Consider the following 53472-nt stretch of genomic DNA (forward strand, 5'->3'; position numbering starts at 1 on the left):
CCGCCGCCGTATCCGAGCCTTCTTCGAGAACGCGTCCAGCCGAGGCAGGGAATGAGAAGCACATCGGGGATCACGCAGGCGCCGCTTCCTGGCCCCGGAATGCCGGCGGCATCCGCTGCAAGCTTCTCGCGAGGATCCCATAGCCGGTATTCCATGCGCGAAGCTTCCCGATCCGTGCACCAGGGAAGCGCCAGGGCTCTCGCTCCGTCAGCGGCCCGCCACTCATCAAGCAGAGAATTGATGTCGGGTTCGCTCCCTATCGGCTGATACGTACCGAGAGTGAGCACGCGGCGCTCCTGCGACAATGCGCGGGAAATCATCCTCAGGAGCCCTGCGTGCGCCTCCATGCCGGCCTTTCGCCTAAGTTCCCCCATGCGTTTGCGAACTGTCTGCTTTTCCGGCATTTTGAGAATTCTCCTGAGAGAAAAGGCTTTTCCTGTCCGATCCTTCAAAAGGAGGAGGAGAGGCTGAAGTACTCCCCGCTATATTAGGATCCTCTTTCCGGTTTATGTGTTTTGCGGTTTATCCCCACTGATGCGCTGCTCCCATCTTCTTGCCTTGCTTCTCTTCTGCATCTCTTCTGCGCACGGGACATCCGCGGCAGCTGAAAGCAATGAGCAGCCGGCGATCAATACAACCGAATCCCTCCCGGCAGACCATTCAGAAGGAGCACAGCATCGCCGCATCGTCATCGCGCCCTCGCTCATTTCCATTCCGATTGCGGAGCGGCTGCAATCGCTTCGCGACCGCGAGGACAACCTGACGGTATGGCCTGAAGAATCTGCTGTCGGCGTGAATCCCAGGGAAATCTTCGACCGCGTCGACAAAGCTTTTGAAACGTTCTCAAGGGACAACGACACTAAAGAAGCCGCCGCTGGCGAAGCTGCTGATGCAGCGGCCCAGGTAACAGCGTCCCTGATTGAAGAGCCTGTTTCCGACCCGCTCGACGATGCGCTCCTTCTGCCTCACCCGGAAGCTCTGGACTATGTGTTTCTCGAAGCCAGAAACGCTTTTTCGCAGGGACGCCTCTCGGATCTTGAAGAAATTCTGCCGCTTCTTTCCGGGCATGAATTAAGCGCCTACCCGGAACTCTGGCGCCTGATTCTTCTCCTTAAGCAGGCCCCCGATGACCCGGCAGTCAATTTGGAATTTGAGCGCTTCCTTGCGCTTCACCGCAATGAATACATTGCGGAAAACGCGCTTCATGAATACCTGAAGATCGAAGCGGAAAGACTCAGCGCGGAAAGCTTCACGAAGCTCTACAGCCAGCTCGTCTGGAATCAGGATGATCCGGACCTGCGGGCGTGGAATGCAATTCACCGCCTCCAGTCCGCGGCCGGGAAGAAAGCCCGGGAAGAGGAGCTCCGTGCAGCGAAGCTTCTCTATCGCGACTCGGGTTCCCTTGCGAAGGAGTCCTATCAGCGACTCGGGGATGCCATAGCCCGGGAAGACCGTTCATGGCTCTGGACGCGCGTTGTAGTGCTTCTGCAAAAAAGCGGCGGCGGGAAGGAAATCAAGCGGGTTCTTGCCGAACTCCCACGCCCGGAACTGCCAGCATCCATCAGGGAACTTCATGAAATCCTGGATCGACCGAATGCGTGGCTTCGGCGGCAAAAAAAGCTCGAACGCGTTCCCGCTCGTCTCGCCGTTTTTGCATCGCTGCGCCTTTCGCGCACGGATCCGGCTGCGGCAGCCCGGCTGGCTGAAGCTGCAGTAGACCCTAAGGCAGGGAGCTTCTGGAAATCACTCGTCTGGTCCCGCATCGGCTTCACAGCCATGTCCCGGCTCGATCCGCGCGCACTCAGCTGGTTTGCCAGAGCCGGATCCGATCTCTCACGCATGCCTTACGCCGTCTCGTCGCCCGAGCAACTGAAGGCCTGGCGGGCACGCGCGGAACTGAGGGCAGGAAACTGGTATTCCCTCAGCAAAGCCATCGACGGCATGAATGAAGCCTCCCGCAGCGAGGAAGTCTGGACATACTGGAAGGGGCGTTCTTATGCGGCGCGCGGCCTCAATGACCTCGCCCGCACGGAATATGAAAAGATCGCCAACCGCATCACTTTCTACGGAAAGCTCTCCGCTGATGCGCTCGGCCGCCCCTACGCGTTCTCCCATCCGCCGAAGGAAATGCCGAAAGCGTCTGAAATCGCTCAATGGGGAAACAATCCTTCCATACGCCGCGCCGAAGTGCTCTACCGCATGCAGCTTTACCGGGAGGGCCATCGGGAATGGAACTGGGCCATGCGGGGCATCAGCCCCTATGAGTCGATTGCGCTTGCAGCCTACGCACGCCAGGAGCGGCTGGTGCACCGCATGATTAATACCAGCATGAAAAGCGGCACCGAACTTGTCGTCGTCGAACAGCGCTTCCCCAGACCTCATGCAGAACTCATTGAGCGCGTGAGCAGAGCTCAGGAACTTCCGGCCTCCTGGGTCTATGGACTGATCCGCCAGGAGTCCCGCTTTATACCGGCGGTAAGCTCATCCGTAGGCGCACGCGGACTGATGCAGCTCATGCCGGGCACTGCATCCTGGACCGCCCGACAGCTTGGCATCGAGCACTATGATGAAGGGCGCAACCTCACGGAACTTGAGATGAACCTTGTGCTCGGTTCTGCCTATCTGCATATGCTCTATGCCGATTCGGGCGAAAGCTTCATCCTGGCGACAGCCGCATACAATGCCGGACCTCGCCGCGCCCGCATCTGGAGAAACACTCTCTCTGATGCAATGGAAGCCGCCGTCTTCATCGAAACCATCCCCTACTTTGAAACCCGGGAGTATGTGAAGAATGTGCTTGCCAATATGCAGACCTATTCCATGCTGACGGGCGAGCCGATTAAAAATTTCACCAGCTTTCTCGGCAAAGTCACCCCCAGCCTCGTAGAGGCTAAAGATCTTCCCTGACTCTCTCGAGGACCCGATATGCAGATTTATTCCGTCGGCGGCTTCGTCCGCGATACGCTGCTCAGGCGCCGGGGATTCCCGGCAGTCCCGGGCGACCATGACTGGGTTGTCGTCGGCGAAACGCCTGAATCCATGATTGAGCGCGGCTTTCTTCCCGTGGGCGAAGACTTCCCTGTTTTCCTGCATCCCAAAACGCACGAAGAATATGCCCTTGCGCGCACAGAGAGAAAAACCGCGCCCGGCTATCACGGCTTCGTGTTTCATGCCTCATCCGATGTAACGCTCGAGGAAGACCTGCGGCGCCGGGATCTGACGATTAATGCAATCGCCATGGATGAACATGGTCAGCTATACGATCCCTATGGAGGCGCCGAAGACATTGCCCGCGGCATCATCCGTCATGTGAGCGAAGCCTTCAAGGAAGATCCGGTCCGCATCCTGCGCGTCGCGCGATTCGCCGCACGCTTTCCGGGATTCTCCATTGCGCCGGGAACCATGACGCTCATGCGGGAAATGGTCGATTCCGGCGAAGCAGATGCGCTTGTCCCCGAACGCGTGCTTCAGGAATTCATAAAGGGACTCTCTGCTCCCGTCCCCTGCCGGATGCTCGACGTGCTGATTGAATGCGGCCTCTGGCACAGGCTCTACCCGGAAATCAAGCTCTCCGGCACTGTCCGGGCCCGCCTTTACCGGACCTGCCGCGAAGGCCTCCCGACTTCTCTGCGGCTCGCCGCGCTTGTTTCCGGCTTGCCGGACGGCAGTCAGGCAAAAGGCTTCCTATCCCGTCTGCGCGCAAGTGCTGAAGCACAGGATCTTGCCAAAATTCTCGGCGACTCAATGGAGGCGCTCGCAGAGCTCTCAACGCCGGAAAATGTCTCGAGCTTCTTTCAGCGTTACGACGCGGTGCGCAGGCCGGCAAGAATGACCCTGCTGCTCGCCTTCCGCGCCAGGGCGCTTCCTGAAGCAGCGCATGGGAAAGCACCGGACGCATTGCTGCGCGCCGCTCTGTCGGCATGGTGCGGCATTGATGCCGGGAGCATCGCCCGCAGCGCACCGACGCCGAGAGACATCCCGCCGCGCGTGCTTGCCGCCCGTACGGAAGCCGTTGCAGCGCTCTGGCCGCACTAGAAAAGCAGCTTCCCTAAAACGAGCGCGAACACGGCAAGGAGAATCGTGCTCATAAAGGGAAGCTCTATCCTGCGGCCGAGAATGGAAAAATTCAGGTCGCCCGGAAGCCTTCCGAGACCGAAACGCCTCAGCTGAGGCATGGCGCCCAAGAGCAGAAGCAGAATGATGAAAATAACAAGAGCCCAACGCATGATTGGACTCATTCTAACGGACGCCGGGAGGCGCCCTAGAATGCGTGTTTTCCTCTTCCGTGCTTCGGATTATCCATGCCTCACACTTCACCGGAAAGCCTGCGATTCACCTGCCGAAGGATTTTCATCCGCGGCCTGAAGCTTTCCTGCCGTATCGGCGCGTATGAGAACGAACGCATCAACCCGCAGACCGTCCTCGTAGACTGCGATCTTTGGGTTCGCCTGTCCGCATCCACAAGCGCACGAGACAATCTCGCAGACGTCCTCAACTACGACCTGGCCGTTGATGCCATCCGCAAGGCGGCATCAGGAGAGCACATAGATCTTCAGGAAACACTCGTCGATCGAATGACGAAAGCACTTGCCGCACTCCCCGGCGTAGAGCTCGTGCGGGTTGCCACGGCAAAACCTGAAGCCTATCAAGATGCCGACGCCGTCGGCATTGAGTCCTGGCGAGTTCCGGAAAATCGCACTTAACACCATCCATGTCCGACACCATTCCCATCTACAGCACCCCGACCGGCGAAACGCCGCCTAATGAGCGCAACCGCAAATCCGTTTCCCAGAAAAAACTGGAAAAGCGCGTCGTTCGACTAACAGCACAGGCGATTACCGATTTCGGCATGATCAACGAAGGCGATAAGGTCATGGTGGCCATGAGCGGAGGCAAAGACAGCTACGTGCTGCTCGATACGCTTAAGACCCTTCAGTCGCGCGCTCCAATCCATTTCGATCTCCTCGCCGTCAATGTGCACCAGCACATTCCGCACTTTCCGCTCGACGAACTCAAGCGCCAGCTTGAAGCTTCAGGCGTCCCCTATCACATTGAGGATCAGGACACGAACTCCCTGATTCAGAAGCTGATTCCGGAAGGCAAGAACGTTTGCTCGCTCTGCGCGCGCCTGCGCCGCGGCATTCTCTACCGTGTAGCGCGCGAACAGGGCTGCAACAAGATTGCCCTCGGCCATCACATGGACGACATCGTCAGCACGCTGCTCCTCAATCTTTTCTACGGCGGCCGTCTGAAGGCAATGCCCCCCGTACTCATGAACGACCGCAAGGAGTGCGTCGTCATCCGACCGCTCGCCTATGTTCGCGAGGCCGAAACGGAGAAGCTCGCGAAAATCCGCGGCTATCCGCTTGCAGCCAAGGGCATCTGCGGCGCAGGTGAAAATCTCAAGCGTCAGGAAATCAAGGCGCTCATGAAAAGCTGGGACCGTGAATTTCCCGGCCGCATTTACAACATCTTCATGAGCCTCACGCGCGTCTCGCCCTCGCACCTTATGGATCAGAGGCTCTACGACTTCCGGAACTTCAGGTTCCTGCTTCCCGACCCGTCGCAGCAGGCAACTGAGGACGAATAAGGCTATCTATGCAACATTCTTGTACCGGCGACTTCGCTAGAATCGTTGCTGCTTCAAACTTTCCGACACCCGCCTGCGCGTACCTGGCGGATCAACTTTAAGAAATACGACAACGTCATCAAATGAGAACTCGATCGCTCAAAGTAATTGACATGGCCGTTCATCAAGTGGCCACCACCACGCCGCAACAAACGATTCATGACTGCGCGCTTCAGATGCGCCGCGAACATGTCGGCAGCCTTGTTGTTGTGGATGAAGATGCCAAACCGATCGGCATGATTACAGACCGCGACATCACCATTGAGGGTGTCGCACTTGGTCGCAATCTGAACGAAGCGACTGTCGGTGATCTGATGACAACGCCGGTCGTGACTTCCACTGAAAATGAAGGCATGGTCATGGCGCTTGCGCGCATGCGCGAAAACGGCATCCGTCGCCTTCCTATCGTCGACGATTCCGGCCGTCTCGTGGGCGTCGTCACCAACTCCAACCTCATCAAGGAACTCTCTGAACTTCTCGATGGGCTGGTCCGAAACATCAGTTCGTCAAAGACCCGGGAGGTCGCCCTGCGTTCGGAATAACCGTACGTAAATCGACCCGCCCCGCATAAAAAACGCCGGACATTGAATTCCGGCGTTTTTTTATTCTTCATGTTCCACGTGAAACATCTCTACGCAGGAAATGCGACGATGTTCCACGTGAAACATTCTCAGATTCGCGTCTTACTTCTTTTTCTTTTTTTCGGAGCCGAGGCGCGGAATGGAAGGCGGAACGAAATCTCCGGACTGAAGTGCAGAGACTCTGCTTTCCGCAGTTTCAAACATTGAACTTGCCCGGCCGACAATCAGCGGATCCACCGCGCCAATAGCCTTCAGGTCGCGTTTGGCATAAGGGATCTGCCGCAGCACATAGCGCATGGCGTTCAGGCGGGCCCGCTTCTTATCGTCGGACTTGATGACCGTCCAGGGCGCTTCAGGCGTATCGGTAGCAAAGAACATTGCTTCCTTGGCGCGCGTATAGTCGTCCCACTTGTTGCGCGACGCTTCATCAATCGGCGAAAGCTTCCAGCGCTTGAGCGGCGACACCTTGCGCTCGCGGAAGCGCCGATCCTGCTCCTCACGCGAAACCGAGAACCAGAACTTGATCACATAGGTTCCGGAGCGCACCAGATTGCGTTCAAATCCGGGGACTTCGCGCATGAATTCATAGTATTCATCATCGGTGCAGAACCCCATCACGCGCTCGACGCCGGCACGGTTGTACCAGGAGCGGTCAAAGAAGACCATTTCCCCGCGCGTGGGGAGATGCTCCACATAACGCTGGAAATACCACTGCCCCTGTTCGCGTTCGGTCGGCTTTTCCAAAGCCACCACGCGGGCGCCTCGGGGATTGAGATGCTCCATGAAGCGCTTGATGGTTCCGCCCTTGCCTGCAGCATCGCGGCCTTCAAAAATAATGACAACCTTTTGCCCTGTCTCCTTCACCCAGGCCTGGAGCTTCAAAAGTTCAACCTGAAGCTTGAACTTTTCCTCTTCGTAAACACTGCGGCGCAGCCGATTAATGTACGGATACGCACCGTTGAGCCAGTTGGGGTTGAGCTGATTCTCCTCAGCCTCCCGATCCTTTTCCTTTTTGCTCTGCCGGGAGGAAATGCGATCAATCAGATCCGTCAGAATGGCAAAGCGGTCTTTTTCAGACTGCCCGTTGAGGATCTCATGAATGAGCTCCTCCTTGCGGGTATAGGCGCTCGCCGTGCGCTTCAACTTGATGTGATTCACCACATCGCGCACATTTCGAAACCGCGGCGGACGATCGAGCTTTTCATTGACATACGGCGGTTCTTCGCGCTTCTTTTTAGAAGACGCCGCATCTTCTTTCTGAAGAGGTTCCGATTCCGCGGCAGAAGGGGGCTGAGTGGGATTGTTTTTATTTTCTTCAGTCATTTTTCAAATCCATATGAGGGGGTTGAGGCGGACTTTCTGCCGGCACAGATCAATATCAATCTGAAGAAGAGCCGGCGGCATCCCGCTCATGGATGAGCCAGGCATAAATCTCCTGACGGGGAATCCCCGTGCGACGGGCTGCGATGGCGGCAAGTTTGGATGCCGGCATTTCCGATGCGAGATCGCGCAGCCATGCCTCAGCTTCCGCTGTAAGTCCCTCCTCTTTAGGAGGTTCTTCATCCACAAGAACAACATACTCCCCGCGGGGGTCATGCGTCGATGCGAATTTCCCGAGGTCTCCCGCATTCATGGCGGATATGGTTTCGAATTTCTTGGTGAGTTCCCGCGCCACAACCACGCGCCGCCCGGGAGAGAGTACTTGAGCTAAATCTTCGAGCAGAGCCAGAATTCTGTGGGGAGCTTCATACAAAACAAAGGGTTCCCGTCGCGAACGGAGCGCCTCGACGGCCTGCCGGCGCGCCTTGGGCTGCGGGGGAAGAAATCCGATAAACGCAAAGCCTGGCCCCAGAAGTCCGGAAGCAGACAGCGCAGTAACGGCAGCTGAAGGTCCCGGCACAGGAATAACACGCCTGCCAACACTATGCAGATACTCCACCACGCGCGCTCCGGGATCAGACACGGCAGGAGTGCCCGCATCCGTCACCATTGCTACACGCTTGCCTTCAGCAAGAAGGGCCTCAATTTGCTCCGCTCCGTGCCGTTCGTTATGCTCACGAACAGAAATCAGCCTTGCATCTATTCCAAAGCGCTCAAGAAGCTTTCTTGTTTCCCGGGTATCTTCCGCTGCGATGACATCCGCACGTGAAAGAACCCAGAGCGCGCGCAGCGTAATGTCGCCCATATTGCCGATTGGTACGCCCACGATGTAGAGGCACGCGGCTGGCAGTTCCTGCTGAGGCAGTCCTGCCGCCTTCATCAGCACATCATCGGACCAAAGATTATTTAGGGAATTCATGCCGTTTTCTCGTCGTTCTTTTGTTGCTTGCCTGAGTTTTCTGGCGGCTGCCGGCTCGTGCATGGCCTCGGATGCTTCCGCGCCGCTCACTGCTGCGGAAGTCGCCGCCCCATCGCGACAGCTTACCTTCGCTCTCCTTATGCCGCCTGAAGACTCGCCGGTTCATGCGGCAGCACGCATTGTCGGCAACGGTCTGCTGGCTGCAAACCAGACGAGTGCTCGTCCGGCCAATATTCTCGTGATTGAAGCTCAGAAAGGCTCTTCCATTGAAGAGCAGCTCCAGGCCGCAGCGCTTGCAGGGGCGGATGCCGTCATCGGACCGATTGAACGTGAAGCAGTAACACGTCTTGCTGATTTGCCCTCGCTGCCGCTCCCCGTCGTTGCCCTCAATTCTCCTGAAGGCACGACGAGTCAGTATCCCCCGAAACTCATCATTCTTTCTATTTCCACGGAAGCCGAAGCCGAATGGATTGCCAGGCTTGCAATCAGGGCGCTCCCCGCGCAAACGGAAGAGGGCACGCTCCCGAAGGTGGCGATCATTGCCGGAAGCGCGCCCTGGGAAACAAGGATTGCCGAAGCCTATGCCCGTACGCTTACTCATGCAGGCATTCAATACGAAATCCAAAGACTTGATCCGGAAAAACTCTCCGAACTTCAGGCTCATTTTGAACCCGTCCTCAAGGAGGAAGACGAGCAAAAGCTCAATGCGCTCGCCCATGAGCAGCTTGCCAAGGCAGAATCGGAGAGCGATCGCAAGCGCATATCCCGCGCCATTGCCAATATGCGCCGCACGAAGATTGCTACAGCAGAGCCGCCGTTCCAGGCAGCGCTTTTCGCGCTGAGCGCCCAGGAAGCAAGCCTCGTAAGGAATCGATTGCCGCTGCGCATGCGGGTCTGGTCAACCTCTGCCACGAATCCGGGAGATCCTGCCACGAGTTCGACAGCAACCACCCTCGCCTACGATCTCGAAAAGCTCGTTTTCAGTGAATGCCCTCTCGTCGTTCGCTACGACGCGCAAAGCTTTGAAGCCCGCTTTGAAACGGCAATGCCCTATTCCCTCTCCGCCAAGAGGCTCTTTGCGCTCGGTGCAGATGCCCGGGAAATTGCGGCTCAATGGTCGCAGCTTCGCACGCAGATCCAGTATCACGGAGAGACGGGCAGCCTTGAACTCAACAGACTTAAAAGCCCTGTTATTACCCGGGAGCCGCAAAGCGTCATTGTGCGCAGCGGCAGACTCGTAGAAGTGCCGCAGGATGTCGTTGCAAACACAACACTGCCGAATATTGAACCTCCGCCGGATCCGGCAACGATGACGTTCGTTCCGGTGAAGGAAGTCGAGCACGATGTTCGACGCGAATCTGTGAAGGGCATTGTGATCTCCGACCCGGGCCCCGGACCTGCCCCGACGCCGATGCTGCAGAAGGCATTGCCGGCAAGCACGCCTTCACCGGAAGCGCCAGCAGCGCCGTCGCTCGGCGGCGTGCCGCTCTCAGGCGAAACGATCACCCCGAGCGAAATGTCTGAAACGCCGCAGCTCTGACGCGTTTTCTTTCGGGCAGAATGCCGGACACGCCTCAATGCATCCGGCATCCAGGGGCCGGCAAAATAAACTGCCGGCCCTTTTGTCTTCAACCCACTTCATCCTTTCCTCATGGCACTCATCACGCTTTCTGACCCTCACCTCGCCTACGGCGATTTGCCGCTTCTTGACGAGGCAGCGCTCTCTATAGAACCGGGCGAACGCGTCGGTCTGATCGGCCGCAACGGAACCGGGAAAAGCTCTCTTCTTTCGGTGCTCGCCGGCAAGCAGCTGCTCGATGACGGGCAAATTCAACGCCAGGACGGACTCATTGTTCACTATGTCGAACAGGAGCCCATCCTCCCGGAGGCTCCGACATTCAGAGAAAGCCTTATCGCCCGCGGCAATATCGAAAGCATCGCGGATGAAAAAGAGAAGTGGCGGATTTACGCAAAGCTTGACGAAAATCTTTCCCGCTTTGAACTCAATCCCGATGGCGATCCGAAGCTTGCCTCGGGCGGTGAAAGAAAACGCGCTGCGCTTGCCCTCGCGTTCACTCTTGCGCCGCAGCTGATGCTGCTCGATGAGCCGACAAACCACCTCGACATGAGAGCCATTTCGCTCCTTGAGAACATTTGTCGGGATGAACTCAAGAATCAGCGCTCGCTCGTCGTCATTACGCATGACCGTGCCTTCCTCGACAACGTCGCTACGCGCATCGTCGAGCTTGACCGAGGCACATTGCGATCGTACCCGGGCAACTTTTCCGCTTATGAAGCGCGGAAAGAAGAAGAGCTTGCTGCCGAAGCGCTCGAACGCCGGCGATTCGACAAATTCTGGGCGCAGGAAGAAGTCTGGATCCGCAAAGGCATAGAAGCCCGCCGTACCCGCAATGAGGGCCGCGTGCGCCGGCTCGAAGCACTGCGCCGCGAACGCGCGGCACGGCGCGAACAGATGGGATCGATCCGCCTTGCGATTGATGCCGGAGAAAAAAGCGGAAAGATCGTTGCTGAGGTTACAGGACTCTCCAAATCGTTCGGCGATCATGTGGTCGTGAAGGATCTTGACTTCACGCTGATGCGCGGCGACCGCCTCGGCCTGATCGGTCCCAATGGCGCCGGCAAAAGCACGCTTATCAAGCTGATTCTCGGGAAACTCAAGCCTGACGCGGGAAAGGTCAAGCTCGGCACAAACCTGCAGATCGCCTACTTCGACCAGCTTCGCGAACAGCTCGACCTCAACAAGACTGTCGCCGAAACCATTGCCCCTGGATCCGACTGGGTCGAAATCGGCGGTGAACGCAAGCACGTCATTGCTTATCTCGGCGACTTCCTCTTTCCGCCTCGTCGCGCCAATGTGCGCGTCAGTTCGCTCTCCGGCGGCGAAAGAAACCGCCTTCTTCTGGCACGCCTTTTTGCGTTGCCGGCAAATCTGCTCGTGCTCGACGAACCGACCAACGATCTCGATATTGACTCTCTCGAACTGCTTGAACAAACACTGGCTTCATACCCCGGCACAATCATTCTCGTCAGCCACGACCGCCGCTTCCTCGACAACGTCGTCACGGAAGTGCTTGCACCCGAGGGCAATGGGAAATGGCGTGAATACGTCGGCGGATATGCGGAATGGTTTGCGCAGCGGCCTGCAGAATCTCTTCCGGTGAAAAAAGCGTCACCCTCGAAGGAGGAGGAGAAGAAGGCAAAGCCCAAGACTCAGGCCCAGCAGAAAATCAAGCTCTCCTGGCGGGAAAGCCGTGAACTTGAAGCTCTGCCGGAAAAACTTGAAGCCCTCGAACAGGAACAATCCGACCTCATCGCCCGCATGAGTGAAGGGAGCTATCACACAAAGCCCGTGGATGAAATCAAGGCCGACAAGAGCCGTCTGGATGCACTGGAAGCTGAAATCAGCGCGGGCTATGCGCGCTGGGAGGAACTCTCCGCCAAAGCGGATGAGGCCGCCAAAGCCTGAAGACTTGCTCTAATTCGTTGTCTCATAAAGAAAAAGACCGGTTCTGACGCATTCCGCTCAGCCCGGTCTTTTTCTATCCTGCGTGAGGATCCGTTATTCCGCGCCCTTCACGAAGCCCTTAACGGAAAGATAGCGCTCTCCCGTATCAAAATTCATGAGCAGGATCCTGGCATCCTTACCGAGTTTCGGCAACAGCCCGGCAACCGCAGCAAGCACAGCGCCCGTGGAAATGCCGACGAGAAGGCCTTCCTTCGCGGCCGCAAGCTGTGCATAGGCGAAAGCATCGTCGTCAGCCACATCGAGAAATTCATCAATCGCCGTGCGGTCCAGATTCTCCGGAATGAAATTAGCGCCAATGCCCTGAATGCGATGCGGACCAGCCTTCCCTTCCGTAAGAAGCGGACTCGACTTAGGCTCAACGGCATAAGTGCGAAGCGTCGGCCAGGCTTTCTTGAACACCCGGGAAATGCCGGAAACATTGCCGCCGGTGCCGAACGCAGAAATGAAGACGTCGAGACCTTCCGGGAAGTCCTTCAGAATTTCCGGGCCGGTATGAAGTTCATGCGCGCGCGGATTGCTCGGATTGCTGAATTGACCTGCGACCCAGGCGCCGGGAATTTCCTTCGCCAGTTCAGCTGCGCGATCGACTGCCCCCTTCATGCCGAGCTTGCCAGGGGTGAGCACGAGTTCTGCGCCGTAAGCCTGCGCCAGAAGGCGGCGCTCGATGCTCATGGACTCCGGCATGACGAGAATCATGCGATATCCGAGAACCGCACTCACCATAGCGAGTCCAACGCCGGTATTGCCCGATGTAGGCTCAATAATGGTGCCGCCGGCCTTGAGTTCGCCTCTTGCTTCCGCATCCCGAACCATCTGAAGCGCAATGCGGTCCTTAATGGAGCCGCCGGGATTCCCCCTTTCAAGCTTCATCCAGACTTCGTTTTCCGGAAAAAGCCGCGAGAGACGAACGACCGGCGTATTGCCGATAAGATCAAGCACCGAGGATACTTTGCTCATTGGAATATTCTCCTTATTGCCTCATTCAGACCTGCCGAACGCGGCGTTCAATTTCTATTGACGTCTAGGATGATATGCCTTTTCAATGAGAATGTCAGGGTATTCCCTTAAATGAGAAGCCTCCAAACGGCCCTTTTCTGATATAGCTTTACAGATTGTCATACTGGGCTCAGTGTTTCTGCATAGACAGAAACCGTTAGCTGAGCCCGCCTAAAAAAGAAAAACAAATAGGATCCTGTACGCCATGGGCCGATCAAGTGAACTCGATGGACTGACTACGCTCCCGGAGCTCCTCACGCACAGCATTCGCAAATGGGGAGACCGTGAGGCACTCAGACAGTTCGACCGCTCCTCAAGCACTTGGGAAAGCTGGAGCTACAAGGAGCTCGGCGAACACGTTCTTGAGTGGCGCCGCGCCTTTGCGGCAATGGGGCTTCGCCCCGGCGACCGCATTGCGATCCTAATGCCCAACGGCCGCGATCATGTATGCGCCGACCAGGCTGCCCTTGCGAACGGACTCATCCCGGTTCCCCTGCATGCCATCGACACGCCGGGCGCAAGCGCCTTCATCATGATTGACAGTCAGGCATGCACGCTCGTCACCAATAAGCTTTCACGCTGGAAGCAGATCCGTGCGACAGGCGTGCAGATGCCGGACCTGAGCACAGTGCTCATCACCGACCCGAACGAAACAGAAGACCACGAAGACGGGCGCTTCCACATAAAGAGCCTCGCTTCCGCCCTGGAGCTGGGTAAAAGCGTTTCTGAGGACAATCTTCCCTCCGGCCCGCTCGAAGACGATCTTGCCGGCATTGTCTACACTTCCGGCACGACGGGCCGTCCAAAGGGCGTCATGCTCACGCACCGGAATATTGTGAGCAACGTGAAGGCAACGCTCGAATGCGTGTCTCCCCGTGAAGGCGATACATTCCTTTCCTTCCTTCCGCTCTCACATACGTTTGAACGTACGGCAGGCTACTACCTTGCGCTTGCCACCGGCTGCGTCATTGCGTACAACCGCTCGGTACTGCTCCTCGCTGAAGACCTTAAGGTCATTCGCCCGACCGTCATCATTTCGGTTCCGCGCGTCTACGAGCGCATCTATGCCCGTGTTCAGGACAAGCTTCGCAAATCCAAGCCCATTGCACGCAAGCTTTTCGACTGGGCAGTGGAAGTCGGCTGGCGGGATTTCTGCCGCCGCAACCGCCTGCCCTTAGAAGAAAGCTCTCGCTCCTGGCTTGACGGCATCATCCGCCTCACGCTCGTGCGCCGCATGGCCGACATGCTTCTCTCGCAGTTCGGCGGCCGGCTCCGCATCGCCATTTCCGGCGGCGCCGCGCTCAACCACAAGGTTGCCCGCGCCTTCTGCGGTCTCGGCCTGCCGATCATTCAGGGCTACGGCATGACGGAAGCGAGTCCGATCATTGCCGGCAACTGCGTCGAATTCAATCAGCCCAACACCGTCGGCAAGCCTTTCTGCAATGTTGAAGTCCGTCTTGCCGAAGGCAACGAAATTCAGATCCGCGGTCCTTCCATCATGAAGGGCTACTGGCATCGTCCTGCGGACACGGCCGCCGCCTTTACCAAGGATGGCTGGCTCCATACAGGAGATGTCGGCGAATTTAATTCGGACGGCATGCTCTCCATCAAGGGCCGCATCAAAGAAATCATCGTCACCTCGACCGGCGAAAAGATTCCTCCTGCAGATCTTGAATCCGCCATTGAGACAGACCCGCTCTTCGAGCAGTGCTACGTCGTCGGAGAAAACCGCCCGTACCTCACGCTCATCACCTGCGTGAACAAGGACGAATGGGCCAGATTTGCCGAATCGCTCGGACTCGACCCGAATGATCCGCAGAGCCTCAACAACCCGGCAGCCCGCACCTCAGCGCTGAAGCGCGCCAAGGCCGCAGCGTCAGACTTCCCGAACTACGCGCTCCCCCGCGCCGTTCTTCTGACAAGCGAACCGTGGACCATCGAAAACGGACTCATTACGCCGACGCTCAAGCTGAAGCGCGGTCCGCTCTCGAAAAAGTTCGAAACAGAAATTGCCCGCGTCTATGCTACGCACGGCTGATCCGCAGTCCTACAGACTGTAGTTATTCTGCAGCCGGCTCTTCTCATGCGGGAAGAGTCGGCTTTTTTTAAGCCTATTGCGTCCCCGGGCCGCTTAGAATCGCTTCCTTCAGAACTACCCTTATCCCGCGTCTTCATGACCAGCACTAACCATTTCGTCCCGCAGCCGCGCAAGCTCCTGCCCAATTGGATGATCGGTCTTTCCGACCGTGTGATGGATTACTACACCGGCCGCTATCTGCACTGCGATCCGGTTATTCTCAAGAATCCGCCGCCCCCGCAGGAAGGGCACCAGTACATGCTCTACGCGCATGTTCCTTTCTGCCACACGCTCTGCACCTACTGCACGTTCCATCGATTCCTTTTTAAGGAGTGGAAGGCTCGCGAATATTTCAAGAACCTGCGCCGCGAAATGGACTACGTGAAGGCGCTTGGCTACGACTTCACTGCCATGTACGTGGGCGGGGGCACCACTACGATTCTTGAGGACGAGCTCATCAAGACGCTCGAACATGCCAAGAAGCTCTTCCCTTCAATCAAGGAAATTTCCTGCGAGACCGACCCTCAGGTCATCACCACGCCGCAGTTCCGGAATCTTCAGGGACTGGTCGACCGCATGTCGATCGGCGTGCAGAGCTTCAACGACGACATTCTCAAGCTCTCCGACCGCTATGAGAAGTTCGGCTCGGGCGAACAGATTTTCGAGCGTCTGCAGTACGCTCAGGAACTTTTCCCCGTCTGCAATGTCGACATGATGTTCGGATTCCGCGGTCAGTCGCTTGACGTTCTCCATGACGATATGGAAAAAATCGTCAAGCTCAACCCGCGGCAGACCACCACCTATCCGCTCATGGTCACCTCTCAGACGCGCCAGAGCGTGAAGGGCACCATTGCAGCCACGGGCATCGAGCTCGCGGATCAGTACCGCTGCATCCTCGACACTTTCGGCAACCGCTACCGCCAGCTCACGTCCTGGACCTTCGGGCAGACGAACAACGAAGGCTTTGATGAATATGTGGTCGACCACGACGAGTACCTCGGCGTGGGCTCCGGCGCATTCAGCTTCCTCGACAACAGCCTTTACGTAAATACCTTCAGCCTTCGCCGCTACGGCGAACGCATTGCGGCAGGCAATACCGGCGTTGAGCGCAGAAGAGAGTTCGACAAGCACGCGATCATGCAGTACCGCCTGATGCTCGGCCTCTTTGCACACCGACTCTCGAGAAAGTATTTCCGGGAGGTGCACGGCATCAATGTCGACCGCTACCTTATGAAGGAAATGCTCGGTCTGCGCATTTCTGGCGCCATCGAGGATGACCCCAACGACCCCGACCGCATCGTCGTAACCGACGCCGGAAAGTTCCTCGGCCTCGTGATGATGAAGGCCTTCTATGCCGGCATGGACCAGGTGCGTGCTGAACTGCGCGCGCCCCTGCGCGAAGAAGACATGTAATCCGCAATCAAGCAGCTTCAGACTGAAGCGAAGGAGAGGAATCGAAAGGTTTCTCTCCTTTTCTATTTTTAACCGTGTTGAAAGCAGCCCAATTCCCGAGTATTTTTCTCAGGAATTCATTCGATTAGGGTTAACTTGCAAAAGCCTGCCGTTCAGTTTTGATCTGCATTAAACCGTTGTTAGAAACATTTAAAAACAATACTGAGTGCTTATCCAAAATCGCCCCTTAAGAGGTAATACTCGACCTGCGTCGCGACTATGACGCACGATAGAATGCAAGCGTTCGTAGGAGTCTCCCACGGCTAGTGCTTATGGGATTTGCTCCTGCTCAAAAGAAAATATCGTCGACTGAGAATGACGACCCTGGCGGTTGAAGCAGAAATTCAGACAGTCTGCTCGATGAACCGTCCGTCGCTCTTTACGGCGAGCCAAAACTGAGGAAAGAATTGCGTTTCCCGAAATCACCAAAATGATTCCGGGACTCTGCTGTTCTCCTCAACGGAGAATGTATCCATGACGACCACGGTTCGTACGTTCCTGCCTGGCGATAATGCCTACGGCCAGAACGGTCCCGCCTTCCAGGGCAACCTTCGCAAGGGTGAACTGCGCGGCATCATCCACATCAACAAGAATCACTGCGTCGGCTGCGACACCTGCAGCAAATTCTGCCCGACCGATGCCATTAAGGGCGGTCTCGGCTCCAAGCACGAGATCATCGACGACGCGTGCATCTACTGCGGCCAGTGCCTCATCGCCTGCCCGTTCAACGCCATCGAACAGATGAGCTTCGTCGACAAGGTCGAACGCGTTCTTGACGCGAAGGACCGCATTGTCGTCGCTCAGCCCTCGCCGGCTGTCCGCGTCTCGATCTGCGAAGAATTCGGCGGCGAACCGGGTGAACTTTCGACCGAACAGCTCGTCAACGCGCTTGAAGCTGCCGGCTTCGTCACCTACGACTGCAATTCGACGGCTGACCAGACGATCATTGAAGAAGGCACGGAATTCGTCAAGAAGATCCAGTACTGGGTCCTCGGCGAACGTGGTCCGGAAGTTGATGAACAGGGCAAGCACCCGTTCCCGCACTTCACGTCCTGCTGCCCGGGCTGGGTCAAGTACGCTGAAACGTACGCCGCCGACATGCTCCCGCACCTCTCCACCGCGAAGTCTCCGCTTCAGATGGGCGGCACGCTGGCGAAGACCTGGGCCGCCAAGTACGTGCTCAAGTGCGATCCCCGCAAGGTCTTCTTCGTTTCCGTCACGCCCTGCACCGCCAAGATTTTTGAGGCTGCCCGCCCCGAAATGAATTCGGCCTGGCGCTGGCTCATCGCCAACAAGGAAATTCCTGCCGACACGCCTGAATTCCAGGATATCGACGCCTCGCTTACGGCCCGCGATCTCGCCGAGCTCCTCCGCCGCAAGGGCATTAATCCGCTCCTTATGCCGAAGACCCGCGAACGTGCTCCGCTCGAGGTTTATTCCGGTGCCGGCACGATTTTCGGCTGCTCCGGCGGCGTCATGGAAGCGGCGCTCCGCACCGCCTACTTCGCGCTCGCCGGCAAGGAACTCGACAAGGCCGACATTGAAGTCGTCCGCGGCCACAACAACGCCATCGTTGAAGCGACGATCCCGGTGCCCATCAAGGCGCTCGGCGGCAAGACCTACGACGTGCATGTCTGCGTCGTGAACGGCGCCAACCAGGGTCTGAAGGAAGTCCTCCATCGCGTGCGCGTCGACAAGAACCGCTATCACTTCATCGAAGTGATGAACTGCCCCGGCGGCTGCGTCAACGGCGGCGGTCAGCCTGTTCAGTCCTCCGGCACTGCCTGGCTCAAGCCCACCACGCCGCTCCCCCTGCGCGTCTAATTCCTGACTGAGGTTCAAGAAGAAAATGCTGTCTGAAAACTATTCCTATGCAGAACGCCCCGCAGCCCTGATTCTCGGTCGCCGCGGCTTTCTGAAAGTGAGCGGTCTCTGCGTCGGTGCAGCCGTCGTCTGCGGCTGGGCCATCGGCGACATGGTTGCCCGCCGCAACTCGATCATTCTTGCCCGCCAGGCCGGTCTCTACAAGGATGACAAGCTCTGCCAGGCCATGGGTCTCGCCGCTTCCCACCAGAACACGGTGGTCATGTCTGTTTACAAGGATATGAAGGCGAAGCCCGTCGACCATACGATGCACGAACTGCTTCACACGCACTACTATTCCCGCTCCATGCTTGCCATGACGGAGGCTGCTCATGTCTGATATTTCTGCCGCCCCCAATGACCGCATCCTGCGCTTCCATGCGCCGGACAAGGTCTTCCACTCGGTGAACGCAATCACCTGGTTCGCGCTGCTCTTCACGGGCATGTACGTCTACTTCTGCAATCCCTCCGACGAGGCTGCTGAAACGGCGATGCTTGCCCACCTGATCATCGGCGCCGTCTTCACCTTCAACCTGCTCGGCTTCATTGTCATTGCTCCGGATCGCTTCGCGCTCATCATGCGCGCCTGCATGGAGTGGGACAGCAACACGCTGCGCTGGTTCCTCAACTTCGGCAACTACCCCCGCCGCTTCTTCGGCATCCCGCTCGGGCCGGAAACGGTTCCCCCGCAGGGCCGCTACAACGGCGGTCAGAAGGCTTCCTATCTGCTCTTCATGGGCATGATCGCTGCCCTCGCGGTCACGGGCTGGCTCCTCTGGCTCGGTGCTCCGGTTACCGGCAAGCTCGTCTACTTCCTGACGTTCTACTTCCACGTCTGGGGTTCGATCATTATTTCGATCCTTGTGGTTTGCGCCCACATCCCGCTCGCGCTCCTTTCGATGTCTCACTTCAAGGGCATCTGGCGCCTCGGCCCGGGCACGATCTCGGTGGAAGCCGCCGAGCATCACGCTCCGCTCTGGTTCAAGCGTGACGTCATCCGCACGGACATCGAGAAGTAATTTGATACTTCTTACCTGAAAAAGGCCGGATCCCAGGATCCGGCCTTTTTTCTTAAACTCATGCCGAACTGTCCGTTCGCCGACAGCTTGCGGCAGGAAATCAAAATCAACAGTCTCAATCGGAAGCGAGCCATGTTGAACACTCTCAATACGCCCAAGGGGCTCAGGATTCACATCGGCCTTTTCGGCCGCCGCAACGCCGGCAAGAGCTCTCTTGCCAATGCGCTCACCAATCAGCACATTTCCATCGTCTCGAACGTACCCGGCACAACGACGGATCCGGTGGAAAAAGCCTGCGAACTGGCTCCCATCGGACCTGTCGTCTTTATTGATACTGCCGGCGTCGACGATGTCGGAGAGCTCGGCGCCGCGCGCGTCGAGAGATCCAAAACTGTCCTGGAATGGACGGACATTGCTCTTATTGTGGGCAGCACCGCCGGACTGGAACCCGACGACCGGGAGCTCATTGCAGATGCCAAGCGGCTCGGCACGCCGGCAATTCTTGTGCTCAACAAGGCGGGCATTAAGGCTCCCACAGAAGAAGTTCTCGCGGATGCCCGGCAGTACGGACTGCCCGTCGTCGTCACCGATGCCGTAACCAGGCTCGGAATTGACGACCTGCGCCAAACCATCATCCGCATTGTTCAGGAAGACACCGAGCCCGACCGACCGCTCTGCGGCGACCTGGCGCATGCCGGCGACACCGTGCTGCTTGTCACGCCGATTGACTCCGGCGCCCCTAAAGGACGCCTCATTCTGCCGCAGGTTCAGGCTATCCGGGAGCTTCTGGATGCGCATGCCAAGGCCTATGTCATTCAGCAGGACCGTGTTGCGGAAGCCATCGCCGATCTGAAAAATCCGCCCGCCTTCATCATGACGGACTCTCAGGCAATTGACGACGTTGCCCGACAAGCGCCTGATTCCATTCCGCTCACGACTTTTTCGCTGCAGATGGCCTATGCGAAGAGCGACCTCATCGAGCTCGCGCGGGGGGCTGCTGCGCTTTCAAAACTTAAGAACGGCGACCGCGTGCTCATCTGCGAAACCTGCAGCCACCATCCCCAGAAAGACGATATCGGCCGACTAAAGATTCCGCGCTGGCTGAAGGAGAAAACCGGGCTCGACCTCAAAATCGAAGTGGCCGTCGGCAAGGACTTCCCTGACGACCTCACGCCCTACGCCGTCCTTATTCAGTGCGGCGGCTGCGTCGTCACGCGCCGCCACATGCTCATGCGCCTGAGGCGTGCAATGAGTCAGGGGGTTCCCATGACGAATTACGGCCTGGCCATCTGCTACCTGCGCGGTCATCTCGAACGCGTCCTCTCGTGCCATCCGGAAGCGCTTGAAGCTTTCCGCCAAGGCCTCAGGTCATAACGAAAGCAGAAAAAAGAAACCCGGATCGCCATTGAAAGCATCCGGGTTTCTTTTTGAGGGCGAATGAATCAGAAGATCTGATTCATTTCGCGCGTGGTGTGGAAAGTTACCTGAGGCCAGTGCTTCATCGTCGTTTCCAGGTTGTAGATCGACGTTGCAAGATAAACCTCGTTGCCGTTCACATCCGTTGCCAGCCTTGCAGCCTGTTCCGCCTCGAAGTCGCGCTTTGTCTTCTCATCCGGGAAGGAGAGCCAGCGCGCAGTCGAAACATCCGTCGACTCGTAAATCGCATCGACCTTGTATTCATCCGCGAGGCGCTGGGCAACAATTTCAAACTGCAGCTGCCCGACGGCGCCGAGCATGATGTTGCCGAATTCGCCGGTGAAGACCTGGATGGCGCCTTCTTCGCCCAATTCCTGAAGGCCCTTCTGAAGCTGCTTGGCCTTAAAGGGGTCCTTGCTTCGAGCGGCCCGGAAGAGCTCCGGCGCAAAGTTCGGAATGCCCGTGAACTGAAGCTTTTCGCCCGAAGTGAGCGTATCGCCGATATGGAGCTGCCCGTGGTTGTAGATGCCGATGATGTCGCCGGCCACTGCGTCCGTCATGATGACGCGGTCCTGCGCCATGAAGGTGAGCGCATTGGGGATCTTCATCTCGCGTCCTTCACGGACGTGGTAGGTCTTCATCCCAGGCTGATAGCGCCCGGAACACACGCGGAAGAATGCAATTCTGTCGCGGTGACGGGGATCCATATTGGCCTGAATCTTGAAGACGAAGCCCGTGAACGGCGTCTCATCGGGTTCAACCATGCGCACGCCGGCATCCCGGGGCTGGGGCGGAGGCGCCCAGTCGACGAGTGCGTTGAGGACATCTTCGACGCCGAAGTTGTTGACGCCGGAACCAAAGAAGACCGGGCTCTGCTCGGCAGCGAGGAATCGCTTGATGTCAAAGGGATCCGTTGCCCCCTGGACAAGCTCAATCGACTCGCGCACATAGGGCATTTCCATCGGGAAAAGCTCATCGAGCTCAGGATTGTCGAGCCCTTCAATCAGCTCCCGATCACTCGTAAGCCGGTCTTCGCCCGGCGTAAAGCGCACGAGATGATTCTTCACGAGCGAAAAAACGCCGCGAAAGGTCTTTCCCATGCCGATCGGCCAGGTGATGGGAACGCACTGCAGCTTCAGAACCTGCTCGATTTCAGAGAGAAGATCAAGCGGATCACGGACTTCACGGTCAAACTTGTTGATGAACGTGATGATCGGGGTGTTGCGCATGCGGCAGACTTCAAGAAGCTTGATGGTCTGCGCCTCAACGCCCTTGGCGGCATCGATCACCATCACTGCAGCGTCGACCGCTGTCAGCACGCGGTACGTATCTTCAGAAAAGTCCTCGTGGCCCGGGGTGTCGAGCAGATTGATGACATGGTCGCGGTAATGGAACTGCATCACCGAGCTCGTCACCGAAATGCCGCGCTGCTTTTCCACCTCCATCCAGTCGGAAGTGGCATGGCGCGCAGCCTTGCGGCCCTTCACGGCACCTGCCATCTGAATGGCGCCGCCGAAAAGAAGAAGTTTTTCCGTGAGCGTCGTCTTACCGGCGTCAGGGTGGGAGATGATGGCGAAAGTACGGCGTGCTTCGACGTCGCGCACAAGCGCCGGATTGGGACTCGTCATGTGAAACGATCGAATGAGTGTGAAATCAGGCATCTGCGGGTTCGCCTCTAGTGATCGAACCACGCAAACGAAAAGCTGCTTATTTTAGCAAGCCTTCTCGGTACTTACGCGCCATTCGAAGCGCCTCATGACCTGAGCGGAAAAACGAAGCGAAATATTTCGTTACGGATCGATTTAGAATGGAGCCGTTTGCCCATTTTCTGAGGTCCTATTGAGATGAGTTACTTTCCCAGCTGGAAGCTGAAGACTTCCGGAACCATTGCCCCGGATGAGCGCCTGCCTGCGGGCCAGACGCTTGCACTCGGCGTGCAGCACGTCGTCGCCATGTTCGGCTCCACTGTTCTGGCGCCGCTCCTGATGGGGTTTGATCCCAATCTCGCCATTCTGATGAGCGGCCTCGGCACGCTCATTTTTTTCGTTCTCGTGGGCGGACATGTGCCGAGCTACCTGGGCTCGTCCTTTGCCTTCATCGGCGTGGTCATTGCTGCAACGGGATACGCTGCAGGTTCGGGAGCTAATCCCAATATTCCCGTAGCACTCGGCGGCATCATCATTTGCGGCCTTATTTACTGCGCCGTGGGCCTCATCGTCATGAGCACCGGCGTCAAATGGATCGAACGGCTTATGCCTCCGGTCGTTACCGGCGCCGTCGTAGCAGTCATCGGCCTCAACCTCGCGCCTACCGCCGTCAAGAGCGTGGGCCCCACGGACTTCGACGCCTGGATTGCCATCCTCACGGTGATCTGCGTGGGCGGCGTTGCCGTTTATACGCGCGGACTCATTCAAAAGCTTCTGATTCTCGTCGGCCTCTCGCTCGCCTATGCGATCTACGCCATTCTGACGAACGGCCTCGGGCTAGGCGGCACGCCGATCAACTTCGGCCGCATCGCTGAAGCTGCCTGGTTCGGCATCCCGCAGTTCGAAACTCCGGTTTTCTCCGTCTCCGCCATTACGCTCATCGCCCCGGTCGTCATCATTCTCGTTGGCGAAAACCTCGGCCACATCAAGGCGGTTACGGCAATGACCGGCCGCAACCTTGACCCCTATATGGGTCGGGCCTTCCTCGGCGACGGTCTTGCGACAATGTTTTCCGCAAGCTTCGGCGGCACGGGCGTGACGACTTACGGCGAAAACATCGGCGTCATGGCAGCAACCCGCGTCTACTCGACGCTGCTCTTCCCGGTTGCCGCGATCTTTGCCATCATCCTTGGCTTCTCGCCCAAGTTCGGCGCAGTCATTCAGACCATTCCGCAGCCGATTCTCGGAGGCACCTCCATCGTCGTCTTCGGCCTCATTGCCGTCGCAGGCGCCCGCGTTTGGGTGGTCAACCACGTGGACTTCGGCGACAACCGCAATCTGATTGTTGCTGCCGTCACGCTGATTCTTGGCGCCGGCGACTTCACGATCCATATCGGGAGCTTCACGCTGGGCGGCATCGGCACGGCCACTTTTGGCGCCATCATCCTCAATGCACTCATGGAGCTCGGCGAACGCCACGTTCAGGGCGAAAAGGAACCTGAACCCCATGAAGCCGACCTTGACGGGAAATCACAGTAAGCCCGGCTGCGTTTCCTGACTTCCTGTTGAAAAAAAAGCCTCAGATTCCTTGCGAGTCTGAGGCTTTTCTTTCTTCGTTGTTATTGCTGATTCAGCTCATCAGCGGCGAAGCTTCGCAAAAGCTGCGCCGAGCGCAGTATTGGTTCCGGCATTCCCCCGGTCGGATCGATCCCGGCTCACGCCCTTTGCCTGTCTCGACGCACCCCTCGAAGCACCGGCCCCGGCAGTCCCGTCCGAGCGCATAGAAAGGGAGATGCGCTGACGCGCCGCATCCACATCGAGCACAGTCACCTTAACCACCTGTCCCACACGCACTTCCTTGAACGGATCCTTCACAAAATGGTCCGCGAGCGCTGACACGTGAACAAGCCCGTTCACATGAACGCCGATATCAACGAAAGCGCCGAAGGCTGCAACATTGGCAACTACGCCCTCAAGCTTCATTCCCGGATGAAGATCCTCAATGGTCTGGATGTCATCCTTAAATTCAGCCGTTTTGAATTCCGCTCTTGGATCGCGTTCAGGCTTCTCAAGCTCACGGATGATGTCAAGCACGGTAGGCGCACCGAATTTTTCATCGGCATAATCCGCCGCCCGGATCTTCCCGAGGAGCGCTTCATTGCCCATAAGTTCCCGCACGCTCTTGAGCTTAAGGCGGGCAACCATTTTCGCCACAACCGAATAGGACTCCGGATGAACGCCCGTACCATCGAGCGGATTTGCTCCGCGATGGATACGCAGGAACCCGGCGGCCTGCAAAAAGCGCGCATCCCCAAGATAGGGCACATTACGAAGCGCCTCTCGATCACGGAAAGCCCCGTGCTTCTCGCGATAGGCAACGATTTCCTGCGCGACGCGGCGCGTAAGGCCCGCAATATGACTTAAAAGCTGGGGGCTTGCCGTGTTGACGTCTACGCCGACGAAGTTAACGCAGTCTTCAACAACCGCCGAAAGACGGCGCTCAAGCTTCTGATGATCCACGTCGTGCTGGTACTGCCCCACGCCGATTGCCTTGGGGTCGATCTTCACGAGTTCAGCCAGAGGATCCTGGAGGCGCCTTGCGATCGAAACCGCCCCGCGGTAGCTGACGTCAAGTCCGGGAAGCTCCTCGCTGGCAAGCTCCGAGGCAGAGTAAACGGAAGCTCCCGCCTCGCTGACGATGACGCGCTGAGCCTTGACTTCCGGATGCGCGCGCAGGACTTCGCCGACAACGGCAGAAGTCTCACGGCTTGCCGTCCCGTTGCCGATCGCAATGAAGGCGATTCGGTAGGGCTCAAGCATCTTCAGAAGCTTCAGTTTTGAAGATTCGCGGGCAGCATCGGACCCATGCATCATGAGAACGTCGTGAGCAAGCACGCGTCCCGTATCGTCAATAATGGCGGCTTTGACACCCGTACGGAAGCCCGGGTCAAGACCAAGAACCGCATGATGTCCGGCAGGCGCGGCAAGAAGCAGGTCGCGCAGATTTTCACCAAAAACGCCGATAGCCGTTTCTTCTGCGCGCTCCCGAAGCTCTTCGAGAAGATCCCCCTCAATGGAAAGACGAAGCTTCACGCGCCATGTCCAGCGGCAGACGGTAAGGAGCCACATATCTGCGGCGCGTCCGGTTCGGCTGATGCCGAGGAGCTCGGCAAGCCGCGCTTCCGCAGGATGAGGATCACGCGCCTCATCTTCGGCAGGAAGCTCCACAGACACCGTAAGGAATCCCTCCCGGCGTCCGCGAAGAACGGCAAGCGCACGGTGCGACGGGACTTTCGAGAGCGATTCCCGGAAGTCGAAATAATCACGGAATTTTTCCGCCTTCTCTTTTTCCGCTTCCACGAGACGCGAGACAAGCTCTCCGCGCGCAGACATGAAGGCGCGAAGACTTTCTCTCAGCTTTGCATCGAGGCTGAAGCGTTCAGCAAGAATATCCCTTGCGCCATTAAGCGCTGCCTGCGCATCTGCAAAACCCTTTTCTGCATTGACGAAGGCAGCCGCCTCCCGAAGCGGATCCAGCGTCCGGTTGGCCAGAAGCCTGTCGGCGAGAGGTTCAAGTCCCGCTTCCTTCGCAATAGCCGCGCGTGTGCGGCGCTTGCTTTTATAGGGCGCATAGAGGTCTTCAAGCTCCTGCTTGGTCTCGGCTTTCAGAAGACGCTCCTTCAGAGCATCATCGAGCTTCCCCTGTGCCTCAATTGCGGCAAGGATTGTCTCGCGACGATCATTAAGCTCTCTGAGATACACCAGACGCTCTTCGAGCGTCCGCAACTGTGCATCCGTGAGTCCGCCGGTCATTTCCTTGCGGTAGCGGGCGATAAAAGGCACGGTTGCGCCTTCGTCGAGGAGTCTGACGGCCGCTTCCACCTGGGAGGAGCGCGCCGCAATTTCTTCGGCAATATGAGCGCATATACGCGCACTGAGCATGTCGGTCATCTTTCGAAAACTCTGCGGTTAAAAGAAACGCCCGGAAAGGCCTTTTGCCTCATCCGGGCGTCGAATAATAGAGAAGACTCGCTTTAAGCGTGTGCCTCATGCGCCTTGAGCTCAACGAGATCATCAAGAATCTTCACGAGAATGCTTCGATCCTTGCTTTCATATGCAAGACGTCTGAGCTGATTGAGCTGCGCTTCCTGCTGCGTTTCCCTCTGCGGAGGCTCGCGATCTTCGTGATAGGTAAAGCGCACGAAAAGGCTTCCCTTTTCAGGCTCCTCGATCGTCATGCTGAAATCCGATGCCGGCCGGGGGCCATCGGCATCAATATGCGCGTGATAGCTCCCGTCCGCCAAAAGCTCGATTTCTTCTTCGAACTTCAGCGTCCCGAAGCTGATCTCTCTCCCGAAGGTCACGGATCCCGGCGTTTTTCCCGGAACCTCCGCCTTTGTAATCCGGGAGCCGCTTACTTCCTCGATATAGCTTTCCGGATGCCGCGCGAAGTCAGCAATGCCGCGCGCGAGATCCTCGCGGGTAAGAACAAAGGGAAGCTCTGGGATGGATGCCCGGATGATGTGCTCATGAAATTTCATAAACGAATCAAATTTGAATGGTACGGCGCGACTTTGTCCCCTGAAGCTTTCCTTCCAGCCACTGGCTGTAGCGCGAAATGATGAAGCTCGAGACAAAATAGATCATCACGATGAAAGCGTAGCCTTCAATGAAATAGGGCCTCCAGAGGGCATCCCCAAGCGCAAGCTTGAGCGACCCGGTAAGGTCGTACATTGAAACCACCATAACGAGCGAAGTGTCCATAAAGCAGGACAAAAGGCTGTTGACGAAAGCAGGGATGATCGCCACCAGGGCCTGAGGAAGAATAACGCTTGTGTAGCACTGCCTTTCCGTAAGCCCCAGCGAACGGGCAGCAGCAAACTGCCCGCGGGGAATGGTCTGAAGCCCGCCGCGCACGGTTTCTGCCATATAGGCCGCCTGAAAGAGCGTAATGCCGATCGTCACTCGCCAGAAGGCATCCACCTTCATCCATTCCGGCATCAGGAGCGGAAAGACAAAAGCCGCAACGAACAGCACGGTAATCAGCGGCACGCCGCGCACGAGCTCGATATAGCCCGTTGAAACGGCAGAAATGATGGGCAGTCTGCTGCGGCGACCGATGGCAAGAAGAATGCCCAGAGGCGAAGAAGCCGCCATGCCGAGAAGCGTAAGAATCACCGTCAGCGGCAGTCCGCCCCACATGTCGGTACTGATTTCTTCCAGTCCGAAAATGCCGCCGATCATCAGAATAAAGAAGGCGGCAAAGGATGCAATCCACCCCCAGAGAAGCATTCGCAGACCCCGGTGCGACCAAAGAGACGGCACTGCGGAGATGACGAGCATGAGAACAATGATGAATGTGGCTAGCGCCGGCCGCCACTGCAGCTCATAAGGGAAGCGCCCGAAAATAATGAGGCGCCATTTTTCGGTTACAAAGCCCCAGCAGGCGCCCGCAGCTTTCCTGCAGGCATTAACGTCGGCGTTCCAGACAGCATCCAGAACCGCCCACTTGATGAACCAGCAGAGGACGAAAAGGATGACGGCGCCGAGCACTACCGAAACCACGCTTGCCCCTGGAGAATAGAAGCAGCTCGCACGCAGTCGCTCCCAAAGACCGCCCGGAGTGCCCGTAATCTGAATTTCCGGCATGAGCATCTCCTTACTGCGGAGCCCGCATAATGCGGGCATTGAGCTGATTCATGAAGACGGAGATGAGAATGTTCACCGTCAGATAAACGCCCATGATGAGGCAAATGACTTCCAGCGCCTGACCGGTAATGTTCATCACCGTCGTACCCACATTGACCAGATCCGGGTAGCCCACCATCACGGCGAGGGAAGAATTCTTGGTGAGCGTCATGTACTGGCTCGAAAGCGGAGGAACGATAAGCCGCATTGCCTGAGGGAAGATGATGTAGCTCACCGTTTCGCGCGTGCGGAATCCAAGCGCCGAAGCGGCATCCCACTGCGCCGGCCGCACGGACATCACGCCTGCACGGACAATTTCCGCAATCATCGCGGAGGTATAGAGCGTAAGACCAAGCCAGAGCGTCAGAAATTCCGGCGTAAGCTGCGCGCCGCCGGACATGGAAAAGCGAGTTGCGACCGGATGATTCCAGCCTCCCAGCACGCCGAGGATCACCCAGACAAGGGCGAAAACCAGCACGAAAGCGAGAAGTCCGGAGCAGTTGGCAACAAGCGAGGTTTCCCGGCGGCGAATGATCCAGGCGGTGCAGAATGCCCCGGCAAGACCGGCAAGGGCCGCGATGCTTCCTGCCCACTGCATCTCGGGAATGGCGAAAAGAAGGCCGGTTTTAGAGAGATACACCCAGTCGCCCAGATGGAATGCCGCACGAACGCCGGGCAGCAGTTCCGTCACCACCAGATAAAGCGCGAGAAGGAGCACCAGAAGCGGCACATTGCGGTAGGCCTCAACATGCGCGATGCCGAGAAAACGCACCACGGCATTTCTTGAAAGCCGCATCAGGCCCACAACAACGCCCAGCACCGTCGCCGACACTACCGTGCAGGCAGAGACTCTCAGCGTATTGAGGATGCCCGTCGCAAATGCCTTCCACAGCGGATCGTTGCTGGAATATGGGATCAGCTGATCGCTGATCTCGAAACCCGCGCGATTCATCAGAAAATGGAAACCGCTTTTGATGTTTTTCGCTGCAAGATTGGCTTCAACATTGGAAGCAAGCACTGCAATGAAAGCAACCAGAAGAAGGATCAATGCCGCCTGAAGCGTGAATTCACGCCGGCGGCGAATCTTCTCGCGCAAAATCCAAGCATCATCTCCAGGAACGATGCTGAAGCTCTCTCTAGAAAACATAACTTTCGGGATCGGAAATACGAAGAAGGCTCCAGGCAGCCAAATTGCCCGGAGCCTTTCGTCAGGTTCCTGAAGGGAAAAAGACCGTCAAATCAGCGAATCGGCATGGCATACATGAGGCCGCCGTCCGTCCAGAGACGATTCATTCCGCGGGGGAGATTAAGCGGGCTCGTCGGACCGAAATACTTCGTCCAGGATTCGCCGTAGTTGCCGACCTGCTTAATGATACGGTAGGACCAGTCCTTGTCGAGGCCGAGCATCCTGCCCATATCCTCGCCGGCGCCGACCAGACGCATCACATTCGGATCACGGGAATTCTTGCGCATGTCGTCCACATTCGCCTGAGTAACGCCAAGCTCCTCTGCCCCGAGGAAAGCCATGAAGGACCAGCGAACGATTTCAAACCACTCCCAGTCGCCGCGGCGCACGGCAGGCCCAAGGGGCTCCTTGGAAATCGTTTCCGGGAGAATGACGAATTTAGAAGGATCCGGCGCGATCATGCGCACGCCCGCGAGGTCGGACATATCAGTCGTATAGACATCGCAGCGCCCGGAAATGAAAGCGCTCTGCGTAGCCTCCGTCGTGTCGAAGACCACCGTCTTGTACTTCATGCCGTGCGAATGAAAATAGTCCGCCGTAGTCTTTTCCGTAGTGGTGCCAGTCTGCACGCAGACCGTCGCGCCATCGAGCTCCTTCACGCTTTTAACGCCGAGCGAAGCCGGCACCATGAAGCCCTGACCGTCATAGTAGGAAACTGCGACAAAGACGTTGCCGGTACTGGCGTCTCGGGTCATCGTCCAGGTGGTATTGCGCGCGAGCATATCGATTTCGCCCGAAGCCAGCGCTGCCATGTGCTGCGTCGAGGAAAGCGGGACGTACTTCACTTTGTCTGCGTCGCCCAGCACGGCCGCGGCAACCGCACGGCAGGTATTGACGTCAAGACCCTGCCAGCGGCCCTGACTGTCGGCGCTGGAAAAGCCCGGAGCAGACGTATTGACGCCGCAGACGAGCTGACCGCGGGACTTAACCCGATCAAGTGTTTCGCCGGCCTGCGCCGGGAGTGCGACAGCTGCGGCAGCAAGAAGAACTGCAGCGGAAAGGAGCTTGGACTTCATGGCAAAAGGTTCCTCAGATAAACGAAGGGATAGAGCTTTCCGACAGGATAGATGCCGGCACGAAGCAGCTGAGGCGCAGTGCGGCGGCTCCATGAGAAAACGCTTGAAGGCTGAAAGAAAAAATACCCTTCCAGGTGGTTCAACCCCGGGTCTCAGCGCTGTTATTTAAGAAAATAACGCGAAAAAACAAGTGGTTAATAAGGAATTCATGGTAAAATCTCTGACCTGTGTTCAATATAGCGGAAATCTGCTCGCCCCAAGGCTCCGCCTGCATTGAGAATCGCGGTGCGAGCGCGCATCCCGACTTTCATACGGACCGCACTGAACCAAGATTTCCCGGAAATATTTATGGATTCCCTGCCGCAAGTTGCGGCGCTTTTCGGCCTTGTGCTGCTCAGCGCCTTTTTCTCGTCTTCTGAAATCTCTCTCGCTTCTGCATCCAAGACGCGACTGCAGACGCTTGCGGATGACGGAGACAGACGCGCAGCGCTCGTCCTTGAGCTTCAGTCTCACCCTGGGCAATTCTTTTCGGCGCTTCAGGTGCTCGTAAATGCCGCCGCGCTTTTGGGCGGCGTCATCGGGGATGCTGCTTTCTCACCTTTCTTCGACTGGATCTTCTCGATCGTTCTTCCCGGGCAGAACCTCTCGCATGTGAGCTTCATCATTTCCTTCATCATCGCAACGACGCTCTTCGTCATTTTTGCGGATCTGCTCCCGAAGCGTCTTGCCATTGCGCGCCCGGAAGCGACTGCAATGTTCGTCGTGCGCCCGATGAACGTGCTGATCAAGTGCCTGCGCCCCATCGTGTTCGTCCTCGAGCGTCTCTCGGATGCCTGCATCCGTTCGCTCGGCATGCCGACAAAACGTCAGGAGACCATCACCTCCGAAGACATTCTCGCGAGCGTTGGCGCAGGTGCCGCAGCTGGCGTCATCGCTCCCGAAGAGGAAACCGTCATTCAGAACGTCTTTGAGCTTGAATCCAGGCTCGTGCCTTCTGCGATGACCGCACGCGAAAGCATCGTCTACTTCACGCTTGACGAAACCGACGAAAGCATCCGGGCGAAGATCGCCACGGTTCCCTACAACCGCTTCCTCGTCTGCGACAAAGACCTCGACCATGTCGTCGGCTTTGTCGATTCCAAGCACCTCCTGCGCCGAGTCCTTGAAGAAAAACCCATCCTTTTCCAGGATCCTGAGCTTCTGCAGGGCGTTCAGTTCATTCCGGACTCGCTGACGCTTTCCGAGGTTCTCGACGTCTTCCAGCGCACGCATACGGACTTTGCCGTCATTCTCAATGAATATGCCCTGGTGGTCGGCATCATCACAATCAATGACGTTATGGCTACCGTCATGGGCGACCTGGTCACGAATGAAGATGACGTGCAGATCATCCAGCGCGATGCAGACACATGGCTCGTTGACGGCGCCACGCCGATTGACGATCTGGAGCACGCACTGGAAATCGATGAGCTGCCTGAAGACTCGGCCTACGAAACCGTTGCAGGCTTCATGATGTACATGCTCAGAAAGATTCCGAAGCGTACCGACAAAGTGGTCTGCGCCGACTATACGTTTGAAGTGATGGACGTCGACAACAACAAGATCGATCAGGTGCTCATCACAAGAAACAAGAAAAAGACCGAGAAGCCTGCCGAGTAACAGCTGAGCCTCCGCAAAAGAAAAATCCCGCGACGTTCTTTTCCGTACGCGGGATTTTTCATTTTTCAGATCAGCCTTCCGACTTCTTTGTCCTGCGGGCCGCAGGCTTCGCGGCGCTCTTCTTTGCTGCGGTCCTGCGCACAGGCTTCTTAGCCGCTGCCGATTCTTCCTCAGTTTCTGCTGATTTCGCCGCATCCTTTGCGGCGTCCTTTTCCCGTTTTTCGAATTCGAAGGCTACGGTCTTCTTCTTCGAATCCCAGACGAGATAAGACTTGAAGGGACGATTCGTACGCTTGGAAATAAACCCGTCGAGCAGATGCGTTCTGCCTTCCGCCAAAAGCGTGGCCACTTCCTCTCGCGTAATCGTCCGCTGAAGAATCGTGCGGCTCATGCGGAAAGTACAGGTACGGGGCTCATTGACGGCGTGCTCGCAGATGTAGTGATCTCCAAGTTCAAGGACGCGGCCGCGGCAAAGCGGGCAGTCGCCCACTACCGGAGCTGAAGCGATTTCCTCTGCACCGACTTCAGGGCGCTCCTCAAAGTCAAAGCGCATCCCCCATTGCCCTGTTTCCTTGTCTTTTTCAAGCACAAGCTCACTCTCAAAGGGGAATCCTCTGCGGCTGACGAAACCCGTGAGAGGTCCCACCCGATGATTGGCGAGGAGCTCCTCGACCTCTTCGGCTTCAAAAGCACGACCCGACGGGTGCTTGGAAAGCGAGAAATAGCACCCGGGCGTCGTGCAGGCAAAACGCTTGTAGTTTTCAACGATTTCACCGCCGCAGGCCGGGCATCTGTTCTTGAAGTGGATGGGATTGACAATCGGCACGCTGTCGCCCTCGTACTGCTTGGCAACAGCGACCATGTTTTCCGTCATTTTGCGGATTTCCGCCATGAAGTCGTCGCGCGACCCCTGACTATGTTCAATCTGAGCGAGCTTGTACTCCCATTCCGCCGTGAGCCTCGGCTGCGTGAGCTCGTCGATGCGCAGACCGCGCACGAGCTGCATGAGCTGAAATGCCTTGGCATTGGGCACAAGCGCGCGCTCTTCACGACGCAGATACTTCTGCTCAATGAGGCCTTCAATGGTCTGCGCGCGCGTAGCCGGCGTGCCGAGTCCCTTTTCCGCCATGGCATCGCGCAGCTCGTCAGCTTCAAGCTTCTTGCCTGCAGATTCCATCGCGGAAAGGAGCGTCGCATCCGTAAAGCGCGCCGGCGGCCTTGTCTGATCGGCAAGAGACTCGATATGCGTCGTCAGAACCTTCTCGCCGTTTGAAACGGGGACAAGATCGCTCTGCGTGCGCACGGCCCTCGAAGCCACTTCCATCCAGCCCGGCTTTGTAAGCACCTTGCCTTCCGTCAAAAAGACCTCGCCCTCAACCTGGGTGCGGCGGGTTGTGACGTTGAATTCAGCGGCCGGGAAGAAGACCGCCATAAAGCGGCGCACGACGAGGTCGTAGATTTTCTGCTCGGTTTCCTCCAGCCCCTTTGGAATTTCACCCGTCGGGATAATCGCAAAGTGGTCGCTGATCTTCTTATTGTCGAAAACCCGCTTGTCATGAGGATTCACCCAGCCGTTCGTCAGGATCTTGGCGGAATAGGCGTCATATTCGGGAAGCTTCTGCAGATGAGCAAGCGTTTCCTTTACCGTCGGCGCATAGTCGTCGGGGAGAGCTTTGGCATCCGTACGGGGATAAGTCAGCACCTTGTGGCGTTCATAAAGCCGCTGCGCAATGGCAAGCGTCATCTTGGCAGGGAACCCGAAACGGCTGTTGGCCTCACGCTGCAGCGACGTAAGATCGAAAAGCGCAGGCGCAAGCGATGTCGCTTTGCGGCTTTGTTCCGTTACCGTACCCTCGCGGCCCGCGCACTTTGCGACAATTTTCTCTGCATCAGCCGCACTCCAGATGCGGTCGGCGCGAAGCTCCGCCGGCATGCCCTTCGTTTTCGTAAAGTCAGGAGCAATCCACTTGCCTTCATACTCGCCGGCCGCGGCCTTGAAGGTGGCGTGGACCTCCCAGTAATCCTTCGGCTTGAAGTGATTGATTTCCTCTTCACGAGCGACAACGATCGCGAGCGTCGGCGTCTGTACGCGGCCGACGGTTGTGAGGAAAAAGCCTCCATCCTTGGAATTAAAGGCAGTCAGCGCACGCGTGCCGTTGATGCCGACGAGCCAGTCCGCTTCAGAACGGCTTCTTGCAGCAGCTTCGAGGGGCTTCATTTCTTCGTCGGAGCGCAGCTGCGTAAACGCCTCCTGAATGGAAGCCTTCGTCATTGACTGCAGCCACAGTCTGCGGATCGGCTTTTTGCTGCCGCAGGCCTGAACAATGTAGCGGAAGATGAGTTCACCCTCGCGTCCCGCATCGCATGCATTGATGAGGTCAGTAACAGAACGGCTGCGTATTTTTTTCGCCAGCGCCGTGTATTTGCTCTCCGACTTCTTAATCGGCTGCAAATCGAAATAAGGCGGAATGACCGGCAGATTTGCAAACGACCAGCGCCCGCGCTTGACGTCGTATTCCTCCGGCGCCTTAATTTCAAGGAGATGTCCCACTGCCGACCCGATGATCATGTCATCGCGCGTCCAGAACTCCCCGTCTTTCTTAAAGCCGCCGAGAGCACGAGCGATATCGCCTGCTACTGACGGTTTTTCTGCAATCACCAGGGTCTGCGCCATGGCATTTTCTCCTTACGACGGAAGCGGTCTGAAGTGGGTTTGGTTTCTGAAAAAACAATTTCAGGCACCCTGCATGCCCGCGGGACGGCCTGAAAAGCAGGCGCATTATGTCATTTTTGTGCGGCCGGATTTTCTATGCCGAGATCTCTCAATGTTTCGACGAGCATAGCGCCTTCGCGTATAAGCGCATTCGCACCACGGGAGAGCGGATTATGAATGCTCCCCGGAACAGCGCCGACAAGGCTGCCGAGCTCAGCCGCCCTTCGTGCGATGTCGAGTATAGGAGAAGAGCGCTCTGCCTCAATAACAAGCAGCCGCCTCGAGAACCCGGCAAGAAGGCCGTCTCTAAGAACTTTCGACGCTTCACTCTGAGATGCATCCGGAAGCTCCGCAGAGATAAGAAGACCTCCGGCGGCAAGAAGCGCCTTCAGCAGTCCGGCCATTTCCCGAGACGCCCGCGCCGTGCCGGAAGCGAGGAGCGCTGCCGGCGGAACGCCATTATGCGCGGAAAGTGCGCCGGAAATGGCTGCTGCCGGTATTCCTGGCTCAGCCGGCACCAATACGGTCAGGCCTGCCTCGGAAATAGCCTTGCCGAAGAATTCAGCATTCCGGAGGCCTTCCTCGTCCGCAGAAACCGACCCGCAGATTGTGACGGCCTCGCGCAGCAAGAGCGACTCATTTCCTCGTGCAAACAACAGAAGAGGCGCCGTTCCGTTTTCGATGAGGCCTGCCGGATAAAGAGAATCCGCAATGGTGAGCACACTCGCCTCCGGAGTGCTCAGAAGTCTGTCGACTGCAGCATCCGCCTCATCGTCCGCCGCGCCCCGGGCAGCCGCTGCAACGCCTTCGGCAGCAGGCATCCCGACTATCCTTGCCAGATCAGTAAGCGACGCTTCAAGCACAGCCTCCGCACTGCCGTAAACCTTCAGCAGCCTGATGGCTCCGAAAGTATCCAGATTGCGCGCCAGCCGCAGTTTTATCCAGTTGCGCACATCTTCCTGATTCGTCTCTGTTACGCGCATTGGTTCCTTTTCTCCCTGAGCATTTCCTCGATCCGCACAAGGTTATAATTCTCGGCCTTTTCATGTACATCCGGCTTCCCGCCATCGCGGGGAGGAGTATTCCGTGGCTTTGCTTCCCGTACTTCAGTATCCGCATCCTGCACTTGCCGCAAAGGCCGAGCGCATCGACGTTTTCGACGAAGACCTTCAGCGCCTGGCTGCCGACATGGCTGAAACCATGTATGCCGCTCCCGGCGTCGGACTTGCCGCCAATCAGGTAGGCATTCTCAAGCGCATTATCGTCATTGATGTTACTGACGACAAAACCGGCCTGCGCGTGCTTTGCAATCCTGAAATCATTGAGGCAAGCGAAGAGCTTCAGGATCACGAGGAAGGCTGTCTTTCCCTCAAGGGGCTTTACGAACATGTGAAGCGCCCGGCACATGTTCGCGTCCGTGCACAGGATGCAACCGGCAAGGAAATTGAACTGGACTGCACCGGACTGCTTGCCGTCTGCGTGCAGCATGAAATGGATCACCTTGACGGCATCGTCTTTATCGATCACCTCTCCATGCTCAAAAAGCAGCGAGCCTGCACCAAGCTGCGCAAGCTCCGCCGGGAGGAGCGGGAGAAGGAAAAGGAAAAAGCCGCCCGCCGCTGATGAATACGCCCGCGCATCACGCCGGATGCGCGTGGCACTCTTCAGCGATCCATTTTGCGTACGCTCCCATCAGAGACGGCGGCAGCTGATGCCCGAGACCTTCAACGGGAATGAGCTTCGCTCCTCTAATAAGTCTTGCCGTTTCCTCTCCTGCCGCAAAAGGCAGGAGCGGATCTTCTGTACCGTGGATGACAAGCGTCGGCGTGCGCAGCTGCCCTACGGCCTTTGCCCGGTTCCCGCTCGCAAGCAGTGCAATCAGCTGTCGACGCGTCGCCACGGGATCGTATCCGATCCGCGGCGCACTTTTTATTGCATCCTCCAGCTCTTCCGGAGTCGGCCGGTATTTCGAACCTGAAAGCGCTGTCAAAACAGTTTTGAAGTGCGCCCTGAGCGCCTCCGGTGAGGAAGCATCTCCTGTTCCCGCAACTGCAAGAATCGCACGAAGCGAACCCAACCCCGTTTTTGGGTTTCCCACCGCTGATGAAATGGAAGTAAGCGTAGCCACCCGGTTCGGACACTGCGTGGCGAAAACCTGCGCGATCATGCCGCCCATTGACACGCCCGCGACATGTGCGCGGCGGATGCCGAGATGGTCGAGAAGCCGCTCAATGTCAAGCGCCATATCTTCAAGCGCATACTCGCCGGTAACGGGAAGTCCGATCACCGTCCGAATGATTGCCCGGGCGACATCCCGTCGTCCCGGCTGCCAGCCGGAAAATCTGGACGAAGCGCCGGCATCCCGATTGTCGGGCGTAATCACCTGGAATCCCTCTGCAAGCAGCCCGGAGATAATGCCTTCGGGCCATGCCTCCATTGAAAGACCAAGCCCCATCAGGAGCACCACTGCCGGTGCCTCGTAGTCACCGTAGCGGCGATAGGCATAGGTGAAGCCGCCTGCATTCAAATATTGAAGCTCTTCCATAACATCAGAATCCATCTCTTCTGCCTTATCGAGGCATCGTAGTCGATCCCTCTAAAATAGCGGGCGATTCTGAATAAAACTTCCCTTTCAGGCTTTTCTCATGAAGATCATTTTTGCCGGTACGCCGGACTTTGCCGCTGAAGCTCTGCGTGCGCTTGCGGAAAACGGTCATGACATTGCTCTCGTACTCACTCAGCCCGACCGCCCGAGCGGTCGAGGCATGAAGCTCACGCCTTCGCCGGTCAGAGTGCTTGCCGAATCCCTTGGGATTCCTGTGGAAACACCCAAAACGCTGAGCCTGAAAAGAGATCCTGAAGGGGCCGCAGCAATGCACGAAAAGCTCCGCGGCATCAACGCCGATCTTCTGGTTGTCGCGGCATACGGACTGATTCTCCCGGAGCCCGTTCTCAACTGCGCGCGCGGCATTGGTAAAGCTGGCGACATCAAAGCGATCAACATTCATGCAAGTCTGCTGCCGCGCTGGCGCGGCGCAGCGCCTATTGCCCGCGCGATTGAAGCAGGCGATGCAGAAACCGGCGTTACGCTCATGAAGATGGAGCTTGGTCTCGATACCGGCCCCATGGTGCTCGTGGAAAAAATCAAAATTGCCGATGACGATACGCATCATTCCCTCACGGAAAAGCTCGCGCGCATCGGAGCGCAGCTTCTGATCAAAGCGCTTGAAAAACCCGGCGATCTTGAATGCACTCCTCAGCCCGAGGAAGGCGTGCTTTATGCAGAAAAGCTTTTGAAATCCGAAAGTCGGATTGACTGGAATGAGAGCGCCAAAGTCATTGCCCGTCGTATGCGCGCCTTCACGCCGTTCCCCGGACTGCAGTTTGAGTACAAGGACAATCCCGTCAAGGTCTGGGAGGCAAATGCCCATGAATGGCCGTCCGATGCCGCTCCTGGCACCGTTCTTAAAGCTGACGACGCCCTCCTGGTTCAATGCGGGAAGGGAGCGCTCTCAATGACCATACTGCAGCGCGCAGGCAAGCCGCGCATGCCCGCTCACTCGGCCATCCAAAGTCTCGGCATTCAACCTGGCGACACGCTCAAGTAACGGCTTCGCCAGCTTTCGACACCCATCATTGCAAGTGACTATTTCCCATGACTCATGAATCTCCGGAAGCCGTGAAGCAGACTCGACAGCTCCCGCTTCGCAGACTGCTTGCGCTTGCCGCCACGGCGCGCAAACAGATGAAAGGGGGCTCATCCTTTGCCGCGGCGCTGGATGCCGCCGCAGAGAGCTTGCCGTCTCACGCCCGTGCCGCGCTGCAGTCGATTCTTTACGACGTTGTGCGCAACCTCGCGCTTACCGGCGCCCTGTCAAGAAAATTGCTCAATAATCCCCCTCCGCCGCCGGTGCAGAATATTCTTGAAGCTGCGCTTGCTCTTCTCATTACGAAGCGGTACAACGAATTCACGCTTGTGAGCGAAGCCGTGAACGCTATTCGTGCTGATAAACGTACTCAGCGCTTCTCCGGCCTCGTCAATGCAGTCCTGCGCCGTTTCCTGCGCGAAAGTAATGTCCTTCTCAAAGATCTGAACAAAATCCCGGAAGTGCGCTTTAATGCGCCATCCTGGTGGATCGAGAAGATTCGCGCCGCGTATCCGCAGGAGTGGGAAAAAATACTTCTGCTCCAGCGCCAGCACGCACCGATGACGCTGAGGGTTAATGTCCGCCGAACCACGCCGGCCGCATATCTGGAGCGGCTCACGCAGGCCGGAATCCCTGCCCGTCAAATTGGGCTTGAAGCCGTTCTTCTCGAAAAACCGCTGCCCGTTCAGGACATACCGGGATTTGTCGAAGGAGATGTATCCGTACAGGATGCCGGGGCACAGCTTGCCGCTCACTTTCTCCCCGTCAAGACAGGCGATCGCGTCCTGGATGCCTGCGCCGCGCCCGGCGGAAAAACAGCCCATCTGCTCGAGCTTGCCGACTGCCAGGTTACGGCGCTGGAGGTTGCTCCCGATCGAGCAGAACTGATCCGCGAAACTCTCGGGCGACTCGGCCTCTCAGCGGAAGTTCGTGCTGCGGATGCAGCTGACACTCAGAAGTGGTTCTCCGGCACCGCCTTTGATGCCATTCTCCTCGATGCTCCCTGCACCGCCAGCGGCATCGTAAGGCGCCAGCCGGATGTTCCATGGTCGCGCCGCCCCGAAGACATCCGCCGGCTTGCTAATGAACAAAAAAGAATTCTGGAAGCGCTCTGGCCCTGCCTGAAAACAAACGGATATCTGCTCTTCTGCACCTGTTCGCTCTTTCCTCAGGAAGGACCGCTGCAGATCAAGGAATTTCTCGTGCGTCACCCGGATGCTTCGATGGTGTCGCTTGGCGAAACAGGGATAGGTATGATGAACCTTGTTCCGACAGAAGATGGCGTCTGGCCCAATCCGCAAATGCTTCCTGCCGTGCACGACGGCTTTTTCTACGCACTGCTAAAGAAGATTTAGTTTTCCGCAGTTTCTCCGGCATGTCACTTTCCCGAACCTTCAGCTTTTCCCGCATCGCTGCGCCTCTTTTATGCGCGACGATGCTTGCGGCTGCCGGTTCCGCGGAAGCAGCAAGGGCTCAACTCATGAGTGCGGCACTTACTGTTGATGAGCCCGGCGAGCGTCCGGGGCTCTTCATAGAGGCGCATTACGAGTTTGACCTGCCAATGCCGCTGGTGGATGCCATGCACCGCGGCATTGCACTCTACTTCACCTATAAATTTGAACTTTCAAAAGACCGCTGGTACTGGTTCGATAAAAATATTGCGGAAAGCGACTTCAACATCCGTCTGGCATTCAATCCGCTCACCCGACGCTATGCCGTTTCCTACAGCGGCATTTCTCTCAACTTCGATACGCTGGAAGAAGCGCTTCCCTACATCAAAAACATCCGGCGCTGGCGCGTGGCCTCTACCCGGGATGCCGCTGATTCAGGCCTTACTGCCGGCATCCGTTTTTATCTGGATGCAGGCAAGCTCCCGAAACCCATGCAGGTAACAAACCACGATTCAGGCGACTGGACCGTGGAAAGCGACTGGACATCTATAGCGCTGCCGAAGGATCTGGCGCACGAGGAGGATTAAGTCATGTCCTCCTGGCTTCGCGGCATCTTTATCGCTGCGCTTGTGCTGGCGGGCCTTTCGCTCTTCATACTTGCCGCAACAAGCACGGACTCAACCCTTTTTGAACGTTGGTTCCCTGTTCTGCTCGTCATCAACCGGGCAATTGCTGTCGTTCTTTTTGCCGTTGTGGCAGCAATGGCGCTGCGTCTCTGGCAGCGCCTGCGCAACAAGGAATTCGGTGCGCACCTCACCAGCCGTCTTGCGCTGTCCGCAGCGGGACTTGCACTGATTCCCTGCGTTCTTATTTACTTTGTTTCCTCTGTCTTCATTTCACGCTCCATCAATTCCTGGTTCGACGTACGCGTGGAAAAGGCGCTTGATTCCGGCGTCACAATCACCCGGGGCATTCTTGCCCAGCAGCAGGTTGAGGCTGAAGCGACTGCGAGACATATTGCCGGACTGCTCACCAATACCCCGGCATCGCTCATCATGTCGGATCTGCTCAGAATTCTGGAAGGCCGCCCCGGCATTGAAGCACTTGTTTTTCTCTCCAATGGAACCGCCATTGCGGCTGCGGGCTCACGCATCAATGTTCTGATGCCCGACATGCCGACATCAAGCCAGATTCAAACCGTCAAAAGCGCGGGCATATACAGCGTGATCGACGGAGACGTTAATTTCGACGCTCAGCGGGATGAAAAACTATCCATCCGCGTGATTGTTCCTGTTCAGTCCGAAGAATCAGGCGCTGCAGACGACAATGTTCGCGACACTGCTAAACCGGGCTCAGGCCTGGAGATGCGGCGTCAGCAGTTCTATCTTCAGATCATTCAGCCGGTTCCGGAAGAAACCGTTAAGAATGCATCCATGCTTGTAGCGGGATACCGCGACTATCAAACTCTGGTTCTCTCTCGCGCCTCGCTTCAGAGCGTTTATGCGAGCACGCTTTTTCTCGTCACGCTTCTCGGCGCGCTCGGCGCTTTTGCGCTCTCGCTCGCCTTTGCGCGCAAGACCGTAGCTCCTGTTCTTCAGCTTGAGGAAGGCACGCGCCGGGTGGCAGACGGCAACTTTCACCCTATCCGGGAATTTTCCGGCAACAACGAAATCAACGTCCTCACGCAATCCTTCAACCAGATGATCCGCGACCTTTCTGAGTCGCGCCGCGTGATCGATGAGCAGAGGCGGCGTGCAGAACAGGCGCAGGCCTATCTTGAGCGGATTCTCGCCAATATTTCCTCCGGCGTGATTGTGCTCGACCGCACTGGCCGGGTGATTACTGCCAATGCCGCAGCCCGCAGAATTCTTGGAGAAGAGAGCTGCCGCACAGGAATCGAACTCAGCAAGATTGAACCGGAGCTTTCCGATGCACTTCGAAACGCTCAGCTTTCCCTTGGCTTCGAGAAAGAAACCGGCGCTGCAAGTCTGGAATTCCAACTTGAACGCAAGGAAAAAACTATTCCGCTCTTTCTCAAGCTCTCGCGCATGCCGCTTGGAGCCGATGAGCCCGGCCTTGTCATTGTGTTCGATGATGTCTCAAAGATCATTGAGGCGCAGCGGGCCACTGCCTGGGGCGAAGTCGCCCGCAGACTGGCTCATGAAATCAAGAATCCGCTCACACCTATTCAGCTTGCGGCCGAACGACTGGCCTTCCGGCTTGAACCCAAGCTCGAAAACGACGATGATGCCGAAATGCTTGCCCGGGCAGTCAAAACCATTACGACTCAAGTGGATGCACTTAAGCAGATGGTCAATGATTTCCGGGAATACGCCAAGCTCCCCGAGGCGAAGCTCTCTCCGCTTGACCTCAACGACTTCGTTCTAGGCGCAGCCCAGCTCTACCAGGAAGCAGGTCTTGCCATCAAGCTCGATCTAGAGCGCGGTATTCCGCTCATCGAAGCAGATGCCTCTCAACTTCGACAGGTATTGCATAATCTGATTTCCAACAGCATCGATGCAGCGGAAGGCGACGTCCCGAAAATCGTCATCTCAACGCGTCATATTCTGACCGAGCGCGGCATGAGTGCCGTGCAGCTTCATCTGCATGACAGCGGCGTTGGTTTCAGCGAAAATATCCTCGAGCGCGCCTTTGAGCCCTATGTAACCACCAAAGTTACAGGCACAGGGCTTGGGCTGCCGATGATCAAGAAGATTCTCGATGAGCACCGGGCAGTAATCCGTCTTTCCAACCGCCTGGACTCTACCGGCACGCTGATTCTTGGCGCCCAAGTGGATATTCTGTTCGAGCACCTCGCACCCGGCGACCGACCGACCGTCAGTGATGAACCGGTCATTACAGCAACTAATCAACAAGATGACTGAAATTCTTATTGTCGACGATGAACTCGGCATCCGAAACATTCTTTCGGAAATTCTTGTCGAGTCCGGCTACCGTGTAGCCACAGCCGCCAATGCCAATGAGGCACGGGCTAAGGTTGCCGAACGCCACTACGATCTGGTGCTTCTTGACATCTGGATGCCGGATACGGACGGTCTCGCACTTCTGCGCGAATGGAAGTACGGCGGTCTCTTAAACTTCCCCGTAATCATCATGTCCGGGCACGGTTCGATCGACCATGCGCAGCGCGCATTGGATGACGGTGCCGTCGACTTCATTGAAAAGCCGATTTCCCTTAAACGTCTGTTGTCAGCCATTCAGCTCGGTCTCGTCAAATGGCACGAGCAGCAGCGTCAGGCTGCGGAAGAGCCTCCTCCCGAGAAGCGTACCCGCGGCCGCCGGCGCAGCATGCAGCAGGTACAGCGGCTTCCGGCTTATGAAATGCCGGATTACGGTCTCGTCCTCGACTTCAATCGTCCGTTCAGAGACCAGCTGATGGATTTTGAGAGAGCCTATTTCAAAACAGTGCTCAATCATCTCAACCACTCCATGGCGGAACTCGCCCGCCACGCTGGCATGGAACGCACGCACCTCTACCGCAAGGTTCGTTCGCTCGGCATCAACGTTGAGGAAATGCGCGAGGAGGCTCGCCGCACTGCGCCGATGCCGCCTGCCGGCGGAAGCTATGCCAAGCCTACGAGGCCGGTTCTAGCTGAAATCGAAACTTCTGACGAGAATTCGATTGACAATCCGACCGGCTCGACGCTGGATCGATACCCGCTCAACAACACTCTCAAATAATCTCTCTGCTCCAGGAAGCCCGCTCACATCCAGCGGGCCTCTTTCTTTCAAGACATCATGAAGATTCTCATTATCGGAGCAGGCCGCATTGGTAGTTCCGTTGCAGAAAGTCTGGTATCGGAAGCCAATGACATTACCGTCATAGACAAGGATCCGGCAAATATCAGCTTTCTGCAGTCTCGCTTTGACCTTAGAGGCATTGTGGGAGATGCGCTTTCGCCGCAGCTCCTCGAAAACGCCTCAGCAGGCGACACCGACATGCTGATTGCGGTGACCTCCAGCGATGAGACCAATCTCGCTGTCTGCCTGCTTGCCTCGAGAATCTTCAATATCCCCACGAGAATCGCCCGCGTCCGCAACGAAGAATTGCGCAGCTACCCCCGTCTTCTTCGGGAAGAAGGCTTCGACGCCACCACGGTTATCTGGCCCGAACAGGCGCTCACGCATTATCTCGTGAAGCTCATCGACATCCCGGAAGCTCTGCAGGTACAGGAATTCGCAGAAGGCCGGGTAAGCCTCATCGCAGTAAGAGCTCAGGAAGGAAGCCCCATGGTTGGCGGCCCAATCGGCGAGCTCAATGCCCATATTCCCAATGCATGCGCGCGCATTGCAGCGCTCTTTCGCCGCAACCAATGTCTCGCGATTAATGCCCGTACATTGATAGAAGCGGGCGATGAGGTGATTTTTGTCGCCGATACCCGGCACGCACGCCTTGTCACCACACAGCTTCGCCGCAGAACAACAGCCACGCGCAGCCTGATCATTGCCGGCAGCTCAATCATGAGCCGCAGCATCGTTCAGGCGCTGACGGAGGGAAACGAACTCACAGGAGCGGCTCCTGCATCCATCCGCGTCATTGAAGCAGACCGTCGTCAGGCCGAAGATCTCGCACTGACGCTCGGCGACCGCGCAATGGTGCTCTCGGGTGACTTTGACGACGAAGACACGCTTCTTTCTGCGGGCGTCGAAGGGTGCGATCTTTTTATTTCGCTTTCTTCGGACGACGAAAACAATATTCTTTCGGCGCTTCTCGCCAAACGACTCGGTGCGCGACGGACCATTGCACTCGTCAACCGGAGAATTTACGGCGAGCTTATCGAAGGCTCCCGCATCGACATCACGGTTTCGCAAACTCAGGCTGCGCTTGATGAACTTATCCGCTACGTCCGCCACGGCGACGTCACTGCAGCCTATTCGCTGCGGCACGGCATCGCCGAAGCCCTCGAGTTCGTAGCTCACGGCACCCCTGAAAGTTCTCGTGTGGTGGGAAGGCGCATCGACGCTATTCGGCTGCCTGCAGGCTGCAGCGTCGCCGCGCTTATTCGCGGCGAAGGTGACGACACCAAAGTGCTGATGGCGAGTTTCGACCTCATCATTGAACCGGAAGACCGACTCATCATTTTCGTGCCCAACCGCCGCCTTATTCCGGCTGTTGAGAAACTTTTCGCCGTAGACGTGAGCTTCTTCTGACGCCAAACGGGAAACTGAGAGATCTATGCTCACGACTCTGCGCGTACTGCTCTTTCCGGTACTGAATGCCCTCGGTCCTGTGCTGATGGCCTTTGCGGTCATTATGTTGATTCCGGCTGTTTACAGCTGGACCGAGGCGGATGGCGCCGTCATGGACTTCATCATGGGAGCCGGCATCACGGCTGGTGCCGGACTTTTCCTCACTCTGACCCTATTGCGCTTCCGGCAAGAGCTTACCGCTCGCCACGGATTTCTCCTTGTCACGCTGTCCTGGGCGCTGATTGCCGCTTTTGCAGCCATTCCGCTCATGCTGCACATGCCGGGACTGGGCTTCGAACGAGCGTATTTCGAGGCTATGTCCTGTCTCACCACGACCGGCGCCACTGTGCTTACAGGACTCGATGAGCTGCCGTACTCCATGAACGGCTGGCGATGCTTTCTTTCCTGGCTGGGCGGCATGGGCATCATCGTCATGTCCGTGGCAATCCTGCCGCTGCTCGGCGTCGGCGGCGCTCAGATTATGAAGGCAGAGACAAGCGGCCCCCTCAAGGAAACGCGTCTCACTCCCCGCATTGCGGAAACCGCACGATCGCTCTACCTCATTTACTTCGGCATTTCTGTTGCCTGTGCGATTGCCTACCATTTCGCAGGCATGCACTGGCGCGATGCGGTCATGCACATGATGACGACGGTGAGCCTATCGGGCATTGCCGCACATGATGCGAGCTTCGGCTTCTTCAACAGTGCGGCAGTGGATGCCGTCGCCGTTATCTTCATGGTGATCTGCGGCTTCAGCTTCACGCTCCACTTCGTTGCCTGGCGCCGGCATGACCCTCTCGTCTATCTGCGCAACCCCGAAGCGCTCGCCTGGATCGGCCTTCTCCTGGTGCTGATTGCCGCCGCGACTCCAGTACTCTATCTGTCAGGCCTGGCCCCCAGCGTTCCGGAAGCGCTGCGCGCAGCAGCCTTCTCCATTGTGAGCGCAGCGTCCACAACAGGCTACGCTACATCCGACTGGTCTCTCTGGCCCTGCGGGCTGCCTGCCGTTCTTCTGCTCAGTTCCGCCGTTGCTACCTGTGCGGGCTCCACCGGCGGAGGCCTGAAGATGATTCGAGTACTCATCCTCATCAAGCAGGCAAAGCGCGAGTTCACGCTGCTGCTCTACCCGAACGCGGTCTCCCCCATAACAGTCGGCGACGCAGCCATCCCGAATCACATTGTCTTCGCCGTTCTCGGATACACGCTGCTCTGGACCTTTTCCGTCCTTGCGGGAGCCTTTGCCCTGCTGGCTACCGGCCTGGGATCTCTTGAGTCCTGGTCGGCAGCGGTTGCCTGCATTACGAATCTCGGTCCCGGACTCGGCACTGTCGGCCCGGTTGGAAACTACCAGGGCCTCACAGCACTCCAGCTCGACATCCTCACCTTTCTGATGATGACCGGCCGACTGGAGATTTTCACCGTTTTCGTGCTCTTTACCCGGGCATTCTGGCGAACCTGATCGGCTCAGCAGTCAGATACTTCATGAGAATCAACGCCCAAGCGTCGTCCACATAATGGGCTTTTTATGCTTGATGGCGCGGCGGATCATATCCTGAAGCGGAACCATTCGCTGATAGAGGCGGATCGAATCCTCACGGTTCTTCTTTTTCTCCTCTTCCTCGCGCTCTGCTTCAAGCATGCGGATTTCATTCTCATAGGAGCCTTCCCGCAGACGCTTTTCCCGCTCTTCCTCGAGCTTCGCGGCTTTTGCTTTATCCGCTGCCGCAGCTTCGTCAAGCCTTCTGAGCACATCAGGCAGATCCTCCGCCATGAAGCCGCCCTTTTCGTGGAAAGGCTCATTTATTGCCTTGAAGATGCGTTCAACCGTTTCTTTAAAGGCAATAAAGGGACCGGTAGCCACGCAACTGAACTGAACCAACGCCATTTTTGAATTGATGTCCGTATCGTCTGAGAATCCGCGCCGCATCAGGAATGCGAAACACGCGTCCTGAGATGCCGGCAGTTCTCTGAATGCTAAACTCCCGGACAAACTCAATTTCATTTTATCGTTGGGGAGTCAGATGCCGTGGTAACAACTGGTCTCTGCATCATTGCCCATGCGCCCTTGGCCTCGGCGCTAAAAACCTGCGCTCAGCATATCTACAGCATGACAGGGGATATTTCCGCGGATCAGATCATTGCTTACGATGTGCCGGCAGAAGTTGACGCCGCCCGGGGGCTTGCTCACGCACAGGAACTCCTCAAAACGCTTTTCAAGCATGCAGAGGGCGTCGTCGTGTTTACCGACCTGACCGGCGCAACTCCTGGAAACATTGCCCGCAAGCTCCTTGAAGACCCCCGCGTTCGCGTGGTGAGCGGCACCAACCTTCCCGCACTCATTGCAGCGCTCAACGCCCCTTCCGATGCCTCAGTGGTGCAGGTAGCCACGCTTGCCGAAGCGGCAGCCCGAGCCAGTCTCGGAGCCCTCTCCGACAACTGAATTTTGAATCCCGCCTTACACATAGGAGCAGAACTTGTTCGAGGAAACGCTCACGCTTCAGAACAAGCTTGGTCTTCACGCACGCCCTTCAGCGCGCCTCGCAAAGACAGCCAGTCTCTTTCGCAGCACCATCACAATCACCCATGAAAAGCATACGGTTGACGCCAAGTCCATTCTTGGACTGATGACCATGGCGCTTCCATGCGGAAGCGTGGTGACGATTTCGGCGGACGGGCCGGATGAAAAAGATGCCGTGCAGACCATTGCCGAACTCTTTCGAGACCGTTTCGGTGAAGACGAATAATTTCTTTGGAGAAAAGACGAATGAGCTCCGAAGAAGAAATTAAAGTCCCGGCTTACCCGGACGCAAAAAATGAGTCCGGCACTGAAGAGGTTCCTCAGAAAACAAAAGAAAGCGTTCTCCGAGGACTTACCGTTTGTCCGGGGGTTGCCTGGGGCAGCGGAATTCAGCTCATGGCGGGCGACCTGGAAATTCCGCAGTTTCCGATTGATCAGACAGACGTTCGCGGCGAAATCCAGCGTCTTCGAATGGCGGCGGCCTCTGCTGTAAAGCAGCTTGAGAGACTCGGAGAAGACCTCGACGAAGATACTCCGGCGGAAGCGGCTGCCTTTCTGGATGTGTACCGAACCATCCTGCAGGATCCGACACTGATCACGGAAACCGCTGCAGTCATCCGTGAAAAGCTTGTTAATGCGGAATGGGCGCTTTCCCTTCGCCTGGAACAGATTCGACGCGATTTTGAACAAATCAACGACGAATACCTGCGCAACCGCGTTGAAGACATCACCGATGTGTTTCAACGCATCCAGCGCATCCTCGCCGGCCGCCGCTCCGCCACAAGCCTTCTTGAAGCCGAGGAAATTGAGGATTCCGTCATCCTGGTAGCCGACCAGCTCGGACCGGCAGACATGCTTCAGCTGCGAGAGCGCGACGACCTTGACATCGTCGGCATCGTAATGGAAACCGGCAGCGCCACAAGCCATTCCGCAATTCTGGCAGCAAGCCTTGGCATTCCTACGCTCGTAGGCGTCGAAAATGCGATCGAGCGCATCGGAACAGGACACGAAATCCTTGTGGATGCCGATGCAGGCCTCGTCAATCTCGCCCCTTCTGATGAAGCAAAGAAGAGCGCGGCCCGCGCCATGCGCGCCCGCAGGCAGCGCAATCGTCAGCTTGTCAAACTGCGCGGTGAAGATGCCGTTACACGTGATGGCGAAGCAGTAGAGCTTCTTGCCAATATTGCGCTTCCCGATGACCTCCCTGAAGCCCGCAAAGCCGGGGCTGCCGGCGTCGGCCTTTTCCGAACGGAATTTCTGTTTCTCAATCGAGAAGACCTGCCGAGCGAAGAAGAACAGGTGGAGGCCTACCAGAAAGTAATCCGCGGCATGCGCGGTCGAATTACCACGATCCGCACCGCCGATATCGGCGGCGACAAGATGCTTTCGCGCGAATCTCTGGCGCTTCTGGCGGACAGCGACTTTGAGGAAGCCAACCCTGCGCTTGGCCTTCGCGCGCTGCGCTTCTGCTTCGCATTCCGTCCTCTCTTCATTACACAGCTCCGGGCGCTCATGAGAGCCGCCACCGCAGGGAGCGTCAGGCTCCTGCTCCCGATGGTTTCAAGCTCCTCAGATGTTCACGAGGTGCGTGCGTGCATTGAAGAGGCCGCTGCCCAGCTTGAGGCTGAAGGCGTTCGCTACCGCAAGAACATCCCGCTCGGCGGCATGATTGAGCTCCCGGCCGCCGTCGCAGGCCTCTCCGATCTGCTGCCGCTTCTCGATTTCTTCTCCCTCGGAACAAACGACCTCGTGCAATACACGCTTGCCGCCGACCGCACCAATGCCTATGTCTCGCGTTACTGCGATGACTGCCATCCGGCTGTGATGCGCTTTATTGCTGAATCCATTCGACGCGTCACCGCTGCCGGAAAAGAAATCTCCGTCTGCGGCGAAATGGCCGGCCGTCCCGAGATGACGCCATTTTTCATCGGTCTCGGCTGCTCGGCACTCTCCATGGATCCGGCACATATCCCGACCATCAAGGAACGCATCCGCGCTCTCAGCGCCGAAGATTGCGAAATCTTCGCCCGCGGCATACTGCGCCGCCGATCCGCAGAAAGCGTGCGCGAAGCGCTCGCCGACTTTAATGAAGCCCTTAAGCCCGATGCCCTGCAATCCGCGGCATCCGCCGGATAACTCGCCTTATGCAAAGGATCAGACACTATGGCCAACGAATACGACAAGCCGCTCACTGACGAAGAATTCGTAGAAATCGGCGAGCTTTTGGCTTCCATCCCGGAACCCTGGGAGTCAATGGAGCCCGATCGGATGGACGGGTTCCTCACCGCTGTCGTGCTTCTCCCTGAACCCGTATCTCCGAGCTCCTGGATGCCCTTCATTTTCGATGAAGAAGGTCGTCCCGACGCCATGCTTCCGGATGAAGCCGATCAGCATCGACTTGAGGATCTTGTCTACCGCCGCTATCGGACGATCGAAAACGATCTGTCCCAGTGCCGGGCGCTCGATCCCATCGTATACGACGTGGAGGATGAATCCGGACGTCCGGTAGGCGGATGGGAGGCTATTGCCGCACTGGAGCCTTTTGCTGCGGGCTTTCTTGAAGCTATGAACCGCTGGCCGGGCCTGCGCGAAACCGGCAGCGAACTTGTCGACAGCGCTCTGCTCGGCATTCTTCGTCATCTCCCCGATGAGCTTGTCGGCGATATGCAGGAAGTGAAGGAAGAGCTCGAATTTGAGAGCCCGCTGGAAAACCTGAAGCAGGCAACGGAAGATCTTGCGGAAAGCGTTGCTGAAATTGCCTCCGTCACCCGCGGATTCACGCCCCGAACCGAACAAAATCATAAAAATAACCGGCGCCGACGCTAATTTTTCCCTGTTGCGCTCTTCGGAGCGCAACGCATGACAAGCCAGACAAGAACAAACACCGGCAGCCCCATGAGCGCCGTTCCGATGAAAAAGTGCTCATATCCGAATGCTTCCACCGCCATGCCGGAAAATCCCGCCAGAAATTTGGGAAGCAGCAGCATGATGGAGCTGAAAAGCGCATATTGAGTCGCTGAATACCTGGAGCTAGTCAAGCCTGACAGATAGGCTACGAAAGCCGCACTTGCCAGACCTGCCGCGAGATTGTCCGCAGATACCGTAACGACAAGAAAAGTGAGATTCGCACCAATCCCTGCAAGAACAGAAAAAAGCAGATTGGTGAGGCTCGAGAGCACTGCTCCGGCGAGAAGTACCGGAAGGACACCGTAACGCATGGCTGCTGCGCCGCCGACAAAAGCACCCAGAAGCGTCATCATGACGCCGAATACCTTGCTCACCGCAGCAACCTCTTCTTTCGTGAATCCGAGATCCTGATAGAAGGGATTTGCCATAACGCCCATAACGACATCGGAAATTCGATAGGTCGCTATCAGCGCAAGAACAAGAAGCGCCGCCCAGCCAAAGCGCCTGAAAAAATCTGAGAAGGGGCCAATAAGGGCTGCGCTGAGTCGTTCCCTTAAAGGAATATGCGTATTGGCAGTGGAAATTTCCTCTCGCGAATCATCATGCGAGGGTTCCGGAGAAAGCAATGTTGCCGCCACTCCGACCAGAACGCTTGCGGCCATGACCCCATAGCTCACAGTCCAGGCGTAATGCATGTATCCGGAAGCACCGTGCCCGGCCCAGGCCGCTATAGCAAGCGCTCCGGCTCCCGCCCAAATCATGCCGAGTCGATACCCGGTCTGATACATAGCCGCATAAGCCGCCTGCCTGCGCTCGCCGGCCGACTCAATACGGTAAGCATCGAGCGCAATGTCCTGCGTGGCAGATGCGAAAGCTGCCAGCATGGCCAATCCTGCAAACGCAAACAAGTCCTTCTGAGGATCCGTGATCGCAAGACCAAAAAGTGCACAGGCAAGCATCAGCTGCGCAGCGAGCAGCCACGCCCGGCGCCTGCCGAGCGTTCTTGAAAGAACGGGAATTGGCATGCGGTCTACAAGCGGCGCCCAGATCCATTTAAAGCCATAGATCAGCCCCACCCAGGAAAAAAAACCGATGGTGGCTAGATCGACGCCGGCCTCACGAAGCCAAAACCCAAGCGTGCCGATGACCAGAAGTAGCGGAAGACCGGAGCTGAAGCCGAAAACAGCCATGCGCATCGCTCCGGGTTCCAGATAGACCTGCCAGCCGCTCTTCTTTCCGGAACTCGAGTTGTCGCAAGCCATCAGCGGCTCTCTCCCCCGAGAACAGCTTCCGGGCCGCTGAGCCAAACCCATTTGCCCGGCTCAAGATTTTCCGGCAGCGCGTATGCCCCCACCCGAATCCGATGAAGCTTTGCCACCCGGTTGCCGCAGGCAGCAACCATTCTCTTTACCTGATGATATTTCCCCTGGGAAATCGTGAGCTCAAGCTTCTCAGGAGCGAGCATCCTTGCCGCCTTGGCCGCAACGGGCTTTGGATCATCATCCAATACAACACCGGAGAGGAGCTTTTCACAGGTATCCGGCTTCATGGGGTGGCAGAGCTCCACCAGATACACTTTATCGACATGCTTTTTTGGATGCGTAAGCCGATGGAGAAGCTTGCCGTCATCCGTAAAAAGAAGCAGTCCGGTCGTATCCCAGTCGAGCCGTCCCACCGGCTGAACAGCGCGCTTGCGAAGAGGCCCCGGGAGAAGCCCCATGACTGAAGGGTGAGCTGAAGGTTTGAGAGAACACTCATACCCTTCAGGCTTATTCATTGCAATCAGCGCCTTTTCGCATACAGGCCACTCTTCGCCGCGCCATGTAAGCACAAGTCCCTTCGGTTCAAAATTCTCGTCCGGATCGTCCGCCACTTTTCCATTGACGGAAACGGCTCCCGCCAGCACGATCTGCCGGCAGTCATAGCGAGTCCCGAACCCTTGCGTAAACAGAATATCGGCAAGCGTCATCATTTCAATTCTCCGTCATCAACCGCATAGTCCACCCAGAGCGGAGCGTGATCGGAAAATTTTTCCGCGGCGTAGATATCCGTTGCCCGTGCAAGCGCTGCAATGCCTGGGGTAGCGAGCTCGTAATCAATGCGCCAGCCGACATTCTTTGCACGCGCCTGCCCGCGCTGGCTCCACCACGTGTAGCGCTCCGGACGCGGATCAAGTCTTCGGAACACATCAACCCAGCCCATTTCATCAAAGAGATGATCTAGCCAGGCCCGCTCTTCAGGCAGAAAACCGGAATGGTCGAGATTGCCCTTCCAGTTCTTAATGTCGATTTCCTTATGCGCAATGTTGACGTCGCCGCATAGAACCACTTCCCGGCCAGCATCCTTTAATGCCTTCAGATGCGGTTCAAAGCGCTCAAGAAACCGGAATTTCGCAAGCTGCCGCTCGTCAGACGAACTTCCTGACGGGAAATATGCGGAAATGACAGTAAGGCGCCCGAAATCCGCCTCGACGCAGCGTCCTTCGGCATCGAATTCATCATCTCCGAAACCAATGCGGACAGAGTCCGGAACTCTTCGCGACCAGAGACCGCACCCGGAATACCCCTTTTTCCGGGCGCAATGGAAAAAGCCGTGATAGCCCGGAAGAGACTTGAGTTCATCGGAGAGATCAGCTTCCTGAGCCTTCAGTTCCTGAATGCAGAGAATGTCCGCATTCTGCTGCATGAACCACTCAAAAAATCCTTTCTTGGCCGCAGATCGAATTCCGTTGGCGTTAAAGGTAAGAATGCGCAGCATGCGCTCTCCTCAATGGAATAGTTCCAGATAATTCTGATTTCTAAAGCTTCTGCAAATGCAGACGGCAACGTTAGCCAGCGATCGCATATTGTCGCATGCCACAATGGCGCCGCCATTTTCAGCTGCAATGGCTCAGTCTTGCAGGGCTGACGCACATTAATTTCTAATTTCAGCTGGAATCTTTTGATTTTCAG

At 57.1% G+C, this 53472-nt stretch carries 46 protein-coding genes (1 of these 46 only partly in view); 27 read left to right on the forward strand and 19 right to left on the reverse strand.

Annotated elements, in window-relative coordinates; genetic code table 11:
* A protein-coding gene (locus Q0106_RS02045) for a 5-formyltetrahydrofolate cyclo-ligase (RefSeq protein ID WP_297608192.1) crosses the window boundary here: on the reverse strand, positions 1-404 show its 5' portion. Its footprint begins 154 nt before the window's first position; the window shows 404 of its 558 coding nt (coding positions 1-404); its start codon is at positions 402-404; its stop codon lies off the left edge, out of view.
* 130 nt (positions 405-534) lie between these two features.
* Here Q0106_RS02045 and Q0106_RS02050 point away from each other — a divergent pair, with 130 nt between their 5' ends.
* Both Q0106_RS02050 and Q0106_RS02055 read left to right on the forward strand, forming a co-directional pair.
* Entirely contained in the window at positions 535-2907 is a 2373-nt protein-coding gene (locus Q0106_RS02050; RefSeq protein WP_297608194.1) for a lytic transglycosylase domain-containing protein, read from the forward strand.
* A gap of 18 nt (positions 2908-2925) precedes the next feature.
* Complete coding sequence (locus tag Q0106_RS02055; protein WP_297608197.1) at positions 2926-4035, forward strand: CCA-adding protein; 1110 nt, start codon at positions 2926-2928, stop codon at positions 4033-4035.
* On the opposite strand, the gene Q0106_RS02060 is transcribed toward Q0106_RS02055, so the two are convergent.
* The gene (locus Q0106_RS02060) at positions 4032-4226 is read right to left on the reverse strand and encodes a DUF2905 family protein (RefSeq protein WP_297608200.1); all 195 of its coding nucleotides are present in this window, start codon (positions 4224-4226) and stop codon (positions 4032-4034) included. The two genes, Q0106_RS02055 and Q0106_RS02060, sit on opposite strands and share 4 nt — an antisense overlap.
* A 75-nt stretch (positions 4227-4301) precedes the next feature.
* Between Q0106_RS02060 and Q0106_RS02065 the strand changes: the two genes are divergently transcribed.
* From Q0106_RS02065 to Q0106_RS02075, 3 genes are all read left to right on the forward strand, one after another.
* Entirely contained in the window at positions 4302-4703 is a 402-nt protein-coding gene (locus Q0106_RS02065) for a dihydroneopterin aldolase (protein ID WP_297608203.1), read from the forward strand.
* Positions 4704-4711: 8 nt separating this feature from the next.
* On the forward strand, positions 4712-5590 hold the full coding sequence (gene ttcA / locus Q0106_RS02070) for a tRNA 2-thiocytidine(32) synthetase TtcA (RefSeq protein WP_297608206.1): 879 nt from the start codon (positions 4712-4714) through the stop codon (positions 5588-5590).
* Positions 5591-5742: 152 nt separating this feature from the next.
* Positions 5743-6171, forward strand: coding sequence for a CBS domain-containing protein (locus Q0106_RS02075; RefSeq protein WP_366139462.1), 429 nt, complete (start codon positions 5743-5745; stop codon positions 6169-6171).
* A gap of 141 nt (positions 6172-6312) precedes the next feature.
* On the opposite strand, the gene ppk2 is transcribed toward Q0106_RS02075, so the two are convergent.
* Together ppk2 and rsmI are read right to left on the reverse strand one after the other, a co-directional pair.
* Positions 6313-7533 carry a polyphosphate kinase 2 gene (ppk2, locus tag Q0106_RS02080; protein ID WP_297608212.1) on the reverse strand — a complete coding sequence of 407 codons (1221 nt, stop codon included), beginning with the start codon at positions 7531-7533 and terminating at the stop codon, positions 6313-6315.
* A 55-nt stretch (positions 7534-7588) separates the two neighbouring features.
* Positions 7589-8509 carry a 16S rRNA (cytidine(1402)-2'-O)-methyltransferase gene (gene rsmI / locus Q0106_RS02085; RefSeq protein WP_297608215.1) on the reverse strand — a complete coding sequence of 307 codons (921 nt, stop codon included), beginning with the start codon at positions 8507-8509 and terminating at the stop codon, positions 7589-7591.
* Between the two features lie 61 nt (positions 8510-8570).
* Here rsmI and Q0106_RS02090 point away from each other — a divergent pair, with 61 nt between their 5' ends.
* Both Q0106_RS02090 and Q0106_RS02095 read left to right on the forward strand, forming a co-directional pair.
* Positions 8571-10049: a penicillin-binding protein activator gene (locus Q0106_RS02090; RefSeq protein ID WP_297608218.1), complete on the forward strand. Its 1479-nt coding sequence runs from the start codon at positions 8571-8573 to the stop codon at positions 10047-10049.
* Between the two features lie 111 nt (positions 10050-10160).
* On the forward strand, positions 10161-11996 hold the full coding sequence (locus tag Q0106_RS02095; RefSeq protein ID WP_297608222.1) for an ATP-binding cassette domain-containing protein: 1836 nt from the start codon (positions 10161-10163) through the stop codon (positions 11994-11996).
* 93 nt (positions 11997-12089) lie between these two features.
* Here Q0106_RS02095 and cysK read toward each other — a convergent pair whose 3' ends face one another.
* Positions 12090-13013 (reverse strand): cysteine synthase A, encoded by a 924-nt coding sequence (cysK, locus tag Q0106_RS02100; protein WP_297608224.1) that lies wholly within the window; start codon positions 13011-13013, stop codon positions 12090-12092.
* Positions 13014-13257: 244 nt separating this feature from the next.
* Between cysK and Q0106_RS02105 the strand changes: the two genes are divergently transcribed.
* The 6 genes from Q0106_RS02105 to hydF all read left to right on the forward strand — a co-directional run bounded on the left by Q0106_RS02105 (position 13258) and on the right by hydF (position 20837).
* Complete coding sequence (locus tag Q0106_RS02105) at positions 13258-15090, forward strand: AMP-dependent synthetase/ligase (protein WP_297608225.1); 1833 nt, start codon at positions 13258-13260, stop codon at positions 15088-15090.
* Positions 15091-15225: 135 nt separating this feature from the next.
* Positions 15226-16542 (forward strand): coproporphyrinogen III oxidase family protein, encoded by a 1317-nt coding sequence (locus Q0106_RS02110; RefSeq protein ID WP_297608227.1) that lies wholly within the window; start codon positions 15226-15228, stop codon positions 16540-16542.
* 513 nt (positions 16543-17055) lie between these two features.
* Positions 17056-18405, forward strand: a complete 1350-nt coding sequence (locus Q0106_RS02115; protein ID WP_152157259.1) for a [Fe-Fe] hydrogenase large subunit C-terminal domain-containing protein — start codon at positions 17056-17058, stop codon at positions 18403-18405.
* 25 nt (positions 18406-18430) lie between these two features.
* On the forward strand, positions 18431-18784 hold the full coding sequence (locus Q0106_RS02120; protein WP_139688274.1) for an iron hydrogenase small subunit: 354 nt from the start codon (positions 18431-18433) through the stop codon (positions 18782-18784).
* On the forward strand, positions 18777-19463 hold the full coding sequence (locus Q0106_RS02125; protein WP_297608229.1) for a cytochrome b/b6 domain-containing protein: 687 nt from the start codon (positions 18777-18779) through the stop codon (positions 19461-19463). Before Q0106_RS02120 ends, Q0106_RS02125 begins: the two co-directional genes overlap by 8 nt.
* A 132-nt stretch (positions 19464-19595) precedes the next feature.
* A complete protein-coding gene (hydF, locus tag Q0106_RS02130) occupies positions 19596-20837 on the forward strand; it encodes a [FeFe] hydrogenase H-cluster maturation GTPase HydF (protein WP_297608231.1) in 1242 nt (413 codons plus the stop codon).
* Positions 20838-20905: 68 nt separating this feature from the next.
* On the opposite strand, the gene Q0106_RS02135 is transcribed toward hydF, so the two are convergent.
* On the reverse strand, positions 20906-22507 hold the full coding sequence (locus Q0106_RS02135) for a peptide chain release factor 3 (RefSeq protein ID WP_297608310.1): 1602 nt from the start codon (positions 22505-22507) through the stop codon (positions 20906-20908).
* Between the two features lie 216 nt (positions 22508-22723).
* On the opposite strand from Q0106_RS02135, the gene Q0106_RS02140 reads away from it, so the two are divergent.
* On the forward strand, positions 22724-24064 hold the full coding sequence (locus tag Q0106_RS02140; protein WP_297608234.1) for a solute carrier family 23 protein: 1341 nt from the start codon (positions 22724-22726) through the stop codon (positions 24062-24064).
* A 99-nt stretch (positions 24065-24163) separates the two neighbouring features.
* On the opposite strand, the gene Q0106_RS02145 is transcribed toward Q0106_RS02140, so the two are convergent.
* The 5 genes from Q0106_RS02145 to Q0106_RS02165 all read right to left on the reverse strand — a co-directional run bounded on the left by Q0106_RS02145 (position 24164) and on the right by Q0106_RS02165 (position 30475).
* Entirely contained in the window at positions 24164-26476 is a 2313-nt protein-coding gene (locus tag Q0106_RS02145) for a Tex family protein (RefSeq protein WP_297608237.1), read from the reverse strand.
* Positions 26477-26559: 83 nt separating this feature from the next.
* Positions 26560-27066, reverse strand: a complete 507-nt coding sequence (locus tag Q0106_RS02150; protein WP_297608241.1) for an AtaL-like protein — start codon at positions 27064-27066, stop codon at positions 26560-26562.
* Positions 27067-27073: 7 nt separating this feature from the next.
* Positions 27074-28174 (reverse strand): amino acid ABC transporter permease, encoded by a 1101-nt coding sequence (locus tag Q0106_RS02155; protein ID WP_297608245.1) that lies wholly within the window; start codon positions 28172-28174, stop codon positions 27074-27076.
* A gap of 10 nt (positions 28175-28184) precedes the next feature.
* Entirely contained in the window at positions 28185-29309 is a 1125-nt protein-coding gene (locus Q0106_RS02160) for an ABC transporter permease subunit (RefSeq protein ID WP_297608248.1), read from the reverse strand.
* A gap of 143 nt (positions 29310-29452) precedes the next feature.
* The gene (locus tag Q0106_RS02165; RefSeq protein ID WP_152157252.1) at positions 29453-30475 is read right to left on the reverse strand and encodes an amino acid ABC transporter substrate-binding protein; all 1023 of its coding nucleotides are present in this window, start codon (positions 30473-30475) and stop codon (positions 29453-29455) included.
* A gap of 348 nt (positions 30476-30823) precedes the next feature.
* On the opposite strand from Q0106_RS02165, the gene Q0106_RS02170 reads away from it, so the two are divergent.
* Positions 30824-32134, forward strand: coding sequence for a hemolysin family protein (locus Q0106_RS02170; RefSeq protein WP_297608251.1), 1311 nt, complete (start codon positions 30824-30826; stop codon positions 32132-32134).
* Positions 32135-32204: 70 nt separating this feature from the next.
* Here the strand turns inward: Q0106_RS02170 and Q0106_RS02175 are convergent, their stop codons facing one another.
* Entirely contained in the window at positions 32205-34808 is a 2604-nt protein-coding gene (locus tag Q0106_RS02175; RefSeq protein ID WP_297608254.1) for a DNA topoisomerase III, read from the reverse strand.
* Between the two features lie 110 nt (positions 34809-34918).
* Positions 34919-35830, reverse strand: coding sequence for a DNA-processing protein DprA (locus tag Q0106_RS02180; protein WP_297608257.1), 912 nt, complete (start codon positions 35828-35830; stop codon positions 34919-34921).
* Between the two features lie 103 nt (positions 35831-35933).
* Between Q0106_RS02180 and def the strand changes: the two genes are divergently transcribed.
* The gene (gene def, locus Q0106_RS02185) at positions 35934-36470 is read left to right on the forward strand and encodes a peptide deformylase (RefSeq protein ID WP_152157249.1); all 537 of its coding nucleotides are present in this window, start codon (positions 35934-35936) and stop codon (positions 36468-36470) included.
* A 16-nt stretch (positions 36471-36486) separates the two neighbouring features.
* Here def and Q0106_RS02190 read toward each other — a convergent pair whose 3' ends face one another.
* Entirely contained in the window at positions 36487-37407 is a 921-nt protein-coding gene (locus Q0106_RS02190; RefSeq protein ID WP_297608260.1) for an alpha/beta hydrolase, read from the reverse strand.
* An 85-nt stretch (positions 37408-37492) separates the two neighbouring features.
* Here Q0106_RS02190 and fmt point away from each other — a divergent pair, with 85 nt between their 5' ends.
* From fmt to Q0106_RS02225, 7 genes are all read left to right on the forward strand, one after another.
* Positions 37493-38455, forward strand: coding sequence for a methionyl-tRNA formyltransferase (gene fmt, locus Q0106_RS02195; RefSeq protein WP_297608263.1), 963 nt, complete (start codon positions 37493-37495; stop codon positions 38453-38455).
* A 71-nt stretch (positions 38456-38526) separates the two neighbouring features.
* On the forward strand, positions 38527-39849 hold the full coding sequence (gene rsmB / locus Q0106_RS02200) for a 16S rRNA (cytosine(967)-C(5))-methyltransferase RsmB (RefSeq protein WP_297608265.1): 1323 nt from the start codon (positions 38527-38529) through the stop codon (positions 39847-39849).
* 20 nt (positions 39850-39869) lie between these two features.
* Positions 39870-40472, forward strand: coding sequence for a DUF4390 domain-containing protein (locus Q0106_RS02205; protein ID WP_297608268.1), 603 nt, complete (start codon positions 39870-39872; stop codon positions 40470-40472).
* Between the two features lie 3 nt (positions 40473-40475).
* Positions 40476-42770, forward strand: coding sequence for an ATP-binding protein (locus tag Q0106_RS02210; RefSeq protein ID WP_297608271.1), 2295 nt, complete (start codon positions 40476-40478; stop codon positions 42768-42770).
* Positions 42763-43587: a response regulator gene (locus Q0106_RS02215; RefSeq protein WP_297608274.1), complete on the forward strand. Its 825-nt coding sequence runs from the start codon at positions 42763-42765 to the stop codon at positions 43585-43587. The genes Q0106_RS02210 and Q0106_RS02215 overlap by 8 nt, the downstream gene beginning before the upstream one ends.
* Before the next feature lie 57 nt (positions 43588-43644).
* Positions 43645-45057 (forward strand): Trk system potassium transporter TrkA, encoded by a 1413-nt coding sequence (gene trkA, locus Q0106_RS02220; protein ID WP_297608277.1) that lies wholly within the window; start codon positions 43645-43647, stop codon positions 45055-45057.
* Positions 45058-45082: 25 nt separating this feature from the next.
* The gene (locus Q0106_RS02225; protein ID WP_297608280.1) at positions 45083-46555 is read left to right on the forward strand and encodes a potassium transporter TrkG; all 1473 of its coding nucleotides are present in this window, start codon (positions 45083-45085) and stop codon (positions 46553-46555) included.
* A gap of 30 nt (positions 46556-46585) precedes the next feature.
* Here Q0106_RS02225 and Q0106_RS02230 read toward each other — a convergent pair whose 3' ends face one another.
* On the reverse strand, positions 46586-46981 hold the full coding sequence (locus tag Q0106_RS02230) for a DUF1840 family protein (protein WP_297608283.1): 396 nt from the start codon (positions 46979-46981) through the stop codon (positions 46586-46588).
* Between the two features lie 141 nt (positions 46982-47122).
* Between Q0106_RS02230 and Q0106_RS02235 the strand changes: the two genes are divergently transcribed.
* The 4 genes from Q0106_RS02235 to Q0106_RS02250 are packed head-to-tail and all read left to right on the forward strand — an operon-like array spanning position 47123 to position 50440.
* Positions 47123-47536, forward strand: coding sequence for a PTS fructose transporter subunit IIA (locus Q0106_RS02235; RefSeq protein WP_297608286.1), 414 nt, complete (start codon positions 47123-47125; stop codon positions 47534-47536).
* A gap of 34 nt (positions 47537-47570) precedes the next feature.
* The gene (locus tag Q0106_RS02240) at positions 47571-47840 is read left to right on the forward strand and encodes an HPr family phosphocarrier protein (protein WP_297608289.1); all 270 of its coding nucleotides are present in this window, start codon (positions 47571-47573) and stop codon (positions 47838-47840) included.
* Between the two features lie 20 nt (positions 47841-47860).
* Positions 47861-49750 carry a phosphoenolpyruvate--protein phosphotransferase gene (gene ptsP, locus Q0106_RS02245; protein WP_297608292.1) on the forward strand — a complete coding sequence of 630 codons (1890 nt, stop codon included), beginning with the start codon at positions 47861-47863 and terminating at the stop codon, positions 49748-49750.
* 27 nt (positions 49751-49777) lie between these two features.
* The gene (locus tag Q0106_RS02250) at positions 49778-50440 is read left to right on the forward strand and encodes a YecA family protein (RefSeq protein ID WP_297608294.1); all 663 of its coding nucleotides are present in this window, start codon (positions 49778-49780) and stop codon (positions 50438-50440) included.
* Here Q0106_RS02250 and Q0106_RS02255 read toward each other — a convergent pair.
* The 4 genes from Q0106_RS02255 to Q0106_RS02270 all read right to left on the reverse strand — a co-directional run.
* Positions 50437-51783: an MFS transporter gene (locus Q0106_RS02255; protein ID WP_297608297.1), complete on the reverse strand. Its 1347-nt coding sequence runs from the start codon at positions 51781-51783 to the stop codon at positions 50437-50439. The genes Q0106_RS02250 and Q0106_RS02255 overlap by 4 nt on opposite strands.
* Entirely contained in the window at positions 51783-52490 is a 708-nt protein-coding gene (locus Q0106_RS02260; RefSeq protein WP_297608313.1) for a 16S rRNA pseudouridine(516) synthase, read from the reverse strand. The genes Q0106_RS02255 and Q0106_RS02260 overlap by 1 nt, the downstream gene beginning before the upstream one ends.
* Complete coding sequence (locus Q0106_RS02265) at positions 52490-53278, reverse strand: exodeoxyribonuclease III (RefSeq protein WP_297608300.1); 789 nt, start codon at positions 53276-53278, stop codon at positions 52490-52492. The genes Q0106_RS02260 and Q0106_RS02265 overlap by 1 nt, the downstream gene beginning before the upstream one ends.
* A partial coding sequence (locus Q0106_RS02270) for a hypothetical protein (RefSeq protein ID WP_297608316.1) occupies positions 53167-53472 on the reverse strand: 306 nt, incomplete at its 5' end. The genes Q0106_RS02270 and Q0106_RS02265, both read right to left, overlap by 112 nt.

The organism is uncultured Sutterella sp. (genome assembly GCF_937923675.1).
Classification (GTDB): domain Bacteria; phylum Pseudomonadota; class Gammaproteobacteria; order Burkholderiales; family Burkholderiaceae_F; genus Sutterella.

Coding starts and splice junctions, on each gene's coding strand:
- Q0106_RS02050 (WP_297608194.1), top strand. CDS start 535: ATGCGCTGCTCCCATCTTCTTGCCTTGCTTCTCTTCTGCATCTCTTCT.
- Q0106_RS02055 (WP_297608197.1), top strand. CDS start 2,926: ATGCAGATTTATTCCGTCGGCGGCTTCGTCCGCGATACGCTGCTCAGG.
- Q0106_RS02060 (WP_297608200.1), bottom strand. CDS start 4,226: ATGCGTTGGGCTCTTGTTATTTTCATCATTCTGCTTCTGCTCTTGGGC.
- Q0106_RS02065 (WP_297608203.1), top strand. CDS start 4,302: ATGCCTCACACTTCACCGGAAAGCCTGCGATTCACCTGCCGAAGGATT.
- ttcA (WP_297608206.1), top strand. CDS start 4,712: ATGTCCGACACCATTCCCATCTACAGCACCCCGACCGGCGAAACGCCG.
- Q0106_RS02075 (WP_366139462.1), top strand. CDS start 5,743: ATGGCCGTTCATCAAGTGGCCACCACCACGCCGCAACAAACGATTCAT.
- ppk2 (WP_297608212.1), bottom strand. CDS start 7,533: ATGACTGAAGAAAATAAAAACAATCCCACTCAGCCCCCTTCTGCCGCG.
- rsmI (WP_297608215.1), bottom strand. CDS start 8,509: ATGAATTCCCTAAATAATCTTTGGTCCGATGATGTGCTGATGAAGGCG.
- Q0106_RS02090 (WP_297608218.1), top strand. CDS start 8,571: ATGGCCTCGGATGCTTCCGCGCCGCTCACTGCTGCGGAAGTCGCCGCC.
- Q0106_RS02095 (WP_297608222.1), top strand. CDS start 10,161: ATGGCACTCATCACGCTTTCTGACCCTCACCTCGCCTACGGCGATTTG.
- cysK (WP_297608224.1), bottom strand. CDS start 13,013: ATGAGCAAAGTATCCTCGGTGCTTGATCTTATCGGCAATACGCCGGTC.
- Q0106_RS02105 (WP_297608225.1), top strand. CDS start 13,258: ATGGGCCGATCAAGTGAACTCGATGGACTGACTACGCTCCCGGAGCTC.
- Q0106_RS02110 (WP_297608227.1), top strand. CDS start 15,226: ATGACCAGCACTAACCATTTCGTCCCGCAGCCGCGCAAGCTCCTGCCC.
- Q0106_RS02115 (WP_152157259.1), top strand. CDS start 17,056: ATGACGACCACGGTTCGTACGTTCCTGCCTGGCGATAATGCCTACGGC.
- Q0106_RS02120 (WP_139688274.1), top strand. CDS start 18,431: ATGCTGTCTGAAAACTATTCCTATGCAGAACGCCCCGCAGCCCTGATT.
- Q0106_RS02125 (WP_297608229.1), top strand. CDS start 18,777: ATGTCTGATATTTCTGCCGCCCCCAATGACCGCATCCTGCGCTTCCAT.
- hydF (WP_297608231.1), top strand. CDS start 19,596: ATGTTGAACACTCTCAATACGCCCAAGGGGCTCAGGATTCACATCGGC.
- Q0106_RS02135 (WP_297608310.1), bottom strand. CDS start 22,507: ATGACGAGTCCCAATCCGGCGCTTGTGCGCGACGTCGAAGCACGCCGT.
- Q0106_RS02140 (WP_297608234.1), top strand. CDS start 22,724: ATGAGTTACTTTCCCAGCTGGAAGCTGAAGACTTCCGGAACCATTGCC.
- Q0106_RS02145 (WP_297608237.1), bottom strand. CDS start 26,476: ATGACCGACATGCTCAGTGCGCGTATATGCGCTCATATTGCCGAAGAA.
- Q0106_RS02150 (WP_297608241.1), bottom strand. CDS start 27,066: ATGAAATTTCATGAGCACATCATCCGGGCATCCATCCCAGAGCTTCCC.
- Q0106_RS02155 (WP_297608245.1), bottom strand. CDS start 28,174: ATGCCGGAAATTCAGATTACGGGCACTCCGGGCGGTCTTTGGGAGCGA.
- Q0106_RS02165 (WP_152157252.1), bottom strand. CDS start 30,475: ATGAAGTCCAAGCTCCTTTCCGCTGCAGTTCTTCTTGCTGCCGCAGCT.
- Q0106_RS02170 (WP_297608251.1), top strand. CDS start 30,824: ATGGATTCCCTGCCGCAAGTTGCGGCGCTTTTCGGCCTTGTGCTGCTC.
- Q0106_RS02175 (WP_297608254.1), bottom strand. CDS start 34,808: ATGGCGCAGACCCTGGTGATTGCAGAAAAACCGTCAGTAGCAGGCGAT.
- Q0106_RS02180 (WP_297608257.1), bottom strand. CDS start 35,830: ATGCGCGTAACAGAGACGAATCAGGAAGATGTGCGCAACTGGATAAAA.
- Q0106_RS02190 (WP_297608260.1), bottom strand. CDS start 37,407: ATGGATTCTGATGTTATGGAAGAGCTTCAATATTTGAATGCAGGCGGC.
- fmt (WP_297608263.1), top strand. CDS start 37,493: ATGAAGATCATTTTTGCCGGTACGCCGGACTTTGCCGCTGAAGCTCTG.
- Q0106_RS02205 (WP_297608268.1), top strand. CDS start 39,870: ATGTCACTTTCCCGAACCTTCAGCTTTTCCCGCATCGCTGCGCCTCTT.
- Q0106_RS02210 (WP_297608271.1), top strand. CDS start 40,476: ATGTCCTCCTGGCTTCGCGGCATCTTTATCGCTGCGCTTGTGCTGGCG.
- Q0106_RS02215 (WP_297608274.1), top strand. CDS start 42,763: ATGACTGAAATTCTTATTGTCGACGATGAACTCGGCATCCGAAACATT.
- trkA (WP_297608277.1), top strand. CDS start 43,645: ATGAAGATTCTCATTATCGGAGCAGGCCGCATTGGTAGTTCCGTTGCA.
- Q0106_RS02225 (WP_297608280.1), top strand. CDS start 45,083: ATGCTCACGACTCTGCGCGTACTGCTCTTTCCGGTACTGAATGCCCTC.
- Q0106_RS02230 (WP_297608283.1), bottom strand. CDS start 46,981: ATGGCGTTGGTTCAGTTCAGTTGCGTGGCTACCGGTCCCTTTATTGCC.
- ptsP (WP_297608292.1), top strand. CDS start 47,861: ATGAGCTCCGAAGAAGAAATTAAAGTCCCGGCTTACCCGGACGCAAAA.
- Q0106_RS02250 (WP_297608294.1), top strand. CDS start 49,778: ATGGCCAACGAATACGACAAGCCGCTCACTGACGAAGAATTCGTAGAA.
- Q0106_RS02255 (WP_297608297.1), bottom strand. CDS start 51,783: ATGGCTTGCGACAACTCGAGTTCCGGAAAGAAGAGCGGCTGGCAGGTC.
- Q0106_RS02260 (WP_297608313.1), bottom strand. CDS start 52,490: ATGACGCTTGCCGATATTCTGTTTACGCAAGGGTTCGGGACTCGCTAT.
- Q0106_RS02265 (WP_297608300.1), bottom strand. CDS start 53,278: ATGCTGCGCATTCTTACCTTTAACGCCAACGGAATTCGATCTGCGGCC.